This window comes from Ignatzschineria indica, assembly GCF_003121925.1.
Classification (GTDB): Bacteria; Pseudomonadota; Gammaproteobacteria; order Cardiobacteriales; family Wohlfahrtiimonadaceae; genus Ignatzschineria; species Ignatzschineria indica.
Genome location: NZ_QEWR01000006.1, coordinates 1 through 57671 on the forward strand (window position 1 = coordinate 1; position 57671 = coordinate 57671).

General features: G+C 41.9%; 42 protein-coding genes (1 of these 42 running past the window's edge). 19 read left to right on the forward strand and 23 right to left on the reverse strand.

The window, feature by feature from the left end:
• The 6 genes from DC082_RS09250 to DC082_RS09275 all read right to left on the reverse strand — a co-directional run.
• Positions 1-900: Ig-like domain-containing protein (locus tag DC082_RS09250; RefSeq protein ID WP_123059929.1), on the reverse strand; the 900-nt coding region annotated here is incomplete at its 3' end.
• A 234-nt stretch (positions 901-1134) separates the two neighbouring features.
• The gene (locus DC082_RS09255) at positions 1135-1563 is read right to left on the reverse strand and encodes a hypothetical protein (RefSeq protein ID WP_109236736.1); all 429 of its coding nucleotides are present in this window, start codon (positions 1561-1563) and stop codon (positions 1135-1137) included.
• A gap of 269 nt (positions 1564-1832) precedes the next feature.
• The gene (gyrB, locus tag DC082_RS09260) at positions 1833-4226 is read right to left on the reverse strand and encodes a DNA topoisomerase (ATP-hydrolyzing) subunit B (protein WP_109236737.1); all 2394 of its coding nucleotides are present in this window, start codon (positions 4224-4226) and stop codon (positions 1833-1835) included.
• Positions 4227-4475: 249 nt separating this feature from the next.
• Positions 4476-5570, reverse strand: a complete 1095-nt coding sequence (gene recF / locus DC082_RS09265) for a DNA replication/repair protein RecF (protein WP_109236738.1) — start codon at positions 5568-5570, stop codon at positions 4476-4478.
• A gap of 6 nt (positions 5571-5576) precedes the next feature.
• Complete coding sequence (dnaN, locus tag DC082_RS09270) at positions 5577-6677, reverse strand: DNA polymerase III subunit beta (RefSeq protein WP_109236739.1); 1101 nt, start codon at positions 6675-6677, stop codon at positions 5577-5579.
• A gap of 335 nt (positions 6678-7012) precedes the next feature.
• Positions 7013-7525, reverse strand: coding sequence for a gamma carbonic anhydrase family protein (locus DC082_RS09275; RefSeq protein WP_109236798.1), 513 nt, complete (start codon positions 7523-7525; stop codon positions 7013-7015).
• 351 nt (positions 7526-7876) lie between these two features.
• Here DC082_RS09275 and pheA point away from each other — a divergent pair, with 351 nt between their 5' ends.
• Both pheA and folB read left to right on the forward strand, forming a co-directional pair.
• Positions 7877-9022, forward strand: a complete 1146-nt coding sequence (gene pheA, locus DC082_RS09280; protein WP_109236740.1) for a prephenate dehydratase — start codon at positions 7877-7879, stop codon at positions 9020-9022.
• Between the two features lie 271 nt (positions 9023-9293).
• On the forward strand, positions 9294-9698 hold the full coding sequence (gene folB, locus DC082_RS09285) for a dihydroneopterin aldolase (protein ID WP_109236741.1): 405 nt from the start codon (positions 9294-9296) through the stop codon (positions 9696-9698).
• A 173-nt stretch (positions 9699-9871) separates the two neighbouring features.
• On the opposite strand, the gene DC082_RS09290 is transcribed toward folB, so the two are convergent.
• Entirely contained in the window at positions 9872-11131 is a 1260-nt protein-coding gene (locus DC082_RS09290; RefSeq protein ID WP_109236742.1) for a D-amino acid dehydrogenase, read from the reverse strand.
• Between the two features lie 231 nt (positions 11132-11362).
• Between DC082_RS09290 and DC082_RS09295 the strand changes: the two genes are divergently transcribed.
• Together DC082_RS09295 and DC082_RS09300 are read left to right on the forward strand one after the other, a co-directional pair.
• A complete protein-coding gene (locus DC082_RS09295) occupies positions 11363-12787 on the forward strand; it encodes an alanine/glycine:cation symporter family protein (protein ID WP_109236743.1) in 1425 nt (474 codons plus the stop codon).
• A 173-nt stretch (positions 12788-12960) separates the two neighbouring features.
• On the forward strand, positions 12961-13377 hold the full coding sequence (locus DC082_RS09300) for a methylglyoxal synthase (RefSeq protein WP_109236744.1): 417 nt from the start codon (positions 12961-12963) through the stop codon (positions 13375-13377).
• Positions 13378-13621: 244 nt separating this feature from the next.
• Here the strand turns inward: DC082_RS09300 and DC082_RS09305 are convergent, their stop codons facing one another.
• Both DC082_RS09305 and ffh read right to left on the reverse strand, forming a co-directional pair.
• Positions 13622-14680: a S49 family peptidase gene (locus DC082_RS09305; RefSeq protein ID WP_109236745.1), complete on the reverse strand. Its 1059-nt coding sequence runs from the start codon at positions 14678-14680 to the stop codon at positions 13622-13624.
• A 123-nt stretch (positions 14681-14803) separates the two neighbouring features.
• A complete protein-coding gene (ffh, locus tag DC082_RS09310) occupies positions 14804-16153 on the reverse strand; it encodes a signal recognition particle protein (protein WP_109236746.1) in 1350 nt (449 codons plus the stop codon).
• 128 nt (positions 16154-16281) lie between these two features.
• Between ffh and DC082_RS09315 the strand changes: the two genes are divergently transcribed.
• The 3 genes from DC082_RS09315 to gltX all read left to right on the forward strand — a co-directional run bounded on the left by DC082_RS09315 (position 16282) and on the right by gltX (position 19549).
• Complete coding sequence (locus tag DC082_RS09315) at positions 16282-17061, forward strand: cytochrome C assembly family protein (RefSeq protein ID WP_109236747.1); 780 nt, start codon at positions 16282-16284, stop codon at positions 17059-17061.
• A gap of 46 nt (positions 17062-17107) precedes the next feature.
• Entirely contained in the window at positions 17108-17899 is a 792-nt protein-coding gene (tatC, locus tag DC082_RS09320) for a twin-arginine translocase subunit TatC (RefSeq protein WP_109236748.1), read from the forward strand.
• Between the two features lie 231 nt (positions 17900-18130).
• Positions 18131-19549 carry a glutamate--tRNA ligase gene (gene gltX, locus DC082_RS09325; protein ID WP_109236749.1) on the forward strand — a complete coding sequence of 473 codons (1419 nt, stop codon included), beginning with the start codon at positions 18131-18133 and terminating at the stop codon, positions 19547-19549.
• A 212-nt stretch (positions 19550-19761) separates the two neighbouring features.
• Here the strand turns inward: gltX and DC082_RS09330 are convergent, their stop codons facing one another.
• The 3 genes from DC082_RS09330 to lolA all read right to left on the reverse strand — a co-directional run bounded on the left by DC082_RS09330 (position 19762) and on the right by lolA (position 23961).
• Positions 19762-21798 carry an RNA-binding domain-containing protein gene (locus DC082_RS09330; protein WP_109236750.1) on the reverse strand — a complete coding sequence of 679 codons (2037 nt, stop codon included), beginning with the start codon at positions 21796-21798 and terminating at the stop codon, positions 19762-19764.
• A 47-nt stretch (positions 21799-21845) separates the two neighbouring features.
• Positions 21846-23171: a replication-associated recombination protein A gene (locus DC082_RS09335; RefSeq protein WP_109236751.1), complete on the reverse strand. Its 1326-nt coding sequence runs from the start codon at positions 23169-23171 to the stop codon at positions 21846-21848.
• Between the two features lie 103 nt (positions 23172-23274).
• Positions 23275-23961 (reverse strand): outer membrane lipoprotein periplasmic chaperone LolA, encoded by a 687-nt coding sequence (gene lolA, locus DC082_RS09340; RefSeq protein WP_109236752.1) that lies wholly within the window; start codon positions 23959-23961, stop codon positions 23275-23277.
• A 397-nt stretch (positions 23962-24358) separates the two neighbouring features.
• Between lolA and gltS the strand changes: the two genes are divergently transcribed.
• Entirely contained in the window at positions 24359-25612 is a 1254-nt protein-coding gene (gene gltS, locus DC082_RS09345) for a sodium/glutamate symporter (protein WP_109236799.1), read from the forward strand.
• A 231-nt stretch (positions 25613-25843) separates the two neighbouring features.
• Here the strand turns inward: gltS and DC082_RS09350 are convergent, their stop codons facing one another.
• A complete protein-coding gene (locus DC082_RS09350; protein WP_109236753.1) occupies positions 25844-26518 on the reverse strand; it encodes a phosphoglycolate phosphatase in 675 nt (224 codons plus the stop codon).
• 306 nt (positions 26519-26824) lie between these two features.
• On the opposite strand from DC082_RS09350, the gene DC082_RS09355 reads away from it, so the two are divergent.
• Together DC082_RS09355 and DC082_RS09360 are read left to right on the forward strand one after the other, a co-directional pair.
• On the forward strand, positions 26825-27163 hold the full coding sequence (locus tag DC082_RS09355; protein WP_094568317.1) for a zinc ribbon domain-containing protein YjdM: 339 nt from the start codon (positions 26825-26827) through the stop codon (positions 27161-27163).
• 510 nt (positions 27164-27673) lie between these two features.
• The gene (locus DC082_RS09360) at positions 27674-28747 is read left to right on the forward strand and encodes a zinc-dependent alcohol dehydrogenase family protein (protein WP_373296302.1); all 1074 of its coding nucleotides are present in this window, start codon (positions 27674-27676) and stop codon (positions 28745-28747) included.
• A 209-nt stretch (positions 28748-28956) separates the two neighbouring features.
• Here the strand turns inward: DC082_RS09360 and DC082_RS09365 are convergent, their stop codons facing one another.
• The gene (locus tag DC082_RS09365; protein WP_157957454.1) at positions 28957-31296 is read right to left on the reverse strand and encodes a heavy metal translocating P-type ATPase; all 2340 of its coding nucleotides are present in this window, start codon (positions 31294-31296) and stop codon (positions 28957-28959) included.
• A gap of 214 nt (positions 31297-31510) precedes the next feature.
• Here DC082_RS09365 and DC082_RS09370 point away from each other — a divergent pair, with 214 nt between their 5' ends.
• Positions 31511-31972, forward strand: a complete 462-nt coding sequence (locus tag DC082_RS09370) for a MerR family transcriptional regulator (RefSeq protein WP_094568320.1) — start codon at positions 31511-31513, stop codon at positions 31970-31972.
• Positions 31973-32042: 70 nt separating this feature from the next.
• On the opposite strand, the gene dauA is transcribed toward DC082_RS09370, so the two are convergent.
• Positions 32043-33878 (reverse strand): C4-dicarboxylic acid transporter DauA, encoded by a 1836-nt coding sequence (dauA, locus tag DC082_RS09375; protein ID WP_109236755.1) that lies wholly within the window; start codon positions 33876-33878, stop codon positions 32043-32045.
• Between the two features lie 171 nt (positions 33879-34049).
• Positions 34050-35024, reverse strand: coding sequence for a peptidoglycan-binding domain-containing protein (locus DC082_RS09380; protein ID WP_109236756.1), 975 nt, complete (start codon positions 35022-35024; stop codon positions 34050-34052).
• Positions 35025-35200: 176 nt separating this feature from the next.
• On the opposite strand from DC082_RS09380, the gene ubiA reads away from it, so the two are divergent.
• The 3 genes from ubiA to DC082_RS09395 all read left to right on the forward strand — a co-directional run bounded on the left by ubiA (position 35201) and on the right by DC082_RS09395 (position 37650).
• Positions 35201-36073, forward strand: a complete 873-nt coding sequence (gene ubiA / locus DC082_RS09385; RefSeq protein WP_109236757.1) for a 4-hydroxybenzoate octaprenyltransferase — start codon at positions 35201-35203, stop codon at positions 36071-36073.
• 100 nt (positions 36074-36173) lie between these two features.
• Positions 36174-36758: a cob(I)yrinic acid a,c-diamide adenosyltransferase gene (locus DC082_RS09390; protein ID WP_109236758.1), complete on the forward strand. Its 585-nt coding sequence runs from the start codon at positions 36174-36176 to the stop codon at positions 36756-36758.
• Between the two features lie 4 nt (positions 36759-36762).
• A complete protein-coding gene (locus tag DC082_RS09395) occupies positions 36763-37650 on the forward strand; it encodes a 4'-phosphopantetheinyl transferase family protein (RefSeq protein ID WP_133243706.1) in 888 nt (295 codons plus the stop codon).
• 118 nt (positions 37651-37768) lie between these two features.
• On the opposite strand, the gene DC082_RS09400 is transcribed toward DC082_RS09395, so the two are convergent.
• Together DC082_RS09400 and rlmKL are read right to left on the reverse strand one after the other, a co-directional pair.
• Positions 37769-38104: an H-NS histone family protein gene (locus tag DC082_RS09400; RefSeq protein WP_094568326.1), complete on the reverse strand. Its 336-nt coding sequence runs from the start codon at positions 38102-38104 to the stop codon at positions 37769-37771.
• Positions 38105-38242: 138 nt separating this feature from the next.
• Complete coding sequence (rlmKL, locus tag DC082_RS09405; RefSeq protein ID WP_109236760.1) at positions 38243-40432, reverse strand: bifunctional 23S rRNA (guanine(2069)-N(7))-methyltransferase RlmK/23S rRNA (guanine(2445)-N(2))-methyltransferase RlmL; 2190 nt, start codon at positions 40430-40432, stop codon at positions 38243-38245.
• Positions 40433-41672: 1240 nt separating this feature from the next.
• Here rlmKL and DC082_RS09410 point away from each other — a divergent pair.
• Positions 41673-43193: a succinate CoA transferase gene (locus DC082_RS09410; RefSeq protein WP_094568328.1), complete on the forward strand. Its 1521-nt coding sequence runs from the start codon at positions 41673-41675 to the stop codon at positions 43191-43193.
• A gap of 317 nt (positions 43194-43510) precedes the next feature.
• Positions 43511-44869, forward strand: coding sequence for a sodium-dependent transporter (locus DC082_RS09415; RefSeq protein ID WP_094568329.1), 1359 nt, complete (start codon positions 43511-43513; stop codon positions 44867-44869).
• 370 nt (positions 44870-45239) lie between these two features.
• On the opposite strand, the gene DC082_RS09420 is transcribed toward DC082_RS09415, so the two are convergent.
• From DC082_RS09420 to DC082_RS09430, 3 genes are all read right to left on the reverse strand, one after another.
• Complete coding sequence (locus DC082_RS09420) at positions 45240-47480, reverse strand: heavy metal translocating P-type ATPase (RefSeq protein ID WP_229821712.1); 2241 nt, start codon at positions 47478-47480, stop codon at positions 45240-45242.
• Between the two features lie 107 nt (positions 47481-47587).
• Positions 47588-48088 carry a CopY/TcrY family copper transport repressor gene (locus DC082_RS09425; RefSeq protein WP_109236761.1) on the reverse strand — a complete coding sequence of 167 codons (501 nt, stop codon included), beginning with the start codon at positions 48086-48088 and terminating at the stop codon, positions 47588-47590.
• A gap of 109 nt (positions 48089-48197) precedes the next feature.
• Positions 48198-49097, reverse strand: a complete 900-nt coding sequence (locus DC082_RS09430) for a LysR family transcriptional regulator (protein WP_109236762.1) — start codon at positions 49095-49097, stop codon at positions 48198-48200.
• A gap of 283 nt (positions 49098-49380) precedes the next feature.
• On the opposite strand from DC082_RS09430, the gene DC082_RS09435 reads away from it, so the two are divergent.
• The 3 genes from DC082_RS09435 to DC082_RS09450 all read left to right on the forward strand — a co-directional run bounded on the left by DC082_RS09435 (position 49381) and on the right by DC082_RS09450 (position 53663).
• Positions 49381-49977 carry a nitroreductase family protein gene (locus DC082_RS09435; protein WP_109236763.1) on the forward strand — a complete coding sequence of 199 codons (597 nt, stop codon included), beginning with the start codon at positions 49381-49383 and terminating at the stop codon, positions 49975-49977.
• A gap of 501 nt (positions 49978-50478) precedes the next feature.
• Positions 50479-51885 (forward strand): magnesium transporter, encoded by a 1407-nt coding sequence (mgtE, locus tag DC082_RS09445; RefSeq protein ID WP_109236765.1) that lies wholly within the window; start codon positions 50479-50481, stop codon positions 51883-51885.
• 191 nt (positions 51886-52076) lie between these two features.
• Positions 52077-53663 carry a phospholipase D family protein gene (locus tag DC082_RS09450; protein ID WP_109236766.1) on the forward strand — a complete coding sequence of 529 codons (1587 nt, stop codon included), beginning with the start codon at positions 52077-52079 and terminating at the stop codon, positions 53661-53663.
• Positions 53664-53669: 6 nt separating this feature from the next.
• On the opposite strand, the gene proP is transcribed toward DC082_RS09450, so the two are convergent.
• On the reverse strand, positions 53670-55154 hold the full coding sequence (gene proP, locus DC082_RS09455; RefSeq protein WP_109236767.1) for a glycine betaine/L-proline transporter ProP: 1485 nt from the start codon (positions 55152-55154) through the stop codon (positions 53670-53672).
• Between the two features lie 607 nt (positions 55155-55761).
• Positions 55762-57671: the 3' portion of a methionine synthase gene (gene metH / locus DC082_RS09460; RefSeq protein ID WP_109236768.1), read on the reverse strand. 1759 nt of this gene lie beyond the right edge of the window; 1910 of the gene's 3669 nt are visible here — the last part of the coding sequence; its start codon lies off the right edge, out of view — the gene reads right to left on this strand; the stop codon is at positions 55762-55764.

Below are 57671 nucleotides of genomic sequence, written 5' to 3' on the forward strand. Positions count from 1 at the left end.
CGTATCTGGCGCAGTTACCTCGCCTGGTTCTGATTCATTTCCTGAATCATCTTTTAACACGACTTCTAGCTCTTCACCATTCGTTAATGGCGGATCTAACTTAATGTCAAAGTTTCCATCAGCATCAACTTCGCCTTCGGCAATGACCTTACCGTCAGCATCTTTAATGATTACGTCAGCATTTGGTTCACCTTTACCACTAACGTTAGTACCATCTTCGGAAACCACTAAATCAGTTGGTACATCTGGTGCTGTCGTATCTGGTGCAGTTACCTCACCTGGTTTTGATTCATTTCCTGAATCATCTTTTAACACAACGTCTAGCTCTTCCCCATTCGTTAATGGCGGATCTAACTTAATGTCAAAGTTTCCATCAGCATCAACTTCGCCTTCGGCAATGACCTTACCGTCAGCATCTTTAATGATTACGTCAGCATTTTGTTCACCTTTACCACTAACGTTAGTACCATCTTCGGAAACCACTAAATCAGTTGGTACATCTGGTGCTGTCGTATCTGGTGCAGTTACCTCACCTGGTTTTGATTCATTTCCTGAAAACTTTCCGTCACTATCACTACTGGAAGACAACGCGGCAACTAATCCTCCTGCGGCAACTCCCCCAGCTAAAAGAGGCAACCATGCAATTCCATCCTCATCATCTTCAAAAAGAAGGTCAGAATGAAGATCATCGTGAAGAAGAAAGAAGTTCTCTATCACAATGACTTGTCCATTCTTAAGTTTTAAGACAAGATTATTTCCCTCTTGAATAAACTCAGCGACATCGGCACGATACATGCCCGTATGAACGATAGAAGCATCGTTTAATACAATTTTGGAACTATTAACTGTAACTTCGTTAGATGATTTTTTATTTACAACTAAGAATGTTGAGCTAGACATAACTATGACCTTAATTTTTTAATTCACTGATGAGGAATAAATGAAGCAGAGCATAACCTGGTATGTTGCACGCAACATACTATAAGGAAATCTAATCTATTATCCTTTAAGCAGATAAATGATTAACTCTTAATATATTTTAAATGATATTGATGAGGGGCTTTCTAAACGTATTAATATATTAAAATAATAATACCTACTAATGGTAATCTTAATCTTTATGATATATACAATCTATAATTTCTTGAGACTGTTCTTGATAATAAAAGGTTTACCTTTAAAATCTACGGACAATATATAATCCTGATAATATTGACCATCATTAACTTGTAAAGTCATATCATAGATAGAACTCTGCCCTAAGCAGTTTTCCACCCGAAAACTATAGTCTCCTGGACTTAAGTAATATTGCTGGTGTTCGTTAATTAAATAACTACCCACCTTTTGCCCATTAATATAGAGTTCGATCGGACAACTACTCTCTGTTAACTGACCGTTACCACCAATTTTCCTATCTCTTTCAACATTTATAAGAAGCTTATCCGAGGATACACCTTCAAGCGGTGGATGATAATCAATTGCGGCATTAGCGACAGCCAAAAAAACCATAAACACAGAAATAAAAACTGCTCTAACAATTGACTTTAAAAAAATATTTCTCATAAATTTATATAATAACTTTGGGCAACATATCAAAAGCGACATAAAATAACTTGCTCAGTATATATACAGATAATATATGTGTCAATAATCATAAATAATTGTATAAGCCCCAAACACCAGCATTATTCATATACTTCGAAGTTTTTTGTTTTTAGAAAAGTATTGTAAATAAAATAAAAAAATAAATATAATTTCAAGACAAAATAAAAGCCTCGTAAGTTTACGAGGCTTCGATAAAACAGACAGTACAGGACTACTAAATATCTATACTAAATATCTAAATTACCAACCATCTGTGCATTTTCTTCGATAAATTCACGACGAGGTTCAACTTCATCCCCCATCAACATGGTGAAGACTTCATCTGCCTTAACCGCATCTTCAACTTTAACCTGCAGAAGCCTGCGAGAATCTGGATCCATTGTTGTCTCCCATAACTGCTCGGCATTCATCTCTCCAAGACCTTTATAGCGGGAGACTTGTTGTCCTTTTTTAGCCTCATCAATCAACCAGTCTAAACCTTGTTTAAAGCCACTAATCTTAAAGCGTTTTTCACCACGCTGCACAAAAGCACCCGGTTGAATAAGCGCGTGTAATTCAGTTGCGAGAATAGCGATCTCTTGATATTCATTTGAGTTAATAAAGCGAGCATCAATGAGGTATTTATCGGTGATATTGTAACGCTCACCCAAAATAGTGATCTCTTTTGCTTCAGGATTTGCAACTACTTGGTAATTTACTGCCCCTTCAGAGATATCTCGTTGTAACTCTGTCTCTAACATCTTAGCCCAATCAGCGGCATCGGCCGTCGCTAACATCTCTTCTGTTAATGCCGGCATTTCAAGTAGATGATAGAGAACCTCTTCTGGTACTCGGTGACCAATACGATGGATAATATGTTCAACTCTCATTAACTGCTTCGCTAACGATTCCATCACAACCGACGAGATTGCCGGCGCATCACTACTTGGATGCATAGAACCATTTTCTAAAGCGGTATTTAAGAAATAGAGTGCAAGTTCATTATCATCTTTAATATAAGTTTCTTGTCTGCCACGCTTAACCTTATAGAGCGGAGGTTGCGCAATATAGATATGTCCACGCTCAACAAGTTCACGCATTTGACGATAGAAGAAGGTCAAAAGGAGCGTTCGAATATGCGCACCATCAACGTCAGCATCCGTCATAATAACGATCCGATGATAACGCAGCTTGTCAGGGTCAAATTCATCACGACCAATCCCACAACCGAGCGCAGTAATTAATGTACCAATCTCAGCGGAGCTAATCATTCGATCAAATCGTGCTCGCTCTACATTTAAGATCTTCCCTTTCAAAGGAAGAATTGCTTGGAATTTACGGCTGCGCCCCTGCTTTGCAGATCCCCCCGCCGAGTCCCCTTCCACAATAAAGAGCTCTGATTTTGCAGGATCTTTTTCTTGACAATCTGCAAGTTTTCCAGGTAATCCTGCGATATCAAGTGCGCTCTTTCTTCGAGTGTTTTCTCTCGCTTTTCTAGCAGCTTCACGCGCCATCGCCGCATCGATAATTTTTGAGGTAATCGCTTTAGCATCTTCAGGACGCTCTAAAAGAAATTCCTCTAAACGCTCTGCTAAGATACTATCAACCACAGGACGCACTTCACTCGAAACTAACTTCTCTTTTGTCTGTGAAGAGAATTTAGGCCCCGGAATCTTCACAGAGATAATTGCCGTTAAACCTTCACGCGCATCATCGCCTGTTGTGGCAACTTTTGTTTTCTTTAAAAGCCCTTCCTCTTGCATATAGCGGTTAAGCGTTCTTGTCATTGCCGCTCTAAAACCGGCAAGATGCGTTCCACCATCACTTTGAGGGATATTATTGGTATAACAGAAAACACTCTCTTGATAACCATCAGTCCATTGAAGAGAGATCTCAACACTAATATTATCTTTTTGACAATTACAATAGAAAATTTGAGGATGGATCTTATTACGGTTTTTGTTAATCAGCTCAACATAAGCCTTAATTCCACCTTCATATTGAAAAACATCTTCTCGGTCATCTCGCTCATCACGCAGAGTAATACGAATTCCTGAATTAAGGAATGCAAGCTCTCTTAGTCGCTTATAGAGCGTATCATAATCAAAATCAATATTATTGAAGACCTCTTTACTCGGCTTGAAATAGACCGTCGTTCCCGTTTTATCTGTCTCTCCGATCTCTCTTAAGGGGTAATCAGGATCCCCCAAAGTGTATTCCTGCTCATGAACTTTACCATGTTTATAGATGGTTAATTTCAACTTTGAAGAGAGTGCGTTGACAACAGAAACCCCAACACCATGTAGACCGCCGGAGATAGCATTATCTTCAAACTTTCCTCCAGCATGAAGCACCGTCATAACAACCTGCGCTGATGACACCCCTTCTTCAGGATGAATCTCAACAGGAATACCACGGCCGTTATCCGTTACTGTTACAGAGTTATCAACATGAATTGTGATGCTGATATCGTCACAATGCCCCGCTAATGCCTCATCGATCGCATTATCGAGAACTTCAAACACCATATGATGAAGACCGGTACCATCATCGGTATCTCCAATATACATTCCAGGGCGCTTACGAACAGCATCTAACCCTCTTAAAACCTTGATACTTGGAGATTGACTTTCAGTTGTCATTCACAATACCTCTTTATTGATTCTGATAAAACTTTTGTAAAATTTATAGCTCTTAACTAAACCTTAATATTAATTAATCTCTCTAATAGAGATCTCCCATAAAGTTCAATGAAAGCCCTATAAACTTTTTATGATAATTCTGTAATAAGTTTGTAATAGCTCTGCAATAATTTTGCCACCTAATCTACAATTAAATTTGTCAAAAAATTGCAAAAAACTACTAATCTTTTTTCTTATAATAGCTCTCGATTATACCATTTTTTGCGCAATCCCGTCATTAAGTTGATAGTAACTTCTTTCTGAGATCAGAGTAGGATCGGTTAACTCAGGAAACTCATCTGCTTCTAAGCAGGTCACAAAGAGCTGCGATTTTTGCGCAATCAACTCCTCAAGAAGAATACGCCGCTTCTCTTGATCAAGCTCTGCAGTTAAATCATCCATTAAGAGAATCGTTGAAGCATTTTGAAGTTTCTGATGTAACTGAATTTGTGAAAGCATCAGCGCAATCGTTGCCAGCTTAATTTCACCACGTGATAGATGTTGTGTCACAATTCGTCCATTGCAACGTAGCGTAAAATCTCCTCGATGGGGACCTACCCGAGTAAAGGTCATCTGCCGATCCCGCTCTCTTGCCGTAAAGAGCTCCTCTTGCAATGCCCCTTCTGTAAATCCCGAAAGGTAATCTAAACGCCAAGCGGCATCTTGATCAATCAACCTTCCTAACAATAGGACAACTGAAGGGGTAATCTCCTCCACAAATCTCCGGCGATAACCATTTAATATCTCCCCCGATTCCGCTAATTCCAATTCAATGCTATTTAAAACAGCATTGGAGTAGCCCCCTTTTAGAGCAGCATTCCGTTGAGAGAGTGCCTTATCATAGCGTTGCCAGATACTGTGATAGAGATCGTAATTTTGAAATAACCCCCAATCCATAAATTGCCGGCGAGCTTTCGGCTCTGCCATCAGCTGTGTGCCGGTATCAGGCCCTAAAAAGAGCATCGGCAATAGTTTTGCAAGATGAGATCGACGCCGAATATTCTCACCATCTTGGCGAACGACTAACTCCGTTTTTGTTCGCTCAAGCCCTAAGCGAGAAGTCACTACCCCATCTAAAGAACGAAGCTCAGCAATAGCGCGAAGATAATCCGTTCCTTCGCAGATCGCTTGATTGATACGGGAGGTTCTAAAGGAATGGGTTTGAGATAAAAAGTAGAGCGCCTCAAGTAGTGAGGTCTTACCTGATGCATTTTTCCCGACAATTAAATTAAATTGCGAGTCAAAATCAAACTTTTGACTCGCTAAATGTCTAAAATTTTCAACTTGTAAAGATTGAATAATCACTCTGAATTAGAGTCTCATCGGCATAACAACATAACTGACACCATTACTATCTGAATTCTGAATCAGACAACTTGAGTTAATGGCCGTAAAACTTAAACGAACCATATCATCATCGAGGGCTTTTAGCGCATCAATCAGATATCCCACATTGAAGGCTGTTGTGAAGGTTTCCCCTTGGTAATTCACCTCAACCTCCTCCTCTGCTTGCTCCTGCTCAGGATTATTAACCTGTAATTTTAGAAGATAATCGGAGACTGTAAAACGAATACCGCGGAATTTATCTTGAGACAAGACGGATGCACGATTAAGCGCTTCGATCAATCCGACCCGATCCGCCACAATAATTTTATCCCCTAATGGAGGAACAACACGCTTATAATCAGGGAACTTGCCATCGATCAGTTTTGTTGTAAAGACAATACTTCCTAACTCTACACGCAGATGATTTTCGCTAAGCTCTAAATGAACTGGTGCCGATTCATTTTCAATAAGCTTCAGTAACTCTTCGACCCCTTTTCGAGGGATGATCAGCTGTTTTTGCATCTCAGAACTCTCCGGCAATTGGAGATAAGAGACAGAAAGACGATGTCCATCCGTTGCAACAGCATTGAGCTCTGTATCATTAACATCTAACAATAGACCATTTAAGAAGTATCGCACATCGGAAACGGCCATAGAGAAAGCAACCTTTTCAATCAGGCGACGAAGCTCATTTTTCGGCAGAGTCAATGTCTTTTCAAATTCTAAATGATCCGATACCGGATACTCATCTACCGGTAAGCAACTTAAGGTAAATCGTGAACGGCCCGCAGTGATAATTGCTCGCAGATTATCAACCTCAATCTGCACTTCAATGCCTTCTGGCAATGCTTTTAATATATCGAATAACTTTCTTGCCGGGAATGTAATGGCGCCCTGATCAACAGGGATATGGGGAAATGAGCAAGTTAACTCAATCTCCAAATCGGTGGTAGTGAGCGTAATCTCATCATCACTCGCAACACATTTAACATTCGCTAAAATGGGAAGCGTCTGCGTTCTATCAATTACACCGATGATCGCCTGCAGAGGCTTCATCAACTGTTCTCTTTGAATAACTAACTTCATAGGTCCTCTTTTAGTCTCTTCTTGGGTGAGCGATAGATATCGACGTTAACCAATATCTTTCTGAAATCGTCTCACATAAGATGTCGCTCACTATTACAGATCTGAAATTTTGCAGATATTGATCTTCAAAATTATAGCATGATATTTAAGAGCTTGCTATTGGTAAAAGCAAGTAGAAATCGGCGATCTCAAGCGATAGCCACTAATTATCTTGCTCTACCAGACTTATCCACAAACTTGTTAACAACCTCATTAATTGCAATCTTTTACTACCATCTTCTATTACTATTTAATAGCCGTGAATTTACTCCGTCATGCCTCAATATAATGGCTTTCTATAAACCTTCTTTCAAATACCGATCCTTTAAGGTGACATATTGTTTTGCAGAGAGATAGAGTCCTTCAATCTCCTCTTCACTCAATACCTTAATTCTTCGTGCCGGCGCCCCTACCCAAACTTCACCACTTCTCACAACTTTTCCCGGCGCTAAGAGCGCACCAGCCCCTAAAATACTGTGCGGCTCCACCCGTGAACCATCGAGTAAAATAGCGCGCATACCGATCAAAACCCCATCTCCAATGGTACAACCATGCAACATAGCGCCATGTCCAACTGTGACATCATTACCAATAATAGTAGGATATCCATCAGGAGGATTTGCACCAGGATTGGTCACATGGATTATAGATCCATCCTGAATATTGGTTCGATCACCAATCACAACACGATTAACATCGGCACGAATCACAACTCCCGGCCAGATTGAGACATCTTCTCCTAACGCAACATCACCAATAATGGTTGAACTTGAGTGAACCCAACTTTTCTGCCCTATTTTCGGTGTCATTCCCTCAAATGTAATAATATTCTCTGCCACTAAATTCTCTGCCATTAACCTATCTCCTAGACTACAACTTTTTTACACTTCAATTTTGTACCCATCATCATGAGCACTAAAGAATTCTGATGACCGATCTATTCAGCACCAATCATTAAGTACCGAACATTAAGTATTGATCATTCAGTATCACTATTACGAATGATTATTTAGTGAATGATATTCGTGAATGATCATTGTCATTCTATAACAATTCATTCTATAGTAATTTGAGCAACCAAAAATATTAATAAACGCACCATCGAGCGTTAACAGAAATATTCGATCATCAAAATCATGTATGGAATTATGGAATAGAGAATGAAGAAGAGTGTTACATCCGAAGAGAAGATCTCTCAAAATGAGCAGATTACAACTGAAGAATCATCAACAACTGACCCCTTAGCCCCCCATAGAGCGGCTATCGATAAGATTGATGCAGAAATTTTGCACCTCCTGAATGAACGCGCTAAAGAGGCAAAAGCGATCGGCGATATTAAGATCGCAAGTGGTGATAGTGAAATGTATCGCCCGGAGAGAGAAGCTCAAGTTCTAAAGAGTAAAATGGCAGCAAATCCAGGGCCTATTCCAGATATCGATATTGCCCGTCTCTTTCGCGAGATTATGTCTGTCTGTCTCTCATTAGAGAAACCGCTCAATATTGCTTACTTAGGCCCGGAAGGAACTTTTACTGAAGAGGCAGCCATTAAACACTTCGGCGGTGCGGCGAAACGCCTTCCCATTCGAACGATCGATGAGATCTTTCATGCCGTAGAGTCAGGAAAGTTTGATTTTGGTGTTGTTCCCATTGAAAACTCAACGGAAGGAGCAGTGAATCAGACTCTCGACTGCTTCCCCACCTCAAATGTCTATATCTGTGGTGAAACAGAGTTAAAGATCCACCAAAACTTAATGTCCCATGAATCTGAGCTACAATCGATCAAGACTGTTTATGCTCATCCACAATCCCTAGCTCAATGTCGTTCCTGGCTCGATGAGTATCTTCCTCATGCAGAGCGTATCGCTACAAACTCCAATGCCGGTGCAGTTCAACGCGCCAATAACGAATCGGGAACTGCGGCCTTAGGAGGGAAGCAAGCAGCTGAAGTCTACGGCGTCCCCATATTGGAAAAAAATATTGAAGATAATCTCACCAATAGTACGCGGTTTCTAATTATCGGCACAAAACGTATCCCACCAAGTGGTAATGATAAGACAACGATACTTGTCTCGGCCAATGATCGCCCCGGCTTGTTGCTCCATCTAATTGCGCCACTCTCAAAGTACAATATTACAATGACACGCATTGAGTCCCGCCCCTCTAAAAATAGCAATTGGAGCTATATCTTCTTTATCGATGTTTTAGGACATTTTGAGGAACATGGCTTAAAATTAGCTTTAAAAGAGATTGAAGAGGTCTCCTCTTTCTTTAAGGTATTGGGATCCTATCCCGTTGCTCTCTACTGATAGCAGTAAGCTCAATCAGTTCGATAGAGGGAATAGATATAGAGGAGATAGATAAATAGCCCATGGTAAATAGATATCTATCCATTGCGATATCTATCCATTGCCGGTTTCAATAAACTGAAATCTTCATAATGATAGAATAGTAAGCAGTTATAGTAAAAATTTAGCGTGAAGGTCGGTACTTACCGGCCTTTTTGATCTTTTAGATTTTCCTCTTATCACCCTATCAACTCTTCCCGAAAGGGCGTCGTATTACAATAAGGAATACTTCATGGAAAAAATTTCACTTCCTAAACCAGATATTGTCTTTATCAAAAATCTTCAACTCGATGTTATTATCGGCATCTATCCCCATGAACGCACGAACTCTCAACCCATTACGCTCAATCTTGAGATGGAATGGAATAACCGCCCTGCAGCAAATAGTGATGATATTACTCTGACGCTTGACTATGAAAAGGTGAGTAATTACATTAAAGATTTTGCCAAAAACTCCTCCTTTCAACTCGTAGAAACCTTTACTGAACTATTAGCTAAAAAACTGATCGAAGAATTTAATATTCCGGCATTAACGATCGAACTCAATAAGCTTCAAGCAATTGAACAGACTGATGCTGTAGGTGTAAGAATCTATCGAGAAAGAGACCATTACCTCACAGAAACGCTCAGCGAGTAGGAAGCAGACGTAAAAGAGAGAGGAGAGATAAACGCAAAAAATAGATGTTCAACAGCGACAATTTCCCAACCATAAAAAAGAGGCTCATCTTCAATGAGCCTCTTATAAAGATTCAATAGGGATAACGATCGTAGATATAACGATCGATTTGGTGAATCATTTGGTGAATCGATTTAACGCTTATATCGCGTGATATCAAGCCCTTCAGTGCTAATCTCAGGTGTTTCTCCTGCAATCAAATCACTCACATAACGGCCACATCCTGCCGCCATGGTCCAACCGAGCGTTCCGTGACCGATATTTAAGAAGAGATTATCATATTTTGCGCGACCTAAAATAGGCGTTCCATCAGGTGTTGCCGGTCTTAAACCGGTCCAGAAAATCCCCTCTGGAATATCTCCCCCTTCCGGATAGAGATCTTTTGTCACAAATTCCAATGTCTCGCGGCGACGCGGATCAAGGCTCAAGTCATAACCCATCACTTCTGCCATACCGCCAACACGAATACGCTCATCAAAACGGGTAATCGCAATCTTATAAGTCTCGTCCAAAATAGTGGACTTCGGCGCCATATCAGGATTTGTGATAGGGATTGTTAAAGAGTAACCTTTTAGCGGATAAACCGGGATTTCAATTCCGATCGGAGCGAGCTTTTCAGCACCATAACTCCCTAAACAGACCGCATAAGCATCTGCTGTTAATCGCTCACCATCAACAATAACGCCGGTAACCTTCTTCCCATCTACTTCGATCTTATCGACAATAGCACCAAACTTAAATTCTACACCTAGCGCTTTTGCTTTTTCTGCAAGACGACTTGTATAGAGATAGCAATCTCCTGTCTCGTCATTAGGAAGACGGAGTCCTCCCGCTAATTTATCAACTGTTTTTGCCAATGCTGGCTCTACAGCAACGATACCATCACGATCGAGCACTTCATAAGGAACATTAAACTCCTCCAATACCGCGATATCGCTCTTAATCGCTTCCATCTGCTTTTCGGTTCTTAAGAGCTGTGTTGTCCCTAAAGTTCTCTCTTCATAATGAAGATCGATCTCAGCACGTAAATCTCTTAAACAATCTCGGCTATATTCAGAGATACGAACCATCCGCGCCTTATTAGTTGCATAGCTCTTCTCATTACAATTTAAGAAGAGATCCCACATCCACTTATACTGTTTTAAGCTAGAGGTAGGACGAATTGCCAAAGGTGCATGCTTGCTCTGCATAAGCCATTTAATCGCTTTCATTGGGATTCCCGGCGCCGCCCATGGGGATGCATAACCCGGTGAGATCTGCCCCGCATTACCGTAGCTTGTTTCAAGTCCTGCTCCATCCTGTCGATCAACAACGGTGACTTTAAAACCTTTTTTAGCTAAAAAATATGCGAGTGAGGTGCCAACAGCACCGCTTCCTAATACCAATACTTGCATGATTACATGCCCCTCCTAGGCTCTAGTAAATACGCTTTGACTTTCATCTTTCTCTTTTTATGCTTATAATAATCTCTTTTTGAGATACTACATGCATAATGCTTTTGTGAAGAGATCATTATACAGAGTTCTCAAAATTAGCTTAAAAATTTGCCGTAATAGTTGACTTAAACCTATAAACAAAAGCTAGCTGTTGTGCGCTATTTCCCACAATTTTAGGAATTCTGATCAATGTCTTTTGATACATTATTAACCGCTTTTCAAACAATCCTTTGGGACTATCTGCTAGTCTACCTCCTTTGTGGTACCGGGATTCTCTACACCTTTCTCCTAAAAGGGATTCAGGTTCGAAAATTTAAGAGCGCCCTAAAGACCTTAATTGCCAAGTTTTCCCTCTCAGGAAAACGAGCAGATAAGAAGGGAATGAGTTCATTTCAAGCAGTATCAACCGCCATTGCAGGACAGGTAGGAACGGGGAATCTCGCAGGACCAGCAACAGCAATTATCGCCGGTGGGCCAGGAGCTCTCTTCTGGATGTGGGTCTCCTCCTTTTTTGGAATGGCGACCATCTATGCAGAAGCAATTTTAGCGCAAAAATATCGCACCTATGATCGTACAGGACAGATTGTAGGAGGCCCGGCTTACTATATTGAGAAAGGGTTAGGTATCAAATGGCTTGCCATCCTCTTTGCCATCTTCATCATTCTAGCGCTCGGCATTATTGGCAATATGGTGCAGTCAAACTCGATTGCATCAGCCTTTGAAAAGTCACTCTCGATTCCCACTTGGATCACGGCACTTGTAGTTTCACTGCTCGTTGCCTTCGTTATTATTGGTGGGATTCGCAATATTGCCGCCTTTACTGAAAAAGTTGTCCCTTCAATGGCCTTCTTCTACCTTCTAGGAGCTATCATCGTCTTGGGCCTCAATTATCAATATATCTTCCCGGCATTAAAGATGATTGTTATTGCCGCTTTCAATCCTGAAGCGGTTTTAGGAGGTGGCGCCGGAATTGCGATTCAGCAAGCAATGCGCTTAGGTATTGCACGAGGGCTCTTCTCAAATGAAGCGGGAATGGGTTCAACCCCTCATGCTCATGCAGTAGCAAAGGTTAAAACGCCCGAAGAGCAAGGTTATATTGCCATGATGGGGGTCTTTGTTGTCGGCATTATCGTAACTTTGACAGGTCTTGTGATTATTACCTCAGGGATACGAGGCTGGGAAGCCTCAATGAGTGACAATCCCTCCTTTCTCTCCTTCTTTGACGGTCACGGTACCGGCATTACCATCACCCAATATGCCTATGAGATGGTATTTGGCTCTATCGGAGGCATCTTTATCGCAATCTCCCTACTCTTTTTTGCCTTCTCAACCATTATTGGCTGGTACTACTATGCCGAAACAAATGTTCGCTATCTCTTTAAAAGTCGTGCGGCTGTACCCATCTTTCAGCTAATTGCTGTTATTGGCATCTTTTTTGCTGCCTTTATCCATGTCGATATTGTCTGGCAGATGGCGGATCTCTTTAACGGTTTAATGGTGCTTCCTAATATCACAGCACTCCTACTTCTTGCGCCCATAGTGGTCCTCGAAACAACAGGGCTTGCTTGGCACAATATCCCACTATTTGGGAAATTGGGTAAAAAGAAAATATAAAAAAAGAAGCGTACAGAGAACAACAGATAGGAACAATGAATAAAAGAACAACGAATAAGAAAGAGAGGGGGAGTGTGTAAGATCTTGATCATCGCTGTTGCAAAATAGATTAGAGGATCTATTATCAGTAATAAGCTTTAGTCCCGCTTTTACCACCTAGAAGGATATTAAATATGAAACCTCTCTCTATCGGCTTAGTCGCCCACGATGCAAAGAAAAAGCTCTTGGTAGATTGGATCGGAGATTATCTCCCCTACTTTAGACAACATAATCTCTACGCAACAGGAACTACCGGATCCCATATTTTAGAGGCTTATCCCGATCTCTCTTTAACAAGATTGAAGAGCGGTCCTCTCGGGGGCGACCAACAATTAGGATCGATGATCTGTACTGATAAACTCGATATGTTGATCTTCTTTACAGATGCCTTAACGCCAATGCCCCATGATGTTGATGTTAAAGCATTGATTCGTCTCTCAACGCTCTACAATATTCCGATCGCTTGCAATACGGCAACAGCAAGTCTCTTGATGCAAGCAGTCTTAATCGACAATGATTACGATCATCAGTTAGAAGATCAGGATCATTAGTTACGAAGTGCAGATTGGAGCGTAAGCCCCCTTTTTAAGAGTAATCAATCGCTCAAAAGAGAAGAAACATCATCATAAAAAGCGCTATTTGAATGGCAGAGTCATCATCTTTAATGATCATTAACTCTACCGTTCGATAGCGCTTCTTTTATTGGCGACTCACGAGAGAATTCTTTCAGACAAGTCGATCAATCATAAATCGATCGATCATCTCCTATTAAGAGAGAGCATGAAAGAGAAAGTTTTAATAGAGTCCCGGCTGTGGCAAGAGTGCCTTAATAGTCGAAATCACCCCTAATCCTAACTCTCGCATCATCTTACTCAATGGATCCTCTTTCTCTGTAAAATCGATCAATGCCGGCGCTTGCCACTCTCTAGCCACTGAAGCTGCTGAACCTAAACCATCGATCAATCCAAGAGAGAGCGCCTGCTCCCCATTCCAAACAAGACCACTATAGAGTAGCGGATTATCAGCATCTTTTAATCGAGAACCGCGCCCCTCTTTCACTGCAGTAATAAATTGTTGATGGACACCATCGAGCACGCCTTTCCACAATTCCGTCTCAACAGGATTTTGGGGTGAAAAGGGATCGAGAAAAGCTTTATATTCACCTGATGTATAGAGCCTACGCTCAATACCGATCTTATCCATCAGCTCGACAAAACCAAAACTCGCCGCAGTCACCCCGATCGATCCCACTAAACTCGCTTTATCCGCATAGATCTTATCTGCAGCAGCCGCAATATAGTAAGCTCCCGAAGCGCCAATATCTTCAATCACGGCAAAAAGCTTCTTATGGGGATAGAGCGCACGAAGACGATTAATCTCATCATAGACATAACCGCTCTGTACCGGAGATCCTCCCCCTGAATTGATTCGCAATATAATTCCGACAGCTTTAGGATCTTGATAAGCTTTCCCTAGAGCTGATATCAATCTTGCAGCGCTTGCATCACTATTTTCAGCAATAATCCCCTTTAGATCGATTACCGCACTATAACGATCGAGAACACGCCCCTCTGAATCAACCTTAATCGCTCCGCTTTCGATCGATCTTCCGGCAAAAAAGAGTAATACCATTAGGAGAAAGAGAAAGCCAAAGAGCAATCGGAAAAAGATGGTCCAACGTCTCTTTCTCCGTGCCTCAACAGTTGCATTGTTGAGGGCATTCGCTAATGCTGCTGCTAAATGCGCTGAATTAATCCCATCACTATTACTATCACGACCACTCCCACTTTGATAATGACCTTCTAAAGCGCCCCGATCTAGCGGTGGAATATGATTGATCGACTCTCTACTCATCTCTTCTCTCCCTATTTGGCAAAAACCCTTACTGCCGAGCAATAAGGGTTCTCTTGTCAATTTTGATTCTATCCATCATCGGGCATCAACCCATGATACCAATAACATAATACCGATAACATATTAGCGGCGTGGCAATTTACCTTTGAGTGAGCGCATCATCTTTCTAACACCGCCCCCTTTAAATTGCTTCATCATCCGTTGCATCTGATCAAACTCTTTTAAAAGTTTATGGACTTCTTGAATATTGACACCTGCACCATCAGCGATCCGTTTACGGCGTGGCGCTTTAATCAATTTATGATCGGCTCTCTCTGCCGGCGTCATGGAATTAATAATGGCAATCTTCTGCACGAAGATCTTATCGTCCACTTTCCCTTTAGCTTTCTCTGCAATATCACCCATTCCCGGCAATTTGGTCAGTAGCGTATTGATCCCACCCATATTGAGCATCTGCTCCATCTGTGCTTTGAAGTCATTAAGATCGAGGCCTTCCCCTTTCTTAAATTTCTTCGTGATCCGCTCCGCCTCTTCCCGGTCAACCTTAGCTTCCATCTCTTCAACTAAAGAGAGCACATCTCCCATATCTAAAATACGAGATGCTAGACGATCGGGATGGAAAGGCTCTAATGCTTCAAGTTTTTCACCAACCCCTAAAAACTTAATCGGTTTTTGAGTGATATGACGAATCGAAAGAGCCGCACCACCACGCGCATCACCATCGATCTTTGTCAAAACAACACCCGTTAAAGGGAGCGCATCATTAAAGGCTTTTGCCGTATTTGCCGCATCTTGCCCTGTCATACTATCGACCACAAAGAGTGTCTCGATAGGATTGAGCACTTGATGGATCTCTTGGATCTCGGTCATGAGCGTCTCATCAATATGGAGTCGACCTGCAGTATCGACAATTAAGACATCCGCATTCATCAGTTTTGCGCTCTCTAATGCACGGCGCGCAATCTCTTGTGGCTTTTCATCTCCCGTTGAAGGGATAAACTCTGCACCCACTTGACCTGCTACTTTTCGTAGCTGCTCAATAGCAGCCGGTCGATAGACGTCCGCACTTACAACAGCTACCTTTTTACGCTCACGCTCTTTGAGATAACGCGCTAACTTACCAACACTTGTGGTCTTACCCGCCCCTTGAAGACCTGCCATAAGGATTACTGCCGGTGGCTGTGTCTGCAGGTTTAAGGTTTCATTACTCTCGCCCATAATATTGATGAGCTCTTCATGAACCACTTTCACAAAAACTTGCCCAGGGTTTAAACTCTCGATCACTTCACGACCAACAGCACGCTCTTTCACTTGGTTAATAAACTCACGAACCACAGGCAACGCAACGTCCGCCTCTAAAAGCGCCATACGGACTTCACGCAGAGCATCTTGGATATTACTCTCTGTTAATCTCGCCTGCCCTCTAAGGGAACGCATTGTTTGTCTTAAACGACCACTTAAATTTTCAAACATAAAAACCCTTTTTAGCTTTTATTTATAATTCTTATCAATTTTCTAGTAAAATCACTGTATAGTTTACTTGATATAGGGACTTCTTTAAAGTTCCCCCTTAGATATAAAAAGGTAAGAATCTTAAGATTATGACATTAGTATCACTCAATATTGGACTCTATCTTTTGTCAGCGTTATTTCTTCTTGCGCATCTTTTCAAGAAGGGACAAAAATGGTGGTTGCCCCTCAGTTATATCACGATCTTCTCGGCACTCGGCTTACATGCGATCTCCTTAAGTTATCAATTATCGATTGGAGATCTTGAGGTTATTAGCGCTATTGAAGCACTCTCCTTAGCTTCTATCATTATGGTACTTCTCATTATTCCTTACCTTAAACGGCACCTCAATACCGCTATTGCTATTATGCTCTTTGCCGGCGCAACACAACTTTTAACCCTATTTGATCATCAAGATGTCGGTTTTAGTACTCCCTCGCCTTGGTTAAGTCTTCATATCTTAACCTCTATTATCGCCTATGCAATTCTACTACTTGCATCTGTGCAAGCTTTACTGCTCTATCTCCGAGATCGTGCATTAAAAAATCGGCGCTCAATCACCCAGAAATTCCCTCCCATTTTACGTATGGAGCTGCTTCTCTTTAGAATGCTCACCATCGGCTTTATTCTCCTAACAGTCAGCCTTGTAACAAGTTTTGCATTCTTTGATCAATGGTTTTCGCCCCACTTCATTCATAAAACGGTCTTAACCGGGCTTGCATGGATTCTCTATGGTGCTATTTTATGGGCGCATCACTACTATGGTTTACGTGGTCGCCCTGCAGCGAAGTTTATTCTGCTGACAGCGGTCATTCTATTACTAGGAATTACAGGAACGCGTCTGATCCAAGAGTTCCTCTTTGCATCTTAATCTTTGCATTTTAACCTTCGTTTATAACTCGATAGATATCCCGACTATGACAAATTCTACCGCTAAAGAACAATCCTTTATTCATCACCTTATTGAGCTTCGTGATCGCCTTATTCGTGCCGGCGCCGGGGTCTTAATTATCTTCTTAGCTCTCATCTACTTCCGTGATGATATCTATAACTTTGTCGCAACACCTCTTCTCAATGTCTTACCAGAAGGGGGAAAAATGATCGCAACTGATGTGATCGCACCCTTTATTGTCCCCATTAAATTAACGCTTTGGGTCTCCTTCTTTATTGCCATCCCCTGGGTGCTCTATCAAGTTTGGGGATTTGTCGCACCGGGACTCTATCAACATGAAAAGCGAGTGGCGTTTCCTATCATTTTCTCAAGCGTTATTCTCTTCTATACAGGGATGGCATTTGCCTACTACGCCGTTATGCCCATTATGTTTAAATTTCTCTCAGGGTCTGCGCCATCAGGCGTTGAAATGGCAACAGATATCGGCAAGTATCTCTCAACAGTTTTACGCCTCTTCTTCTTCTTCGGAATTGTCTTTGAGATCCCCATTGTTCTCATTATTCTCATCTCTTTACAGATTATTAAAACGGAGAGTCTTGTAAAAAAACGTCCCTACATTATTGTGGGTGTTTTCACCGTTTCTGCTATTGCAACGCCTCCCGATCCCTTCTCAATGATCATCTTTGCAACTGCAGCACTGCTTCTCTTTGAATTAGGCCTCTATATTGGTAAACGTATTGAAAAGAAAAGAGCCGCAAAATTAGTAGCGGAAGAGGGCGCTTTTGAGGTTACAAAACATGAGGATTCAGAAGCTTAAAGCCCCTCTCAAGAATGATTTATCTGCTCTTTAATTGAGTAAGAGTGCTATAATTACCCCCATTATAAGAGCGCCTTTATCGATAAAATCACTACGATTAGATCGATAAAATGGCACTCTTTATCTTATCTCTCAATCTCTTTTGTCCCCCGATTTCGATAATCGAACGAGTACATGACAGAAGATATTGACTATTTAATTCACCTTTTAAACTGGATAATGTGATCTATTATTATGGTTAAAACTCGCTTCGCCCCATCTCCAACGGGCTATCTCCATATCGGTGGCGCTAGAACTGCGCTCTTTTCTCATCTCTTTGCCCTTCACAACAAAGGTACAACCGTTTTGCGTATCGAAGATACCGATCTTGAGCGCTCAACACCTGAGGCAGTCGCGGCAATTATGGAGAGTTTAGAATGGTTAGGCTTTCAATATGATGAAGGTCCTTACTATCAGACTAAACGCTTTGACCGTTATAAAGAGGTTGTTGCTGAATTACTCGAGAAAGGTCATGCCTACTACTGCTACTGTACTCCAGAAGAATTAGCACAGATGCGTGCAAAAGCGGAAGCGAAGAAAGAAAAACCGCGTTACGATGGTACGTGGCGCCCTGAGCCGGGCAAGACACTTCCTGAAATCCCAGAAGGTATTAAGCCTGTGGTTCGTTTTAAAAATCCACAAGTCGGCGTAACTAGCTTTACTGATCTCGTTCATGGAAACTTGAGCGTTCAAAATAGTGAGTTAGATGATCTTATTATCGCTCGTAGCGATGGTTCACCCACCTACAACTTCTGCGTTGTTGTTGATGATGTCGATATGGAGATCACCCATGTTATCCGTGGTGATGACCATATCAACAATACCTATCGTCAGGTCAATATCTTCAAAGCATTAGGCAAGCCCGTTCCTCACTTTGCTCATTTAGCAATGATTTTAGGAGATGATGGTCAAAAACTCTCTAAACGTCACGGTGCCGTAGGTGTAATGGAGTATTATGAGCGAGGTTTTCTCCCAGAAGCGGTGATCAACTACCTCGTTCGTCTCGGTTGGTCTCACGGTGATCAAGAGATCTTTACCTTCGAAGAGATGGTTCAATATTTTGATCTAAAAAATGTCTCTAAATCAGCAAGTGCGTTTAATACCTCAAAACTTCTCTGGCTCAATCAACACTATATGATTGAGAAAAACCCAGCAGAATTAGGGCAATTACTAAAACCATTCTTAGAGAAAATTGGCATCCAGACAGAAATCTCTCCAGAATTTGATAACTTCCTCACAAAAGCAGTTGAAGCGCATGTTAAACGCGCAGAAACACTTGTTGAACTTGCGGAAATGATCAAATATCTCTTTATCGATGAGGTCGAAATCGATGAAGCTGCAAAAGCGAAACAACTCACGGAAGTATCAAAACCGGTACTTGAAGAGTTAGTTCGTGTTTTAGGTGATATCACAGAATGGGAACCCGCAGAGCTTGATGCGGCAGTTAAAACAGTTACGAAAAATCTTGAAGTGGGAATGGGGAAAGTGGGCATGCCTCTTCGTACCGCAATCGTTGGGCGTACAAACTCCCCCAACCTTGATGAGACACTCTATTTAGTCGGTAAAGAGCGAACGCTTGCACGATTAGAAAGAGCGATCAATCTCATTTAAGAATGCAAATTAAGCCATTTTTTCATTACTTCTAATAATTTAGATATGATTTTTGATTTATATTGATTTAATATTGATTTATATAATTCTTTAAAAGCGATCCTTTAAATAGAGATCGCTTTTTTATTGCGCGATATCCCTTTCCACACTCATTTCTACATTATTTTTCAGTCTACTAGTTAACTCAATAAAATATACTTAATGAATGATCCTTAAGAAGAGCTTCTTGAATTAGATCTATAAGCTTGTTTTTCATGGGTGGGTGTTGCCGGAAAAGCCAAACATAATTGCTGATTTTTTATCAGTTTAGTTAAATAGCTTCGTCGTAATGACTCTGGCTTTCGTTTTAAAAGTTTACCAAGCGATACTAAGGTAACAAACTGATCTTCACAAAGCTGCAATATCAAGTTTTCCATAGTTTCTCTTGCTAAACGCTGCTTACTTCTAGCCTCTTCTGCTATTTCATATAACTGCTTCTTATATTCCGTGGTTAACTTCTCAACATCATCAATAATGGGTAATTCTAATTTGTCACTACAAAACCTACCATATGAATCTCTCGACTGAAAACAGGGCTCTAAAATTTCCGATCTACTAATTACAGAGCTATCACCATTAATTACAGAGCTGCTATCGCTAATTACAGAGCTATCACCATTAATTACAGAGCTGTTATCGCTAATTACAGAGCTAGAAATAGCGACATTACTAAAAACATCTTCTGGCTTTAAAACTTCTATTCCACTTAAAGTATAAACAGCACCTCTCCCCCCAGTACTATTCAAAAAACCCTCTTTTACCAGATGTTGCAAATTACGGGAAATATCAACAGAATGATTTGTACTAATTGATTGTAAACGTGTGTGTGTGACAACACCTTCAATCTTGGCGATCGCTAAAGCAACCCTCTCTTCTTCATTTAATAATGTGAATTTCTCACCAAACTGAATCGTTAACTGCTGCATTGTATCTTGAGGAAACAGATCTACCATTGTTAATTCTAATAGGGTTTGATTATTAGGCTCCCTTTTTTCAAACAAGTAAGGAGGAAGCCAATGTTGAGATTGCCAACCAGATAATATTTTAGGAACACCAGACCCTGCTTGCTCTCCAACATTAATTAATCGAAACATTTGATGCAGTTTTCGATTACGGCAATCTGACTCACCTCCTTGTAGAGCAACTTTCAGAGGAACTCTCATCAATCCTGGATTACGGAAAACAAACATATCAGGTCGTTTTACAATTAAAACAGAAGCACGATCGCTATAGTCAGCATGAACAATAGAGTTAACCAACGCCTCCCTCAAAGCAATATGAATCGGCGTATCTTCTTGCCGAATACCATCTTTTAATGCAAATGGTATTTTTAAATCCTGAACAAGCTTAGAGTAAACTTTTCTATAAAAATCATAAAGATTCCCACTCCATGAACCATCTGGAACAACTCTATCTATCCAACGAGTTTCTGTTTGCGTGCGAGGCCATTCTTGATAATCAATCATATAGTTAGGAAAGACCTCACTAATCACATGATGCATTCCAAACATTAGTAAACCTGCTCTTGTTAACCCCTCCTCTCCTGTTTCACGATTAATCCCATATGCACCAATGCGCCGTAAAAACTCAAGATTACCTAAATCATTCAATTCTGCATGGGGCTTTAAGTTACTATAACGCTGTCGATAGGACTTCAATGACTCCATTGCTATGTCATCAATCCCATAGTGTACTAAAATCTGATCATCTCGAATATCAGCCTGTTCTGCCAACATTCTTTTTACAGACTCATCGTCTAGTCTATAATCACCTTCATTTTGTCTTATATATGTATTATTAAGTGGATTATTATTTAAATAGATGGGTTGTTGTTTCCTTGAGGCTCTTGGAACTGCAATAAAGAGCAACCGCTTACCCTCAATCTCCACCTCCCGGACATATTTATCTGACAATATATTTTTATTAACTTTTGAGCCATTATTAATTGTGTTAAAAAAATCAGATCGTGCTTGATGAATATTATCTATCCCTTGAATATCAAACAAACCAGAAGGCAACTCTTTTACCCCAAGAATAATAATTCCACCATTAGTATTAGCAAATGCACTATAAGTTTCCCACAATGAATTAGGAACTCGCCCCTTCCCATCCTTTCCTAATGCTAACTTACATTCTATATCAATATCTTCTTGTAAATTATCAAGTCCCGCATCAATAAGCTGATCCATCTTCTGAATAATCAAATTCATATCTACACTTCTTTCAGTTAAAGGTGATTAGTTATAAAAATAGATAGTTATTCCCCTTTCCTAGCCGCTTCATCTAATTGATCTAAAAACTTGAGCTTCTCACCAATTTGCCGCTCTAATCCTCGGTCTGTTGGTTGATACCATTTCATCTCATCCATGCCTTCAGGGAAATAGCGCTCCCCGGCAGCATATGCATTAGGCTCATCGTGCGCATAACGGTAATGTTGTCCATGCCCGAGATCTGCCATCAATTTTGTGGGGGCATTACGAAGATGGAGCGGAACTGGCCGCGTCTGATCTGCCGCTACAAATTGTCGCGCTCTCTTAAAGGCCATATAACCTGCATTCGATTTTGCCGCACAGGCTAGATAGATCGCCGCTTGCGCTAAGGCGAGATCCCCTTCGGGACTTCCTAATCGCTCATATGTGGTTAATGCATCTGTGGCGATCTGTATTCCTCTAGGATCTGCAAGTCCCACATCTTCCCAGGCGATCATCAATATTCTTCTTCCAAGGTAACGAGGATCGACACCACCTTCCATCATCAACGAGAACCAATAGAGCGCAGCATCTGGATCAGAACCTCGTATCGATTTATGAAGCGCGGAGATCTGATCATAGAAATAGTCGCCCCCTTTATCAAAACGCTTCGGCTGATTCGATAAGATCCGATCAACTAAAGGACGGCCAATCTCATATAGTTCATCATTTTTAGCCACCACAAGTAGCTGCTGAAGAAGATTCAATAACCGCCGGCCATCACCGCCGGCATACTCAACTAACCGCTCTGTTGCCGCCTCATCAAGCTGATATTGGGGATAATAACGGTTTAAAGCACGCTCAATTAAACGCTTTTGTGCTTCATCATCAAGTGGTGCGAGAAGATAGACCGAAGCGCGCGATAATAATGCTTGGTTAATCTCAAATGAGGGATTTTCTGTGGTTGCACCAATAAAGGTCACAAGACCCGATTCCACAAAAGGGAGTAGCGCATCCTGCTGACTCTTATTAAAACGATGGATCTCATCGATAAAGAGTATCGTTCTGCGACCTTGAAGTTGATAGCTTTCAGCCTCTTTAATCGCCTCTCGAATCTCCTTTACGCCTGAGAAAACAGCCGAAAGAGAGATAAACGCTGCATCAAACTCTTTCGCAATCAGATTGGCTAACGTTGTCTTTCCGACCCCAGGTGGCCCCCAAAAGATCATCGAGTGGGGAACGCCACTTCGGAAAGCTTCATAGAGTGGCTTTCCCTCACCTAAAAGCGCATCTTGCCCAACGACTTCCGCTAAAGTTTGCGGCCGCGCTAAATCAGCTAAAGGGGAGAATTGTAACTTTGTCTCCTCTGCTAAATCAGAAAAGAGATCTTTCATCTATCTTATTCCATCCCATTACATTTTATGATATTTCATAACGCTTCATGATACTTCATGGCACTTAATGACATTCATTGGTGCGCTCTTGAATAGGCCTCTCTTACTTCGTCTCATCGATCACATCGACATCAGCAGGAATTGTGAAATCGAAGCGAGAAGCGGGGATCTCTCTATTTTCTTGAACACGTTTCATCACAAAAGAGATCTTTTGACCCGTAACATCCTCCACATTGAAGGAGTAGATTTTACGATTTGCAAAGATGACCTGAATATCTTTCACCTCTAAGTCAGAATGCCCCATTTTAGGAGTTAAGAGATACTCTCGGCGATCTCTCACTGTCTTAATATCAAAATATTGATCCAAAGGATCAGAACTCAAGAGGATCTGCAAGACAGGATTATTGAGCACTTCAGAGAGAGGCTTAATAATTACCTGCATTAAATCGACATCGTAAAACCAAAATTTTTTGCCATTACTAATTAAAATTTGTTGATAAGGCTTTTGGTAATCGAAGAGAAATTTAGGGGATGATGTTTGCGCTTTTTGATCCTTTTTCGAGGATAATTGTTGCTCTTTTTCTGTTAATGCCCGATTATTTTTCTCAACGATCAATTCACCGGTAGTTGTATCAACACGATCTTTAGTGATAATCTCTTGTGTGAAATTGGCCTCGAGCGTCTCCAAATCCTGAAAATAATCGACAATAAACTTCTGATTTGCCAAAGTTATTGTTGGAGATAGAAGAAGACTCAAGGGAAGAATCCATTGTAAAAGTCGTTTTGTCATCACTGATTGCCTCAGGTTAATTTTGCAAAGTTTTAGATCACTGAATTATAACAGATTGCCCTTTACTATAGAATGTATCCTCATTGGCATACTGTTTGATCCGTCCTTATCGAGGATCATCGTGCGCTTTAGTGCTTATCAATGCTCTAAACGCATATTTTAGAACTACCAACCCTAATGGAGAAGTATCTTCATATCGCTATTGATATTCTCTTTAGATCCTCTTTGGATGCTCTCTAGAAATTTTTGAGATAACCTTTAGAGATACCTTTTAGAGATACTTCTTAGAGATATTTTTCGATTAGGGTATTGAGATGGAAGCCTTCTGCTAGAAGGAGAATTGATTGAAAAATCGTTATTTTAGATATAGGAGTTACCCCTAATGATCAGCTCAAACATGATTTCGTTTGATGTGTACGCTACGATCGTCATTGCTTGTTTAACCTTGCTTCTTGGTCGTGTTGTCGTCGCAAAAATCCCCCTCCTCGATCGTTTTACAATTCCAAGCCCTGTTGCTGGTGGATTGATTATTGCATTTACGATCTTAATCTTAAAAACTGTCTTCGACTTTGAAATCAAGTTCGATACAGCATTACAAACGCCATTAATGTTGATGTTCTTTGCAACAATCGGTCTTAATGCAAACTTCAAAAGCCTTCTTTCAGGCGGTGTTTCACTCTTAATCTTCCTCTTTGTCGTAATCATCTTCCTCTTAATTCAAAGTGGTGTTGGTATCGGTTTAGCAAAAGCACTGGGTATTGATCCACTGATGGGGCTTCTTGCAGGTTCTGTAACATTAGCAGGTGGACATGGAACAGGAGCCGCTTGGGGCGAAGTATTCTCCAAAGATTATGGTTTTACCAATGCAACAGAGATTGCGATGGCCTGTGCGACCTTTGGCCTTGTCTTAGGGGGCTTAGTCGGTGGTCCTGTAGCGCGCATGCTCCTTCGTAAACGCCAAATGAATCTTGACACAACCATTATGGGGAAAGATCAAGATAAGGAAGCTTCTGATGATATCACCGCCTTTGAACAACCACGCGCAAGTCGTCGTATCACTTCAAATGCATTGATTGAGACCATCACCATGATTCTTATCTCAATCACTTTAGGAACGATCATCTCTGATGCACTCAACGGCACGAAATTTGCACTTCCTACCTTCGTTTGCGTCCTCTTCGTGGGTGTGATTATCAATAACATTCTCTCACTAATCAGTGATCAGATTATCTTTGAGCGCTCCGTCTCTATTGTTGGTAACGTCAGCCTCTCTCTCTTCCTTGCTATGGCATTGATGAGTCTTAAATTGTGGGAGCTTAAATCACTTGCGATTCCAATGATCATTATCCTTGCGGTACAAGCGATTATCATGGCGCTTTATGCAATCTTCATCACCTACAATGTAATGGGTCGCGGTTTAGATGGAGCTGTTTTTGCAGCAGGTCACTGTGGATTTGGTCTTGGGGCAACGCCTACAGCTATTGCTAATATGCAAGCGGTGACAGAGCGTTTTGGCCCTTCAACAAAAGCCTTCTTAGTAGTACCGATGGTGGGGGCATTCTTTATCGATATCGTCAATGCGATTGTCATTAAACTCTATCTCATGACACCACTCTTCCCACAAGTTGCCTCTGCAGCTGTCGGTGGCTAATCGATAGAACGCTAAAGTGTTGAAATGTTGATACAGATAAGAGATTAACAAAACTCTCAAAACCGATCGCTAAAGGGCGATCAGCAAGAAAAAGAGCTATAGATTAATGGAGAGCTTCAAATTTGAAATCACTCTCTGTTGCTATAGCTCTTTTCGTCTTATCGTCTTGTCATTATAGATATTGATAGCTAGCTAGATAAGATATCGTCAGTCATGAAAAAGAGGTTCTCTCTAAGATTGAATCTCCAAAATCGATAAGAGCTCTTCAAAATGATCGATCACATAGGTAGGATTCTCTTCTGAAATGAGCCGACCAAAGTTATATCCATAAGTGAGCCCAACTGTTGCAACACCCGCCTCTTTTGCCGACTCTATATCATTGCGGGAATCTCCTACAAAAAGAAGCTCTTCGCGGTAAAGCCCAAAAGCCCCCAATGTCTGATAAATCGGGGCAGGATGCGGCTTTCTTGCAGCGACATCATCGGCACCTAAAACAAGATCAAAAAGTGATGTTAAAGAGAGATCCTTCAATAGTTGTGGTAAAAAACGTGATGGCTTATTAGTAATCATCGCTAAACGATAGCCCTGCTCTTTTAAGGTGGTTAATGTCACACGCACGCCAGGATAGAGCTCGCTTCCCTTCTTTAAGACATCAGCATAAAAACGATTAAAAAGATCATACGCTTCATCAAATTGCGAAAGAGCAGATTCTCCCCCGGCATCTTTAAGCGCGCTCTCCACTAAATTAATAGCACCATTTCCAATCCAGACCGAGACTTTCTCAAATCCGGCAACAGGATACTCTAAAGTCTTCAACATCAGATCAATCGCTTCTGTTAAGCCTTTAGCACTATTAATCAATGTTCCATCAAGATCAAATGCTACCGCGCTAATTTTTCTACTCATCTTATCCCCTTATAACAATTTACTGATCCTCAACAAGCTCGCTCTATATGAGTTCACTCCACTATTATAGCGATTTCTCAATGAAACGCTTTGAGATCATGATTAAGGCAAAAGCGCTATTAAAATAGCAAAATAACTCAACAAGATTACTAAAAAATCATTAAGATAGTGCTTATCCTCCTCAATATTTGCTTAACACCTCGATTTTTAACTCCTATTTAGGTATATTGCCTCAGTGCCGAATCGGCAGTTGCGCATAATATCGCACCGATTCAACCGATAAAATATTATTTGGGAGAGAATACAATGCATAATTTACCCCCTTGCCCAGAGTGTCAGATGACACATACCTATACCGATACAGAGTTCTACTTCTGCCCCGACTGTGGTCACGAATGGCCAGTAAATGCTGAGGTGGTTGAAGAGGAGCAAAAACCGGTAACGCGCGATGCTCACGGAACACCTCTGCAGGATGGTGATTCCGTAACGGTGATCAAAGATCTTAAAGTTCGTGGATCATCAATGGTGGTCAAACAAGGAACAATGATCAAAGATATCCGTATTATCGATGGTGATCACGATATCGACTGTAAAGTCAACGGTACGAGCTTACAGCTAAAATCAGAGTTTATGAAAAAAGCATAATTGTCACTTATCAAAAAAAGTGGCAACGAAGAAGAGTACTACAGATGAACTGAACCCCAAAAGTTGGACACAACTTTTGGGGTATTTTTATACCTATCGAAGAAAGAGCCTTCTCTCTGAAATCTCTGATCCCTCATACGATGTTAGAACAATCGATTGTTAGAGGATTGATGTTTTCAATCTTTTAAACTCACACAGAAAGGGATAAAGAGATAAAAAGATAAAAAGATAAAAAGATAAAAACTCCAAAATATTAAATTATAATGATTTGGAGTGTAAGAATGTGGAAATATAAAAATGTAGAGATATATCAATATTCACTTCTTAATATTATTACTTCATTATCAAAGACCTACTTAACAAAAAAGCTCAAATCCTCGATAGAAAGGGCGTTAACACTGAAGATAAAGTGAATTTAGATTGTACTTTTAGGCGAGATATCCTACTATGAAATAGTATACTTTTTACTCAACTTTCCACAATACTAAGGAGAATGCTATGTCAGAAAGTATGAAAGCTATGGTCTATTATGGTGAAAATGATCTTCGTTTTGAAGAGCGCCCTATCCCCAAAATTTTAGCCCCCACGGATGCTATTGTAAAACTTACAAAGACAACGATCTGTGGCACTGACCTTGGTATTATGAAGGGTAAAAATCCCGAAATCGAGGCAACTGCCAAAGAGCGCGATGGTGCGTTTAATGGTCGAATTCTCGGTCATGAAGGGATTGGTATTATTGAAGAGGTCGGAAGCGCTGTTAAAAACTTTAAGAAAGGGGATAAAGTGATTATCTCCTGTGTCAGCCGCTGTGGTACATGTGAAAACTGTCAAAAACAACTTAATGCTCACTGCCTCAATGAAGGTGGTTGGATTATGGGATATATGATCGATGGAACACAAGCTGAATATGTTCGTACTCCCTTTGCTGATACCTCCCTCTACCATCTTCCTAAAGAGTTAAGTGAAGATGTTGCGGTTCTTCTCTCTGATGCACTTCCCACCTCCCATGAGATTGGTGTTCAGTATGGGGATGTCAAACCGGGTGATACCGTTGCCATTGTTGGTGCCGGCCCGATCGGTATGGCGGCACTCTTAACCGCGCAACTCTACTCACCAAGTAAGATCATTGTTGCCGATACTGATCAGAATCGATTAGAGATGGCGCTCGAGATGGGGGCAACGGATGTTGTTAACTCCGCTACGGAAGATCCTATCGAAAAAATTCTCTCTCTAACAGATGGTCGCGGTGTTGATTGTGCGATCGAAGCAGTGGGAATTCCGGCGACATGGGACGTCTGTCAACATGTGGTAAAAGAGGGTGGGAATATCGCAAACGTCGGCGTACATGGTCAGCCTGTCAGCTTTGCACTTGAAAAACTCTGGATTAAAAATCTAAAAATCACAACAGGACTTGTCAATGCAAATACCACCGACATGTTGCTAAAAACCTGTTGCTCCGGAAAGCTCCCCCTTGAGAAGATGATTACTCATCACTTTAAGTTCGATGATCTTGAACACGCCTATAAAGTCTTCAAAAATGCTGCTGATGAAAAAGCAATGAAGGTGATTATTGACTATCAGTAGCTCCACGATACATCAATATACCTAAACATAAATTATAGAAAGATATCGTATCGTATGATATGGTATTAACGATATAACAAGATATAAAAATATCCTACTAAACCATCAAGCCCCTTAAATAATCTTACAAAAACAGAAAAAGATCTTTAAGGGGCTCTTTTTTTGACTCGATAAAAAGGTCAAGAGAAAAATAAGAGACAAAGATGTCACTAATCTTCAAAATCCTCCTTTAAGATACGCAGACTATTCATAATCACCAAAAGAGAAGCGCCAACATCAGCAAATACTGCGGCCCACATACTCTCATAACCGATAAAGATCGCAATAAAGAAAATCGCTTTAATCCCTAGAGCGACAGCGATATTTTGCTTAATTAACGTTACCGTACGACGAGAGACTCGGATAAAGTAAGGAACTTTCGCAAGATCATCATCCATTAAGGCTACATTGGCCGTTTCAATCGAGATATCGCTTCCCATCGCTCCCATGGCAAAACCAACATCAGATTGCGCAAGCGCCGGTGCATCATTGATCCCATCACCAATCATGGCAATATGTTGATTGTTTCCTTGATAACGCGTAAGGATCTTAAGCTTCTCTTCCGGCAATAACGCACCAAAGGCTTGATCGATCCCTACTGCTTCTGCCACATGATGAACTGCACCTTTGTGATCCCCCGAGAGCAATATCGGCGTAATGCCTAACCTTTTTAATGTTGAAAGCGTTGTTGCTGCATTCTCTTTAAGAGAATCCTCCACAATAAAGAGCGCTCGAATCTGACCGCGATAAGCAAAGAGTGTCAGGCTCGATCCTCTTGCCTCAGCTGCCTCAAGATGGGGAGCAATCATCTCAAGGGGAATCTGATGATTGAGCATCATCTTCCGATTACCTAGTAACAGGGTTTCGCCTTGCCACTCCCCTTTAACACCCTCTCCCGGAATTGCCATAAAATGATCGATCTCTATTACCGGTTGTAGATAGTGACTCACAATCGCCTGTGAAATGGGGTGATCTGATCTTGCAGCTAGACTTACGGCTAAACGCTCAAGCTCATGATTTAAAAGCGGAGCTACCTCTCCGGCATCAGTTAATGCAATAACTGAACTAAAGGTGGGCGCACCTTGTGTCAAGGTACCGGTCTTATCAAAAGAGATATGGGTTAAATGTGCCCCTTTTTCAATATACTCTCCCCCTTTTACCAAAATTCCATGGCGCGCCAATTGTGTTAAAGCACTTACAATCGCCACAGGTGTAGAGATCACTAATGCACAAGGGCAAGCGATAATGAGAACCACCAATGCTCGATAGATCGAATCAAACCAAGAGATTCCAAAAATCGGTGATAAGAGTACGATTAAGAGCGCAACGATAAAGACAACCGGCGTATAGATAGCGGCAAAACGATCGATAAATCGCTGCACCGGCGCTTTCTTCACCTGTGCTGACTCTATCGTTTTAACGATCTTGGCTAATGTGGAATCTTTCGCTGTTGAAGTTGCCCGATATTCGATCTCCCCTTGTTGATTAATCGTCCCGGCATACACAGTCTCATCCACAGACTTATCCACAGGCAGACTCTCTCCTGTAATAGCAGACTCATCAAAGCTCGATTGTCCGCTGGTAATCACCCCATCTAAAGGTAATCTTCCCCCAGGAATAATCCGTAAAAGATCCCCCTTTTTCACCCTCTCTACCGGCATCTCAACAATCCCCTTATCGGTTACTACCTGAGCATTATCGGGAGCGAGCTTTAATAATTTTTCCACTGCATTTTGTGCTTTTGTCAAAGAGTGTGCTTCGATCTTCTCCGAAAGTGTAAAGAGAAAGATCACCATCGCCGCTTCAGGAAAGACCCCAAGTAGTAACGCGCCGGTCACCGCAACACTCATCAAAGCATTAATATTGAGCGTCCGATTCTTAATCGCAACCCAACCTTTACGGTATGTTGAGAGCCCCACTAAAGCAATCGCTAAAAAGGCAAAGAGAGCACTTCCCCAACTACTCCAACCGGCAAATTCAAAGAGCTCTGAAGTAGCAGCAGCAAGCCCCGACAAGATTAAACGCCAGCGCTCACTCTTAGCATAGATCCCTTCAGCCGAACTCTCTGCAGTGATTCCATCGGTCACCTTTTGCGGCGTCATATTGAGCTTTCTAATCTTCTCTAAAAAGGGCGCTAACGCCCCTTTATGCACAATATAGAGTTCCCGTTTTAAATAGTTAAAGTTCAAAGAGTCGATTTCAGAGAAAGGAGCTAAAGCTCGCTCAATGAGCTTCGATTCCATCGGGCAATCCATCTCTTTGATATAGAGAATATCTTGTCGATATCCAGCAGGAATATCACTCTCTGTCGGCTCATACTCTTCAGCCGGAAGGGTACAGCAGCTCTCCCCCTCATGATGCTCATGATCATGATGATCGTGATGATCGCTCTCACGGTGATCATGCTCAGAAGTGAGGCTTCGATCTTCATGATGAACATCATGACAATCTCCACCTTTTTTCTCATCTCTGTCACCGATTTCGCCGGCACAACAACTATCAATTCTCATCTTCTCTCCCATTTATTATACCGCCCTACAATAACCGTATCGATAGCGCATCTTTGCATTCCCATCTTTTCTCTATTGATCTTATTAGACACCCTATAGTTGCTACAGGGTCAAGGAAATTTGTGTAGAATAGATAAGCAATGAAACACTTATTGGATGCGAAAAGAGTTATAAAAGAGTTATAAAAGGCATATAAAAGGAAAGATTAATCAATATGAAAAAGCAGATTGTAAAGAACGAAAAAGCCTACTTAATTGGTGAATTAGCGACATTGAGTCGAGTGCCGGTTGAAACGATCCGTTTCTATGAGAAAGAGGCGCTACTCGATGCCCCGGAGCGAGCGCATAATAATTACCGCATCTACCGTCCCCATCATCTGCAACGATTGATTCTCATCCGCAACTGTCGCGCTTTTGATATGAGTCTCGATGAGATTCGACAAGTGATCGATGCAACAGAAAATGGGGAGGAGAGCTGTCTTCCGATCAATGAAATAATCCAAGATCATCTCTTCCATATTGATGAAAGAATTCAAGAGCTCACAACCCTAAAAGCGATGCTCACCGATATTCAAGCCCGCTGTACACAGAACCATACTGCGGATAACTGCTCAATTATCGATGAGATTCATCAGCTCGACCCTGAAGAAAAAAAGCATCATAACCATCTCTCCTAATCTCTTACCTAGCACCATAAAGTCGATTACGGCAAGAGATCAAGATGAGATTACTGATGGAAAATAACGATTAATGTGGGGATTTCTCGTCCGACATATCAGTATCAGAGAGAGAACTCTCACAGATAGAACAGAGCGAAAAAGCGATCGTTTCTGCATCTTCCCGATCCTTAGCCCAGTGAAGCCCCTCTCGCTTCTTCGGTGAAAGCCCTGCTTTCCCTAAGACCGCTTTAGTATCATTGTTTAAACCGGAAAGAACTACCTCAATCCCCTTCTTCTGCAGACGATCTAACATCGACTTAAAGGCAATTAAACCTGTTAAATCGATCATCGGCACCCGCTCGAGATAGATAATCATCACCTCAATCTGCTGATCAAGATAAGGGAGTCGGTCGAGAGACTCAATGGTCTTTCTTGCCGGGCCAAAGAAGAAGGGGCCTCTAATCTCATAATGCAAAATAAGCGGAGCAGATTGCTCAAGCTCCTCTTCCAATTCCCCTTCAATTCCGCCGGCGAACTCTTGAGTCTCTGCTGCACCTTTACGCCCATTTTCAACAAAATCATCATCGAGGAAAAATTCTGTCTCAGTATAAGCGGACATTCTTGTCATAAAGAGGAAACTTGAGAGCACCATCCCTACTGCCACGGCAACAACCATATCGAAAACAACGGTCAAAATTAAACAGCTAAAGAGGACGGCCAAATCTGCTCTTGGTGCCATCTTCACCGTCTCTTTAAAGTAGCGAACATCCGCCATACTCCAAGCGACCATCAATAACATCGCCCCCAAACTTGCCATAGGGAGATATCCTAATAATTTTGCAAAAAAGAGGAGCGTAAAGAGAACAAAAACCGCATGAATCACCCCGGCGATAGGTGTATTTCCACCCGCACGAATATTAGCCGCTGTTCGTGCAAGTGCCGCAGTTGCCGCAAATCCACCAAAACAGGGAGCAATAATATTACCCACACCCTGCCCAATCAGCTCAGCATTGGGGTTATGACGTGTATTCTTCATCCCATCGGCGACAACTGAGCAGAGAAGCGATTCGATCGCACCTAATACCGCAATCACAAAAGCACTCGGTAACAGCTCTTGAACCAACTTAAAGGAGAGAATACTCTCCCCTTCAGGATTGATCCAAGGCGCGCTAAATTCTGGGAGAAAGCTCGGAATTCCTTGGTAGATCTCTCCATGATGTTCATAGCTAAAGACGGAGTAGATCGTCCGAAATTCAAAGCCCATCTGCGCAAGAAAGACCCCGACTAATGCACTCACACCTAAGACAATGAGGTGGGGCGGCATCCGATGAAAAAATTTGGGAAGAATAATGAGTCCCGCGAGGGTAAAAATAGCTAACCCAAGATCAACAATAGAGAGCCGTGGCAACATCTGAAAGATGGCAATGATACGCTCAATAAAGCCATCGGCTTGAAGTGGATCATCGATTCCTAAAAGATCGGGAATCTGCGTCATAGCAATCACAATCGCTATACCGGTACTAAATCCCGCCGTTACAGGATAAGGGACATAGTGAATCGTCCTACCTACACGAAATAGCCCCATCAAAACTAAGATAACGCCGGCCATACTAGTGGCGAGGATAAGTCCTGTTAATCCATATTGACTCGTAATCGGCTGTAAAATAACGATAAAAGCGGCTGTAGGCCCGGAGATATTGAAACGCGAGCCCCCACAAATTGCAATAAAAAAGCCGGCAACGATAGAGGTATAGAGTCCATATTGTGGAGCAACACCTGTATTGATTGCTAAAGCCATCGAAAGTGGCACCGCAATCATCCCTACCGTCAAACCACCCATCAAATCTTGCCGTAATTTTTGCAGATTGTATCCCTGCAAAATCTGCACAAAAGGAATTTTCCAAAACCAACTGAATGTCTTCATTCTTGACCTCAACTTATTCCTAACGCAACACAATAGATAACGATTGAAGAGAGCGCAACGTAACTTATCTAAAACTTATCTAAAACTTATTCCAAATTTCCCCGATAACACGATCTATTTATGGATCTATTTATGGATCTATTTATAATCTATTTAAGTCTAGCCTGCTTCTTAAAAACAGGGCTTAATACCCAGCTTTTTTAGATCTGCTTCTGTCGCAATTCCATCTGCACGCAATCCATTCTCTTTTTGATAATGGTAGAGCGCTTTTGCAGTCGCACCGTTAAAGATCCCCTTATCGATATCTGCTTCCTCTAAAAAATCCAACTGCATCAATGCTTCTTGCAGTTGTCGTACCGGCATTCCGGCAGAGCCTTGTAATAATCGAAGAGAACAATCTCCTTGAGCAATCGCTTCTAAGTGGCGAACATGTGTCAAAAGATAGCGGAAAGATAATCCAATCTCTAAAGGTGACGGCATTGCTGACTGTCCGGCATAGATACGAAATTGTTGATACCAGCCTGTCGGCATTGCCGGCGGACGATGATCCCCCTCTATCACCTGACATCCCGCTGAAGAGAATGAGATTCCATCAGGTCTTAACTCACTCTGCGCACTATGAATATGATCATTCACCACCGATAACGTTGCCACCCCGCGACTAAGGCGATATTGGTGATCAGGCTGATAGAAGCGCCATGCCAATACAGGCTGAGAACGGCTCAGACGAAAAGCCCCCTCTTCAAAAGGACGATGACTCGGTTCATGCGCTCCGACAATATAGTGATAAGCACCACTTCCTAAACAGTTTGCTATCTGTTTATCAGGGGATGCAATCTGCTTCTCTTGCCATCTCCGATGAGGAATCGTTGATGCCGGAAAGAGGGCAATCTCTCCTGTTACTCTATTCCAAATCCCAAGTAGACAGCGAAGAGACTCCCCATCTAACTCATTTTCAATGAGTGTCACTTCCGATTGCCACCTGCCATATTGCGCATCTAATAACTTTCCGGCACGAATACCAAAGAGCACCTTTTCACCCGAAAGAGGGTAAGCACAGCTCTCAGATAGGCGCGCTAAAGTTGCCGCACTAAAGGTGAATGATCTTAAAGATGGTGCGATCGCAATATGTGCAGTATCAATCATTTATCGACTCTCTCAAAAAGGGAAATAGTGCAAATACTCTACCATATTCACCTTAAAACTACGATTAAGCCGATTGATCCGCATGATAAGTAAGGCTGAAAATCACCGCTGAAAGCACTATACTAAGAAGATTCATCAATATCACCCATATGAACCCAATAAGAGAGAGTTTCCTTATGTTAAAGATCCAAAACATTCCCTACTATCTTCAGTTAATGCGGGTAGAAAAGCCGATCGGTAGCTACCTATTGATGTGGCCCACCTTATGGGGGATTTGGATTGCCAGCGAGGGATTACCCTCTGCAAAAGTGCTTATTATCTTTATGTTAGGGGTCTTTATCATGCGCTCTGCCGGTTGTGTTATTAATGATATTGCCGATCGGGATATCGATAAATTTGTCGAACGCACAAAGGACCGCCCACTCACTTCCGGTAAAGTCACCACCAAAGAAGCGGTATCTCTTCTTCTTCTCCTTATTGTGATCGCAGCAATATTGGCGCTTTTCCTCTCCTTTAAGACCATTTTATTATCGGTTCCAGCGTTGCTGATTGCGCTCTCTTACCCATTTATGAAACGCTTTCACTCTCTGCCACAAGCGCATCTTGGGGTCGCCTTTGCGTTTGGTATTCCGATGGCATTTATGGAGATTCAAGGATCACTTCCCCTGACGGCCTATCTTCTCTTCTTCACCAATATCCTCTGGACCTTAATCTACGATACAGAATATGCAATGAGCGACCGGGAAGATGATAAATCGATCAATATTAAATCCTCTGCTCTTCTCTTTGAATCTTGGCTAGGTAAGAAAGATTACTACATTATTATCGCACTACAAACCACCATGACACTTCTGCTTCTCTCCATCAGCGCAATCGAGAATCTCACGCCCTATTTTCTCCTATCGATTTTGATTGTCATCGGCCTGTTCTATTATCAGATTAAACTGATTAAAGATCATGATCGTCTTCTCTGCTTTAAAGCTTTTATTCATAATAATTGGGTCGGCTTAACGCTCTTTATCGGGATTTTCCTCAACTATCTGCCTTAGTAACGATTAATATCGATGGGAATATATCAGTAGAGTTTAAGATGAAAAAAGGATTAAACTATCATCATGAACGATGAACAGATCAATAGGAGAATTAATTATGGGTAATCGCTTATCGAAAATTGTCACCAAAACAGGCGATAGCGGAACAACAGGTATTGCCGGCAATATCCGCCTTGAAAAGTATCATCCTCGCATTGAAACCATTGGACTCATCGATGAACTCAATTCTCTCATCGGCATTGGTATCGCTGATCTCAATGAGATCGTCAAAGTGGATGACTTACCCCTTTTAAGACAGATCATCAAAGAGTGGTCAACCGTGCAACATCAACTCTTTAATCTCGGCGGGGAACTCTCGATGCCGGGAACAGAGTTGATTAGAGAAAAAGCGGTCACACAATTGGAAGAGTGGCTGACCGAGTACAATGAGCAGTTGTCCCCTCTTAAGGAGTTTATCCTTCCAGGCGGGACCCCGATCGTTGCAAAAACACACTATATTCGTGCAATAAGTCGTAAAGTTGAACGCGCCTTATGGGAGCTCAATAGTCACGATCCTCTTAATCCTCACTCCTTAAAATTTCTCAATCGCCTCTCTGATTACTTCTTTGTCACCGCAAGAATGATCGCTAAAGAGGAGAATAGCGCAGAGATTTTTTGGCAGAAAGAGCTAGTTGAAGGATAACGATTTGAGCTTTGAACAAAAAGAGAGGAGAACTCTCGTTGCCTTAATGGAGATCAACCCTGCAACGACTGCCTGGGCAGAGCGACAATATGCCCAATTTCTCCTCTCTCACTTAGGTAAAAAAAGGCGTCTTACTCACCTGATGAGTCGGACGCTACTTCTTGCGACACTCCAACGCTACTACGACCCAAAGCTTACAGCTCTGCCTGAGCTAAGTTACAATCAACATCAAAAACCGACCTTTCTCTCAGCTCCCTATCTCTTTAATCTCACCCATACAGAAGATGCTGTTGCCGTAATTATCCAGCCCCTATTGCCAAAGCAGAAGACTCCCAACCTACTTCAAAAGAATGGATCAACCAATCTACTCTCACCGAATATCACCATCGGTATCGATTTAGAGAGAATTCAACCACGAAAAAGCTTCTCCGGCTTACTTGAGAGAACCTTTACACCGATTGAAAGAGCATGGATTTTAGGAGATATAGAGCAATCGCTCAAATCATCAGCGGATAATCCTGCCCCACTTTCTCTCTCACTCAACCGTGAAGCGCAGAGACGATTCTTTCTCCTCTGGTCCACAAAAGAAGCTTATCTCAAAGCAGATGGTCGCGGCTTACAGGGATTAAAATCCTTAGAGATCGATCCCCTGCAACAGGCGCTCTACGGTGATCTGAGAGGAGGAAAACTCTATGCCGGCACAACCCCCTTTAATCAACAAGCCCACTCTATCGCCCTCTATCTTTCGGAAAATAGCGCAGATCATCTTAAAATTACTACATTGCAAGTTGCTTCGAATGGGGCAACTTTTTCTTCTGCGCAAATAAAATGGGATCTAACATTGTCAGATATGCCCAAACAACATATCAACAATAATGAGATCCCATTTTGAATATTTTCTCTAAACCGCTATAAGTCTATAAGTCTATAAGCCTATAAAATTATATAGACCATAATATTCAGTCAGCGCTTTAAACTTATCTATTAAACTCATCCATTAATCATAATGATTAACGAAACTCTGGTAATAAAAAGTCTTCTTTTTTCGCGCCCGCTTCAACTTTCTCTTTCATCCAAAGAGGCATTTTACCGCGGCCACTCCAGAGTTGCTCTGGATTATCTGGATTACCATATTTCATTGGAACTTTACGACCTTTACGGCCCACTTTATCTTTGAATACATCATGAAAAGAGAGACCTGAATGATCGAGTAATTTCTCAATCTCTTTACGAACTTGCTCAGCTTCTGCTGCGCGACGGGTCTCAATCTCTTGACTTAACTCAGTAATAAGGTGCTCCATTTTATCAATTGTTAATCCATTTAAATTTAAATCTATATCTTTCATCACTTTTTCTCCATTCAATAATAATGACTATTTAGGTTATGCTTTCAATTTTTAACATATAAAAAATAGCCACCTAATTAAGATTATATACTATATTTATATGCCGCTTTATTTATATTATTAAATAATCACTAAACTCTATTTATGTTTAATTATAAAACATTGTCGTATCTTTGGCCTTTTCTTAAAATCTAAAGGCAATGTTGCTCTTGAGATATCAACGATTTCAAACAATTCATTAAGTTGAGGATCTAGACGGAACCCTCGCAAGTTTGTTGAAAACAGTAACTCACCATCGCTTACTAATAGCCTCATCGCATCAGTAATCAATTGCGTATGATCTCGTTGAATATCTAATACCCCCTCCATTCTCTTCGAATTAGAGAATGTCGGCGGGTCCATAAAGATAAGATCAAACTTATCCTTATTTCGTGCCATTAATGGTTTTTTTCGCAAGGTCTCCACTTCCGATCTCAACCATTCAAGCACATCCGCTTGCACCAATTCATGTCCGGCAAAATGTCCATTTAATGCGAGATTTTTATCTGCCCAACTTAAATAGGTTCGAGAGAGATCCACAGAGAGTGTCTCCGAAGCTCCCCCATTTGCCGCATGAACCGTTGCACTTCCGGTATAGCAGAAGAGATTTAAGAAACGTTTCCGCTTCGCCTCTCTTCCAATCTTAAATCGCACCTCTCGGTGATCTAAGAATAATCCTGTATCTAAATAGTCAGTCAAATTGACTAGAAGTCGCGCTTCCTTCTCTCTGACCTCAAAAAGATGCCCCTCCTCCCCGTAACGTTCATACTGCTGTCGCCCTTTCTGAACTTGACGACGCTTAATATGGATCTTATCCACGGCAATATGATCAAGAACTAAAGGTGTAATTTGAACCACCTTCATAAATCGTGATTCAGCAATCTCTCTCTTAATCGTAGGCGGTGCTTCATACTCATAGATAACAACCTGATCTTTATAGAGATCGATCGCAACATTAAATTCTGGAATATCGGCATCATAGAGTCGATAAGCTTCTATCCCCTCTCGCTCTGCCCAGCGGGAGAGATGTCGATAATTCTTCATCAGGCGATTAAAGAAGGATTCTCCCCCCTCTTCAAAGAGTGCTTCCCGTTCAAGGCGCTGCTCATTATGATCTGCTTTCTCTCGATTAACAAAGTAGCGCTCATCAATCTGAAATTGGAGATAGACACAGTTAAGTGGACCATTCCAAAATTTATTGATTCGCTCTGCTTTAATTCCCATCACTCGCCCAAGCTCTGGGTCAGATGTGATAACACCGGCACTGAATCCTGAATATTGTCGGAGAAAATCACCTAAATCACGGTAAGTCTCCATCAAGAGACTCTTCTCTCCAAGACGCTCACCATAGGGAGGATTGGTGACAATTAAGCCCGTTTTCAGATCAGCATCACGTTGATACTCCTGAAAACTCATCTGCTTAAAGGTCATATTAGGTAATACACCTGCACGATCTGCATTTGCTTTAGTAATACCGATCATCATAGAGCTCCGCTCAATACCGATCAGTCGCCCTTGATAACGCGCCTTACCCGCCACTGCTCTCGCTTTTGCGTTTTGTAATACCGTTTCCCACTCCGCCGGTTTAAAAAGGCGCCAACCCATAAATCCAAAGTGAGAGCGATAGAGCCCTGGCGCAATATCTCTCGCCATCAAGGCCGCTTCAATCAAAATTGTTCCGGCACCACAAAGAGGATCGATAAAATCTTGGTCCTCCGCTGCTTTTTCTGGCCATTTAGAGCGATAAAGAAGCGCGGCTGCTAAATTCTCTTTAATAGGGGCCGCTCCCTGTTCACTTCTAAAGCCACGCTTATGAAGCGGCTCACCACTAAAGTCCAGATAGAGCGTATAACGATTTTCAAAAATATGGAGATAGAAACGAAGATCGGGATTATCAAGGTCAACATTCGGACGACACCCCATCAGATCATTAAAATAATCGACAATAGCATCTTTAACACGAAGTGCCGCAAAATGGGTGTGAATATTGCCGGCTCGACGTGCAGTCACTTTGGTTGCAAAAGTATCGGTCTCACGCATATGGGTTGACCAAGGAAAGAGTGTCAACTCTTTATGAAGTTGGTCGAGCGATTCAAATCGCCCCGATTTTAACTCTAGAAGAAGACGTGATCCACAGCGTGTCCATAAGCATGCATTATATGCATCTTTTATCTCACCCTGAAACTCAACACCGGTTCCCGCTTCAACTGCATCGATCCCCAATGCGACTAACTCCTCCTTCACATAGGGGGCTAACCCTTGAGCACAGGTTACATAAAATTTGGCCATACTTTGTCTACTTTCTCTCTCTTCACTATTTTAAATATTTCTATCTAAATCACTCTACTAATGGAGCGCTTATTCAACTACGCTAACTACTGCTTATTTACTACTATTTACTACTTTTGCTGCTACTGAGACCTCTATCACAGATCTCTAATTTTCTCTTATTGATTGTCTTACTACGATCCTGCTCTATCTTCTTCTATCTCTTCTTCTAATATCGATTATCTTACTTTTCGCGATCTAGCGATCTATATAAACCCGTTAATTGAACCGATCAGAGATTGAGTCAAGAACAGATCAATAGGTCGATCTTCTTTACCGACCTGCTTTTCCGATCTGATCTTCTTTTCTGATCTATTTTTCTGATCTATTGCGCTAATATCTGATACGCTAATATCTGACATAGATGCTGAGTAATTCCGGCTGAAAATATTGGAAAATATTAAAATAGCAACGTTTCATAACTCAGTACTAGATACTGATAACCGCTATTTCTATCAATTAGAGGGGACTTATCAATAATGCGTTCATAGATTTTAATCGACAATAGAAAAACTTGTCTATTTAATAGTGCATTGTCGACAGCATTTTTAATAAAAGCTCCAAAAAATAGACCATAACTCAATATGTTAATCGCTCAATAACAGGCCCTTTAATTTAATATATCGCCAAAAATATTCAATAAGCATTCCATAAATACTCAATATATACTCAATAAATGATGCTGTTTTATCACCCTCTATTGATATTCTTCAATATTCGATATTTACTCAATATTCTATATATGTCGACATTTTATTGTCATATATATGCTTAAATATATGCGCTTATTTCGACCGATTTATCCATAGATATCTTATAAAACAGAAGAGTATACTATAAACCTAAATAGAAATGATACATATTAACAAAAGAGAGCGGAATTATAGGTATATAATTAACTAAATCAATCTGATATAAAAACAAAAATCACGCCTTTATAACCTCTTTTTATCGATATAAAGAGCGATCAAATCTCGATGAATCGGCAGCAATAGAGCTTAATATTTGATAACCATTCCTTTGACGCACAGCAACTTTATCACTTGAACTATTGGTGGTTATCTGTCTATATTAGTGGGAACGAAAATAACGTTACCAAGAGGATAAATACCCTTCAACATAGAGGGATCTTCTAGTAATGACAAGCACTTTAAGAAAAAAGATAAATATAGATAAATATAATTCAAAGAGGATCACAACTATGAGTACAGATTTAAGCAAAAAAATTCGCCATGAGGCGTTTCTCGACAAGATCGTCTCAGCAGAAGAAGCCGCATCTTGGATCGAAGATGGTATGACCATCGGGATGAGTGGCTTTACCCTATTTGGTGAGCCCAAAGTCTTCCCTAAAGCGCTCTCAGAGAGAGGCAAAAATGAGAAGTTTAAAGTCAATATTTTCACCGGTGCATCATTAGGTCCAGATGCTGACCAAGCGATGGCTGAAGCAGATATCATCAATCTTCGCCTCCCTTATCAAGCGAACCCTGTCATGCGTAAGAAGATCAACAGTGGTGAGATGAAATATATTGATCAACATCTCTCTCACACAGCAGAGACTCTTCGTCAAGGAAATCTCGGTAAAGTTGATTATGCCGTAATTGAAGCAGCGGCCATTACAGAAGATGGTCTTATCATTCCAACAGGATCAGTGGGTAACTCTCCAATCTTTGTAGAGAAAGCAGATCACGTCATTATCGAACTCAATACTAGTACCCCAGATAGTTATGAAGGGATTCATGATATCTATGTTCCTAAAGATCAAGGTGACAATCGTGAAGCGATTCCTGTCTATGATGATCTTAGTAAGCGTATCGGCACTATCGGTATTAAAGTTGATCCAGCGAAAGTTCGTGGTGTGATCCTCTCAGACCGTCCTGATATCCCATCACCCCTCTTTGAACCTAATGAAGAGACACAAGCGATTGCAGATAACTTATTAGACTTCTTAGCCAAAGAGGTTGAAGAGGGTCGTCTAGGTCCTAACTTAGCACCACTTCAATCAGGTGTTGGCTCCGTTGCCAATGCGGTTTTAAGCGGTATGGCCAAATCAGATCGCTTCAAAAACTTAGTTGTTGCATCTGAAGTATTACAAGATGGAATATTCGATCTTATCGATGCCGGCGTTGTTGATTTTGCAATTGCAACCGCATTCTCACTCTCGAAGAAACGTGTGGATAACTTAGCATCTGATCTTGAGAAATATAAAGATAAGATCCTCTTCCGTCCACAAGAGATCACAAACCATCCTGAAGTGATTCGTCGTCTTGGTGTTATTGCCTTTAATACAGCATTAGAGGTTGATATCTACGGTAACGTCAACTCAACTCATGTTAGCGGTACCCATGTGATGAATGGTATCGGTGGTTCGGCAGACTTTGCACGTAATGCGCGCATCACAATCTTCGTTACACAATCGACAGCTAAAGATGGCAACATCTCAACAATCGTTCCTTTTGTAACACATGTTGACCATACAAATCACGAGGTTGATGTGATTGTGACAGAGCAAGGCTATGCAGATATTCGTGGTCTTTGCCCAACAGATGCAGCAGAAAAAATTATCGAAAACTGTATGCATCCGAAATATAAGGCGCAAGCTCGTAAATACTTTGAAGATGCAAAAGCAAAACGTGGGGGCAATACACCACACCTTCTTGATGAAGCATTCTCATGGCATATCAACCTTGCTGAAAAAGGAACAATGTTGCTTGATGAGAAGTAATATCTTCTCGAAGGATAATCAACATCAACTATCAATAGAGATCGCTTATAACTAGTTATAGAGATCTTGATTACATAATAGAGCAGATCAATAGCACACATCATTGATCTGCTCTTTTTTATTGCCGATATTCAATATCGTGCCGGCAATCCGTCGATCAATTATCCCCAAATGTATCATCTATAAAACAACTGGTTATTAATCAATCTCACATCAAAATAGAATCTATGTTAATAATGATGCCTATCACATAAAACGTTATATAAAATCTTATAGACAACGTTATATAAAACTAATAAATCTTTTGAGGAGGAGTTATGGCTCGCGAAAATTGGAGCAATAAACTAATCTATATCTCTACCGTCGCAGGTGCGACGATCGGCTTTGGTGCCACTTGGCGCTTCCCTTATCTTGTTGGTGAGAATGGGGGAGGGGCTTATCTCTTTGTCTTCTTTATCGCAATGTTAATCCTTGGTGTTCCAATGCTTGTTGCAGAACATCTCATTGGTCGTAGACTCCATACCAACGTCGTCGACTCCTTTAGTGGTAAAGGATTAGATCGCCCGATCTCAAAATGGTGGAAAGCAGTAGGAATTATCGCGATTTTAGGCGCATTTGGGATCTTAGCCTACTACATGGTGCTCGGTGGTTGGGTGATGAGCTATATCGGCGGTATTTCGCTCGGAGAGATCGATCTCTCAACACCATTAAGTGCGGAAGAGGCAAAAAATTTCTTTGAAACATCCACTAATAGCCCTTGGAAGATGACGCTCTACACCTTTATCTTTGTAGCAGTCAACTACTATATCTTAGTGAAAGGGGTGATCGATGGTATTGAGCGTGTTATTCGCTGGGTAATGCCGATCTTCTTGATCTTAGTATTAGCACTGATGGTTCGTGCCCTCTTTCTTCCCGGCGCATTAGAAGGGGTTAAATTCTATATCATTCCCGACTTTAGCAAGATCAACTCCCAAGTGATTCTGCTAGCATTAGGACAGGTCTTCTTTGCGTTAAGTATCGGCTTTGGGGTGATGGTCACACTCTCCTCCTACCTCAACAAGAAAGAGAACCTTGTCGGGATTAGTATCAGTGCCGGCATTATCAATACGCTGATTCCTCTTGCGATCGGTTTTATTATCTTCCCTGCGCTCTTTTCAGCAGGTATTGAGCCAACTTCCGGCCCTTCACTAGTCTTCCAAGCGTTACCGGCAGTCTTCTCAACGATTCCTTTTGGTGCCTTCTTTGCATCGCTCTTCTTCCTGCTTCTTCTCCTTGCAGCATTGACCACCTCATTAACTATCTATGAAGTGACCATTACAACCCTGATCGAGAAATTTAAGATGAAGCGTGCAATGGCGACCTTTATTACACTTGCGGTGATCTTTATCTTTGGAAATATTCCAAGTATCTTGGCAGAGAGCAGCTGGAGTAATGTCCGCATCTTTGGTATGAATATCTTTGATGCCTTTGACTATATTAGTGCCAATATTCTCTTTATCACCACCAGCCTTCTCTCTGCACTCTTTATCGGCTTTGTCTTAAAGCGTGAAGTTGCACTCAAAGAGCTGACCAATGAAGGAACGATTAATCAGAAAATTGCGCCGATTCTCTTCTATCACATCAAATTTGTGATCCCGGCATTGATCCTCTTAATCTTCGCCTTCTCATTTGCATAGATAGCGCATCGCATAGATAGCACATCATTAAAGCACCACAAATTTCCCGCAACATAGCAGTCTCCCTATCCATTGAACTAAATGGTAGAAGTTGTTAAGTTGCGGGATTTTATTTTGATATATGCTAGCAAGTATCCAAGTTTCGTTACCTTAACGATGAGTCATTCTAAAACAAAAAAGGCTGTTGAGTTGCCGGACCTCACTATCACATACTTCCAAAAATGACATGCCGGCAATGGACATTGACAATGCCAATCTACACCTGTGGGCATGCAGTAGTGAAAAGAGTGAAATTATCGGCTCTCGCAACTCCACTACCCCTCTTATTGCTTAACTTCTTCAACAATAACAACTGATAAATGGCAGGATCCTACTTTTTATCCTTTCCCAAACGATCTAAGTTCAGACGATTAAGGCTGAGTGAATTTAACAGGACACTCACAGAACTAAATGCCATCGCGCCTCCCGCTAAAATAGGGCTTAAAAAACCCAAAGCAGCAAAAGGAATTCCGATCACATTATAGATAAAGGCCCAAAAGAGATTTTGCCGAATCTTACGCATCGTCATCTCCGAAAGCTTAATCACCTTTGGTAAAGAGGCAAGATCGCCATTCATAATGGTGACATCACTCGACTCCATCGCAATATCCGTTCCGGTTCCCATCGCAATTCCGGTATCAGCAAGCGCAAGGGCCGGCGCATCATTCATGCCATCACCCACCATTGCAACAGACTCTCCTGCCTTCTGAAGATTGGCCACAATCTTCGCCTTATCCTCCGGCTTGAGCTCCGCTCTGATCTCATCAGGGCAAAGTCCCACCTCTTCGCCAATCTTCTCTGCTGTACGTTGATTATCCCCCGTTAACATCAAAACTTTGATGCCCCTTGCCTTTAAGTCCGCAATAGCACCTGCCGAGCTCTCTTTGACTGGATCGGCAATAGCAACAAGTGCAACAAGATCTTGCTCCCGGCTCATTAAGACAACGGTCTCTCCCCGCGATTCATGTCGATCGATTAGTGAAGCAAAAGGCGTTAAATCGATATGATGCTCTACCATTAAACGGGGAGAACCGACAAAATAGCGCTCTTCTGCAATAATCCCCATTAATCCCGCCCCGACTAAAGCTTGAAAATTCTCCACCTGAAAGGAGGCGCTCTTCGAGCTGCTTGATAGTGATAACTCCTGCTCTTGCCCTGCCCCATAAGCAACAATCGCTTTTGCTAAAGGATGCTCGGAATGGGACTCTAACGCCACTAAATAACGAAGGATCTCACTCCTTTGTGCTTCTGACACAATCAGTTGAGAATTGACTGTAAAATGTTTTACCTCTGGTGCACCCGCTGTAATTGTCCCGGTCTTATCAAGCACAATCGTACTACTTTTAGCAACCCGTTCGAGCGCCTCCCCATTTTTAATTAAAATCCCCTGACGCGCACCCACACCGGTCCCCACCATGATCGCCGTCGGCGTCGCTAATCCTAAAGCACAAGGGCAAGCGATCACTAAAACCGCAACACTATGCATAATGGCATCACTCCATTCACCAAGGGTAAGGCGAGTTACCAAGAGCGTAATAAAAGCGATCAGAATCACTGCCGGCACAAAAATTGCAGAAACACGATCCGCCAGTTGCTGAATCGGGGCTTTACTCCCCTGCGCCTCATTCACAAGAGTAATGATTTTTGAGAGTGTACTCTCGTCGGCTCGCTTTAAAGCCTTCATCACTAATGCGCCACTCTGATTGAGCGTTCCGCTATAGAGTAGATCATTCTCCCCTTTATCCACCGGCAAACTCTCCCCGGTTAACATACTCTCATCCACAGTAGAGTGCCCTGATAGAACCACGCCATCAACAGGAATACTCTTTCCGGGATGTACCAGAAGATAATCATTCTCAACAACAGCATCAATCGGTACTTCAACATAGTGTTGCCCCGACTGAGAATTATCGATACGGAGGGCTGTCTCTGCTTGGAGAGACATCAAGGAGCGAATCGCAGCGCCCGTCCTATTTTTAGCGCGCTCCTCAAAATATTTCCCCAAAAGAATGAGTGTGATAATGACGGCGCTACTTTCAAAGTAAAGATGTGTCGGATCACCGCCTAAAAAACCATTATAGAAGCTATAGAGATAAGCAGCGGTTGTTCCCATTGCCACAAGAAGATCCATACTCGGCGCTTTTGCTCGTAGAGAAGCCCATGCCGCCCGATAAAATCTTGCACCAATCCCAAATTGAATCGGCGTCGTTAAAAGGAGCTGTACCCAAGGCAGATGAACGAAGTGAACCCAACTCGCCTCACTCCCTAACATCATCGCCATCATGCCTAACAACATCGGTGCACTTAAGATCGCACTGATAATTAGCTCCCAGCGCATACGATTAGCCGCCTTTGCTTCTGCTACCTGCAACTCTTCCTGATGCGCCTTATCATCGAGCATCGCACCAAACCCTGTCTTCTCGATCTGTGCAATAATCGCTTCAGGGGTAATTTGAGCAGGATTATATTCAAAGAGCCCACGCTTACTCGCAAGATTGACATTCGCACGGTAGATTCCCGGCTTTCGCCCTAAGACTCGCTCAATTCGTCCTGAACAGTTCGCACAGGTCATTCCCGTAATCGCAAGATGCAGAAAAGTACGCTCAGAACCCTCTTTTACCGCCTCTTTTGTGGCCTCTTTTGTGATCATTTTATTCAATAGATTCTCTTTTTCACTCATCACTGCGCTCCCTCTTTTTGGCTCGAATAGCTGTTTGAACAGACTCTTTTTACCTTTTTATGACAGCTACACTGCCCAACAAAACAATCACAAGGGATCTGATCGATCACCTGCTTCTCGGCGATGGTAAGCGCCTCTTTCAGTAATGGAATATCCTCTTTTGCTAACGCTTGTGCCTGTAATAATCGAGCAATTTTCTCCGCCCGATCACGCGCACAGACAAAGCTAAAGAGCGTTGCCGCGGCATGATCCCAAGCCTCTTCCTCTTCAATATTGGGCTGATAGAGGTAGCGATTACCTAGCTGCTCTGTAATCACCGCCTCTTTTGCTACGAGTCGTGCCAACAATGTCTTGATCGTAGTGGGTTTCCATCCTCTCTTTTTCGTTAAAACAGCGATCACTTCACGGCTACCCACCTCACCATTAGCCCATAAAACTCGCATCACTTCCCACTCAGATGGTGTGATCTCAATCATCTTGCGGCGCGCTATCGATTCCATCGATCTCTTCACTCCTCTCTTACGATTCTCATTTTACTCATTGTGACCACAAGTGTAGTCATCAATAGCTGAAATTATAAAATTTCTCCCCTCAATTGTCTATAGCGTTTTAGTAAGAGAATTTCATCTGCAAATATTGCATTAAAGAGCGAACAGTTGCCGGCAGATAACGGCTCTCGGGATAGACAAGATGCACTGATTTCGGTTTGGGTCGATGTTCTGGAAAGAGCTCAATAATACGCCCCGATTCAATCTCACTATCGACGGCATAATCGAAAAACTGCATAATACCAAAGCCGTTTAATACCGTCTCAAAGGCCCCGAGAGAGTTAGAGTGAACCATTGCCGGAGAGAAATGAAATGGCGTTGAATCTGCTCCAAATTCCCAAGGCAATAGCTGCCCGGTATGGGGAAATCGCAATGCGATCGTCTGCGCTTGATGAAGCGCTTCCAATGATGCCGGCATACCATATCGCTCTAAATAGACAGGGGATGCCACCAACTTCAATTGTGCACGATGTAACTCTCTTGCAACCAAACGATCCCCTTTTAAATCACCAATACGAATGGCAAGATCAAACTCATCTTTTGTAAAATTAACATAGGAATTACTAAGAGAGACCTCAAGCTGAATACTCTCATGATGCGCCTCTAAAAAAGGGGTCATTGCCGGCAGAAACTTTTTAATGCCGTAACTATCGGGCATACTGATGCGTAAAATACCATGGAGATCGCCACTGCTACTGATCTGTCTTTCAATATCACGAATATTTTCAATCGCCTCTTTACAGACAAGGTAGTAACTCTTTCCCTCTTCTGTTAAACGCATTGATCGAGTTGAACGTTGAAAGAGTTTAATATTCAACTTTTTCTCTAATCGAGAAACCGCCTTACTCACCGCAGAAGGGGTGACACCAATGGCAATAGAGGCATCGGTAAAATTACGGCTCTCTGCCGCCTTACAAAAAATTTGTAGATCATTAAAATCCATATTGTGGAGTAGAGTCATCACTTATCCCTCGGAACTTGCTCCCATTCACGATGCTATAAGTACTTCAAAATAGCACGTAGCATCCTCCCTTCATCAATCTATTTTAGCGCTATTTGTGCCGCTTAGGCATTAAAGATTTTCTTCTCATCTATAGTCAAACATGAGATTAATCCCTATGATGGAGAGGAATCTTAAGAGAGTAGTCTCAATCTGAGAGGCGACTCTGTGCTCTTGGCGCAAAGTCTTATAGGTTAGCGTCATTACGAAACAAAATTAAAAATCGATAGAAGGAATTAAATCTATGCAAAACTTTACCTCACTAGTGGAAAAACGCCGGACAATTTACCACCTTGGAAATAAACTTCCTCAGTCAAAAGAGGAGATCAATCAATTAATTGAAAAAGTTACGAAAGATACGCCCTCTGCTTTCAATTCCCAAAGTTCTCGCGTTGTTGTCTTGCATCATGATGCGCATCAAAGATTATGGAATATCACGTTAGAGGCCTTAAAAGCCATTGTTCCTGCAGATAATTTCGCAGCTACAGAGGCGAAGATTAAGAGCTTTGCGGCCGGAGCAGGTACAATTCTCTACTTTGAAGATCAGCAAGTTGTGGAAGATCTGCAAGAGCAATTCTCTGCTTATGCCGCTAACTTCCCCAAATGGTCAGAACAAGCACACGGTATTACCGCATATGCTGTTTGGCTCGCACTGGCAGAGGTCAATATTGGTGCTTCTCTACAACACTACAATGAGTTGATTGAAGCTGCCGTTAAAGCAGAGTGGAACCTTCCTGAAAAGTGGGCATTAAAAGCGCAGATGCCTTTCGGCTCAATCGAAACAGAAGCAGATCCTAAAGCATATATCGATACCGCTGCACGCTTTAAGGTCTTTGGTTAATATCCACTAACAAGGGTTAATAAGTGTTGATCGGTTAATCACTCATTCACTCAAACATAAGATCGACATAATTTGAGATTATCTCAGAAGGAGGGATTCCCTCCTTTTTTTGTGCTCCATTATTAACACTGTATCGCTAATATTATTCCTTAATAATAGAGCTATTTTAAATACCCAAAAGCCGATGCATTGCCGGATCTTACTACCACGTACTTCCTCAGATTTCGCGCCAGCAATGAGCATTGAAAATGCCAACCTGCGGGCATGCAATTGTGATAAGAGTATAAGCGTTCCCTCCCGCCGCTCTATAAACACTCTTATCTCCTGAAACCCCACAGGCTGATACATTGATCTACAGAGAGAAAAGGAGATTTGAGAAAATCCTAAAAAGAGTCAAATCAATGATAAAATAGGAAAAGTTTGATAGTAGAGAGATCAAACTTGAGATTTCGCTGCTTTAAGCAATGTTATTCACACCCATTTCAAGGAAAGTGATTATTTATGGTTACTTATGAGAGCAACAATCTGTATCAAATTCTACAACCAATTATTGAAGATAAGAGATATCAAGCCTTTGAAGAGTTAGTTGATTCGAGCCAGCCTATCGATATGGCAGATGCCTTAGAACTCTTTCCAACGGAATCGATTATCCCGCTTCTTGAAAAATTACCGGCAGAGAAATTAACTGAGCTCTATCCTCACTTTGAAGAGGAGGAGAAGGTTAAAATTATCCCTCATCTTAATATTGAGACTCTCCAAACGCTCCTCAACCGACTCCTATCAGATGAGCAGGTAACACTCTATCTCACATTGAGTAAAGAGCAGCGAGATATCTTAATGCCCACACTCTCAAAAGAGGAGCGTGAAGCGATTATTACGCTCTCCTCCTATCCTGAAGAGAGTATCGGTTCTATCGCTTCAGCCGATTATGTTAGCGTGACAGCTGATGGTACCGTCTCTGATATTTGGCATAAGGTCCGCCAAGATGCAAAGACAAAAGAGGCACTCTCCCAGATCTATATTACCGATGAGTATCGCCATCTGATCGGCGTTGTATCGCTACAAGATATCCTTCTCTCTAAAGATAGCGATCTTATCCGCGATATTATGGATACCGACGTGATTCAGGCAAAAGCCTCAGAAAATAGCCAAGTGGCCATTGCCCTAATTGAACGTTATGATCTCCCGGCACTTCCTGTTACCGATAATAACGGGCATCTCATCGGTATTGTCACGATCGAAGATGCGATGGAAAAATTACGCGAAACCGCAGCCGGCGCCTTTGCAAAGCTCGGGGGTAACGTGGCAATGACAGGACCTGAGCTCGACTACCAATACTCAAGTTTCTGGCGTATGTTCCGTGTAAGAGGCTTCTGGTTAGTGATTTTGACTATCTTTGGCGTCTTTACCAGTACCTTTGTTGCACGCCAAGAGGAGATTCTCTCTGAGGTGATTATTTTAGCCGCTTTCCTCGCCCCAATCGTCGATATGGGGGGTAATACCGGAAGCCAATCAGCCACCTTGGTGATTCGCTCCATGGCGCTTGGAGATATCCATCTTAAATGGAAAGATATCTGGTTTATTATTAAAAAGGAGATTCCCGTTGCCTTAGCATTAGGGGTCATGGTGGCACTTGTGGAAGTGGTACTCGCCTTCTTCTTTAAGAGCGGTATTAGTATTAATGTCTTGATGGTTGTCGGCTTCTCGATGATTACCGTCACCTTTATGGGTGGATTGTTCGGCATTATGCTGCCCTTTATCGCAAAGCGCTTCAATGTTGACCCGGCAACCCTTAGCTCCCCGATGCTCACCTCTATTATGGATTTCTTAGGCGTTGTGATCTATTTCGGATTTGCTTATTGGTTCTTAAGTGACCTATTAGTTGAAGCTGCCGCTGTGGTGGGTTAGATCAGAAAGATAGCGTATCCATTAGAGTCTCTTCAATAGAGATTCTTCAATAGAAGATCTTCTATTAATCGCCCCAAAGCAGATTGATTCAATAAAACTAATTCGATAAAGTTTATTCAACAAAATTTATTCGATAAGTGGATCAATAGCTTTGGGGTTTTCTTTGGAAATTTAAGCGATTACATGCACTTATGGCTAATAAGATACAAAAAATATTCCCTGCAAAAATCATCAAGCCCCTATTTATGAGCCTTATCATTACTACCATTCTCCTTGCTCTTTTTGCCACATATGCAATAAAACCATTACCAGAACTAAAACAGGTAAAAAGCAGTGCTCTGCCTATCAATGAGGAGAATAAGCTCGTACAGATGTTACAAAAAGAGTATCCGGAAGATCCCAACTTAACAGGGGTATTAGAGCTCTCTGATCCTCTTGACGCTTTCGTTGCTCGCTCTGTACTTCTCAACTTAGCTCAAGAGTCGATCGATCTACAATACTATATTTGGCGCCCCGATACCTCGGGAACCATGCTGCTCTACGACCTCTATAATGCAGCTGAGAGGGGTGTTCGTGTACGGTTGCTACTCGATGATAATAATACTCGGGGTCTTGATGACCTTATCGCAGTTTTAGATTATCACCCCAATATCGAAGTGCGCCTCTTTAATCCCTTTACTAATCGCAAATTTCGCTTTTTAGGATATCTAACAGACTTAAAACGCTTAAATCATCGCATGCACAATAAACTCCTTGTGGTCGATGGTGTCACTGCCATTACAGGGGGACGCAATATTGGGGATGAATACTTTGCTGCCGGTAATGGTACTGTCTTTGTTGACTTAGATGTGATGGCGATCGGCAATATTGTGCCACAACTCTCTCACGATTTTGATCGCTATTGGAATAGTGAGCTCTCCTACCCTGCTAAACAGATCGTGACAAAAGAGTATGGATCGGATCATATCGCCGCTTTTGAAAAGCTTCGCAAAGTCAAATATCGTGCTGATGTTGAAACTTATCAATCCGCTTTAGCGCAATCTAAATTATTAGAAAAGCTCTATCATCACAATATCGATTGGCAGTGGTCAGAAGCGATTCTGATCTCCGATCCTCCTAGTAAAGCACTCGGTGTCTGGAGTCAAAATGATTTTTACAAGCCACTCTATAACGCGATTGGCGACGCCCAAAAAGAGCTCTTTTTAGTCTCACCCTATTTTGTACCGACAAAGGTAGGAACTGCTTTCTTAAAAGATCTTGCAGAGCAAGGTATCCAGATATCGGTATTAACAAACTCCTATGAAGCCACCGATGTCGCCTTCGTCCATTCGGGATATATTAATTATCGCAAAGCGCTTATTGAAGCTGATATCGATATCTATGAGCTCAAAAAATCACATGATAAAACCCCTCATCTCAAAGATAAGGGGCTTGTGGGAAGTTCCGGTTCCAGCTTGCACGCTAAAACCTTTGTTGTTGATAATGATCGCCTATTTGTCGGCTCATTAAATCTCGATCCTCGATCAGCAAAAATCAATACCGAGATGGGGCTTGCGATCTTAAATCCCCATCTCGCTAAAGATATGACCGACCGCATTAAGCGTCATCTATTAGAGCGCTCTTACAAAGTGATCTTAGAAGATGATCAATTAAAATGGCAGCTATTTGATAATCAAGAGAGATTACTCAAAACTTATGATGTCGAGCCAAATACATCGATCTTAGAACGAGCGCTGATCCGATTTTTAACTTGGCTCCCTATTGAGTGGCTTCTCTAGCTATCACTAGCCATCAATCTCCGGATGTTGATCGATCAAGCGTTCCCGGCGTTTCTGAAGACGCGCAATCTCTTCATCAATACTCTCTATACGGCTTTCAATACGATCATAATGAGCTTGCAAAATCTCTCTTGCTTCGCTACGGTCAGAGGCAATCGGGGTCTCCCCACGTAATGGGCGATTCGCCGTCTCTTTCATATTGAAGGTCAAAATAATCCCAATAAAAGCTGTCGCCATTAGATAAAATGCGGGCACATAGAGATTATTGGTCAATTCAATCAACCAAGCCGTTAAGGTAGGTGTAAATCCTGCCACTAAGACGGAGATATTAAACGCCGTTGCCATAGCGCTATAACGCACTTTTGTCGGGAAGATCGCCGGCAAAATAGAGGCCATCACTCCGGTAAAACAACTTAACATCAATGCAAGGAAGACTAAACCTAAAAAGATCAAACCCACATTGCCGGTATTAATGAGATAAAAAGCGGGAATTGCACCGATTAACATTCCGACACTACCGATCTTAATAAAGACTTTACGGCCGAAACGGTCACTCAATAGCCCCACTAAGGGTTGAACAAAGAGAATACCGATCATAATGGCAATAATAATCAGAACCCCGTGATCAGCACTATAGCCCAAACTAAATGAGAGATAACTCGGCATATAGGTGAGTAACATATAGTAGGTCACGTTAGTTAAAATCACGATACCAACACTTAAAAGAATACTCTTTGTGTTATTACGAAGAACCGTTATAAGGGACTCTTTCGCTACCGGCTTTGCCTCAATACTCTCGCTATGCTTTAAATATGTTGGTGTCTCATCGAGCGCATGGCGCAGATACATCCCCAAAATACCTAAAGGTCCGGCGATAAAGAAGGGAATTCTCCAGCCCCACTCTTCAAAACGAGCATCCCCTAAAAGGGTAGTGATCAAAACAACGACACCGGCACCTAAGACAAATCCGGAGATCGATCCAAAATCGAGCCAGCTACTCAAAAATCCTCGGCGGCTATCAGGAGCATATTCCGCAACAAAGATCGCGGCACCCGTATACTCTCCGCCGACAGAGAAGCCCTGCGCTAACTTTGCAATTAAGAGCAAAATTGGGGCCCAGATACCGATTGTGGCATAAGAGGGGATCAAGCCGATCGCAAAGGTACTGACTGACATGATAATAATTGTCACAGCGAGAATCTTCTTCCGCCCAAACTTATCCCCTAGAACGCCGAAGAAGACGCCGCCAATAGGTCTGACTAAAAAGGGAACCGAGAAGGTGGCCAATGATGCAACTAACTGTACGCCGGGGGAGGCATCGGGAAAGAAGACTTTCCCTAAGACATAGGCCAAAAAGCCATAGACCCCAAAATCAAACCACTCAATGGCATTCCCCAATGCCGCGGCGGTAATCGCCTTGGTAAATTGATCGTTCTTCACGATCGTAATATCACTCAACTCCATCGGTTGGTGTTTTTTCGTGTTTGTCATAAATCTCCTTATTAGGTAGATATTCCATAATGAACTCACGAATTGCTTCTAAGGTATTACTCCTCATTAGGGAAGTTCATTCAAATACCTATCTGTTGGAAATATCAGTCGCAAACCCTAAAAAGCCTCTGATATTATTCAATAAGATTCAATAAAGTTTAAAAAATTGAAAATCTTAATCTGAAAATAGGATAGCGAGGCTCGATTTCTATTTGTAATTAATATTTTCTTTATTAAATTAATATCTCATTAAAAATATTAATTAGATATAAAATCTCATTACTGTATATGCCTCCTCTCTTTAAGGTGCAAGCATGCTCCTTTTCAATGCTTCAAATAGAGCTAACACTATACCTTCTCCCCCTATTGATCATTTTTTGTGATGAATAAATGAGAAAAACTCCTATTTATGCCTAACTACATCACTTTTAATGATGGTATTAAAAGGGTTGCTGAATTCTCTGCGCAATATTTAGACAAAACTTGCGATCTTAGATCAAAAAAGTTGAGGGGAAAAGAGAGGAAAAGAGCGCTAAAATGATGAAAAACCGCAATAAATGCGGTTTTTATCAAAAGTATTAATTTAAGATATCACCAAATCGCTGTTCTACTCCTCTGGCTCATATCCCAAATTGGGTGCGAGCCATTTTTCTGCTTCTTTCAGATCCCAACCTTTACGCGCAGCATAATCTTCCACCTGATCACGACCAATTTTGCCCACCCCAAAGTAGTGGGCTTCGGGATGAGCAAAGTACCACCCGGAAACAGCTGCTTGTGGATACATAGCAAAACTATCAGTAATTGCGAGACCGATACGCTGATCAGGATTGAGAAGACGCCAGAGTGTTGCTTTCTCCGTATGTTCTGGACAGGCTGGATATCCCGGCGCCGGGCGAATGCCGCGATACTCTTCTCGAATCAAGGCTTCATTATCAAGCATTTCATCTTTCGCATATCCCCAATACTCTTTACGCACCCGTTTATGGAGATACTCCGCTAAGCTTTCGGCAAGACGATCGGCAAGCGCTTTGAGCATAATCGCACTGTAATCATCATGATCAGCTTCAAATGCCTCAATATAGGGTTCAATGCCGATACCTGCCGTACAGGCAAATGCGCCGATATAATCCTCTTCACCGATAAAATCAGCAAGAGAGCGATTCGGCATCTCATTGGGTCGCTCTGTCTGTTGACGCAGATGATGCAAACGTGCAAGTTCTTCTGTACGAGTATCATCTGTAAATAAAACTGTACTTTCACCTGCATTTTTTGCAGGAAATAGTCCGACAACAGCTTTCGCTGTTAGCCACTTCTCCTCGAGAATTTTTGCCAACATCTTCTCTGCGTCTTGATAGACTTTTGTCGCTTCTTCCCCAATAATTTCATCTTCTAATAATTTTGGGAACTTCCCACGCAATTGCCAGGAAGCGAAAAAGGGGGTCCAATCGATCGTCTCTACAAGATCCTCGAGCGGCACTTCAAACTCATGAATCCCCATCTTCTCCGGTTTTACAATATGATCAAATCTTAATTTTAAACGGTTATTGACCGCCTCTTGAAAGGGGATTAGCTTAATATCGCGTTGTCTTTCGAGGTACGCTGTACGGCGCTTTTCGTAGTCTTCCTTCAAGTTCTTTTTAAACTCATCACGAAGCTCTGGACTAATCAAAGATTGCGCCACCCCAACAGAGCGGGAAGCATCACGCACATGAACAACGGTATGACGATATTGTGGGGCGATACGAACCGCTGTATGCGCAAGCGAGGTTGTCGCTCCACCAATCATAATAGGAATATCGAGACCTCGGCGCTCCATCTCTTTAGCAAAGCCGACCATCTCCTCAAGCGATGGCGTGATTAAACCGGAAAGACCGATCACATCCACCTGCTCTTCGAGCGCCTTCTCAATAATTGCCGGCGTGGGGACCATCACCCCCATATCGATCACCTCAAAGTTATTACATTGCAATACAACACCGACAATATTCTTCCCAATATCGTGAACATCACCCTTTACTGTCGCCATCAAAATCTTGCCATTTGACTGACTCATATCGCCAAACTTTCTCTTCTCCTCCTCAATAAAGGGGATCAAGTAAGCTACCGCACGCTTCATCACTCGCGCTGATTTGACCACTTGGGGCAGGAACATCTTTCCTTCACCAAAAAGATCTCCCACCACATTCATACCGGTCATCAAGGGACCTTCAATCACCTCAATCGGCCGTGAAAAACTTTGTCGTGCAAGTTCAGTATCCTCTTCAATATAGCTATCAACGCCATTGACTAAGGCATAGGTTAATCGCTCAGCAACAGGAAGCGCTCGCCATTCGAGATTCTCCTCTTTACGAGTTGCTCCCTCCCCTTGATATTTCTGTGCTAGCTCTAAAAGGCGTTCGCTCGCTTCAGGATCTCGATCAAATAGCACATCTTCAATCCCTTCTCGTAACTCTTCGGGGATATCCTCATAGATCGCAAGCTGACCGGCATTGACAATCCCCATCGATAATCCCCGCG

What these genes read in the sequence shown, in the direction of transcription:
- DC082_RS09390 (WP_109236758.1), top strand. Translation starts at nt 36,174, where the DNA reads ATGGGTAATCGCTTATCGAAAATTGTCACCAAAACAGGCGATAGCGGA.
- DC082_RS09275 (WP_109236798.1), bottom strand. Translation starts at nt 7,525, where the DNA reads ATGACACCGAAAATAGGGCAGAAAAGTTGGGTTCACTCAAGTTCAACC.
- DC082_RS09435 (WP_109236763.1), top strand. Translation starts at nt 49,381, where the DNA reads ATGCAAAACTTTACCTCACTAGTGGAAAAACGCCGGACAATTTACCAC.
- DC082_RS09330 (WP_109236750.1), bottom strand. Translation starts at nt 21,798, where the DNA reads ATGAATTTGATTATTCAGAAGATGGATCAGCTTATTGATGCGGGACTT.
- DC082_RS09295 (WP_109236743.1), top strand. Translation starts at nt 11,363, where the DNA reads ATGTCTTTTGATACATTATTAACCGCTTTTCAAACAATCCTTTGGGAC.
- DC082_RS09450 (WP_109236766.1), top strand. Translation starts at nt 52,077, where the DNA reads ATGGCTAATAAGATACAAAAAATATTCCCTGCAAAAATCATCAAGCCC.
- DC082_RS09350 (WP_109236753.1), bottom strand. Translation starts at nt 26,518, where the DNA reads ATGAGTAGAAAAATTAGCGCGGTAGCATTTGATCTTGATGGAACATTG.
- dnaN (WP_109236739.1), bottom strand. Translation starts at nt 6,677, where the DNA reads ATGAAGTTAGTTATTCAAAGAGAACAGTTGATGAAGCCTCTGCAGGCG.
- folB (WP_109236741.1), top strand. Translation starts at nt 9,294, where the DNA reads ATGGAAAAAATTTCACTTCCTAAACCAGATATTGTCTTTATCAAAAAT.
- gyrB (WP_109236737.1), bottom strand. Translation starts at nt 4,226, where the DNA reads ATGACAACTGAAAGTCAATCTCCAAGTATCAAGGTTTTAAGAGGGTTA.
- lolA (WP_109236752.1), bottom strand. Translation starts at nt 23,961, where the DNA reads ATGACAAAACGACTTTTACAATGGATTCTTCCCTTGAGTCTTCTTCTA.
- ffh (WP_109236746.1), bottom strand. Translation starts at nt 16,153, where the DNA reads ATGTTTGAAAATTTAAGTGGTCGTTTAAGACAAACAATGCGTTCCCTT.
- DC082_RS09430 (WP_109236762.1), bottom strand. Translation starts at nt 49,097, where the DNA reads ATGACTCTACTCCACAATATGGATTTTAATGATCTACAAATTTTTTGT.
- DC082_RS09410 (WP_094568328.1), top strand. Translation starts at nt 41,673, where the DNA reads ATGAGTACAGATTTAAGCAAAAAAATTCGCCATGAGGCGTTTCTCGAC.
- DC082_RS09400 (WP_094568326.1), bottom strand. Translation starts at nt 38,104, where the DNA reads ATGAAAGATATAGATTTAAATTTAAATGGATTAACAATTGATAAAATG.
- DC082_RS09360 (WP_373296302.1), top strand. Translation starts at nt 27,674, where the DNA reads ATGAAAGCTATGGTCTATTATGGTGAAAATGATCTTCGTTTTGAAGAG.
- DC082_RS09370 (WP_094568320.1), top strand. Translation starts at nt 31,511, where the DNA reads ATGAAAAAGCAGATTGTAAAGAACGAAAAAGCCTACTTAATTGGTGAA.
- proP (WP_109236767.1), bottom strand. Translation starts at nt 55,154, where the DNA reads ATGACAAACACGAAAAAACACCAACCGATGGAGTTGAGTGATATTACG.
- DC082_RS09335 (WP_109236751.1), bottom strand. Translation starts at nt 23,171, where the DNA reads ATGAAAGATCTCTTTTCTGATTTAGCAGAGGAGACAAAGTTACAATTC.
- gltS (WP_109236799.1), top strand. Translation starts at nt 24,359, where the DNA reads ATGATTTCGTTTGATGTGTACGCTACGATCGTCATTGCTTGTTTAACC.
- DC082_RS09415 (WP_094568329.1), top strand. Translation starts at nt 43,511, where the DNA reads ATGGCTCGCGAAAATTGGAGCAATAAACTAATCTATATCTCTACCGTC.
- DC082_RS09380 (WP_109236756.1), bottom strand. Translation starts at nt 35,024, where the DNA reads ATGATTGATACTGCACATATTGCGATCGCACCATCTTTAAGATCATTC.
- DC082_RS09420 (WP_229821712.1), bottom strand. Translation starts at nt 47,480, where the DNA reads ATGACCTGTGCGAACTGTTCAGGACGAATTGAGCGAGTCTTAGGGCGA.
- DC082_RS09315 (WP_109236747.1), top strand. Translation starts at nt 16,282, where the DNA reads ATGACATTAGTATCACTCAATATTGGACTCTATCTTTTGTCAGCGTTA.
- ubiA (WP_109236757.1), top strand. Translation starts at nt 35,201, where the DNA reads ATGTTAAAGATCCAAAACATTCCCTACTATCTTCAGTTAATGCGGGTA.
- DC082_RS09425 (WP_109236761.1), bottom strand. Translation starts at nt 48,088, where the DNA reads ATGGAATCGATAGCGCGCCGCAAGATGATTGAGATCACACCATCTGAG.
- DC082_RS09355 (WP_094568317.1), top strand. Translation starts at nt 26,825, where the DNA reads ATGCATAATTTACCCCCTTGCCCAGAGTGTCAGATGACACATACCTAT.
- rlmKL (WP_109236760.1), bottom strand. Translation starts at nt 40,432, where the DNA reads ATGGCCAAATTTTATGTAACCTGTGCTCAAGGGTTAGCCCCCTATGTG.
- DC082_RS09300 (WP_109236744.1), top strand. Translation starts at nt 12,961, where the DNA reads ATGAAACCTCTCTCTATCGGCTTAGTCGCCCACGATGCAAAGAAAAAG.
- DC082_RS09255 (WP_109236736.1), bottom strand. Translation starts at nt 1,563, where the DNA reads ATGAGAAATATTTTTTTAAAGTCAATTGTTAGAGCAGTTTTTATTTCT.
- dauA (WP_109236755.1), bottom strand. Translation starts at nt 33,878, where the DNA reads ATGAAGACATTCAGTTGGTTTTGGAAAATTCCTTTTGTGCAGATTTTG.
- DC082_RS09365 (WP_157957454.1), bottom strand. Translation starts at nt 31,296, where the DNA reads ATGAGAATTGATAGTTGTTGTGCCGGCGAAATCGGTGACAGAGATGAG.
- pheA (WP_109236740.1), top strand. Translation starts at nt 7,877, where the DNA reads ATGAAGAAGAGTGTTACATCCGAAGAGAAGATCTCTCAAAATGAGCAG.
- DC082_RS09305 (WP_109236745.1), bottom strand. Translation starts at nt 14,680, where the DNA reads ATGAGTAGAGAGTCGATCAATCATATTCCACCGCTAGATCGGGGCGCT.
- DC082_RS09290 (WP_109236742.1), bottom strand. Translation starts at nt 11,131, where the DNA reads ATGCAAGTATTGGTATTAGGAAGCGGTGCTGTTGGCACCTCACTCGCA.
- tatC (WP_109236748.1), top strand. Translation starts at nt 17,108, where the DNA reads ATGACAAATTCTACCGCTAAAGAACAATCCTTTATTCATCACCTTATT.
- mgtE (WP_109236765.1), top strand. Translation starts at nt 50,479, where the DNA reads ATGGTTACTTATGAGAGCAACAATCTGTATCAAATTCTACAACCAATT.